This window comes from Hominimerdicola alba 8, assembly GCF_000178155.2.
GTDB lineage: Bacteria > Bacillota > Clostridia > Oscillospirales > Ruminococcaceae > Hominimerdicola > Hominimerdicola alba_C.
Map to the genome: position 1 here is coordinate 115,343 of NZ_ADKM02000075.1, position 56,471 is coordinate 171,813.

52 protein-coding genes (1 of these 52 cut by a window edge) are annotated in these 56,471 nt (G+C 43.6%); 24 read left to right on the forward strand and 28 right to left on the reverse strand.

What is annotated here, in order from left to right; translation table 11 throughout:
• The 4 genes from CUS_RS08165 to CUS_RS18580 all read right to left on the reverse strand — a co-directional run.
• On the reverse strand, nucleotides 1–490 hold the beginning of the coding sequence (locus tag CUS_RS08165; protein ID WP_037276928.1) for a hypothetical protein. It extends 686 nt beyond the left edge of the window; the window shows 490 of its 1,176 coding nt (coding positions 1–490); it begins with the start codon at nucleotides 488–490; its stop codon lies beyond the left edge, outside the window.
• 235 nt (nucleotides 491–725) lie between these two features.
• Nucleotides 726–1,349 (reverse strand): ABC transporter ATP-binding protein, encoded by a 624-nt coding sequence (locus tag CUS_RS08170; RefSeq protein ID WP_002849455.1) that lies wholly within the window; start codon nucleotides 1,347–1,349, stop codon nucleotides 726–728.
• Nucleotides 1,346–2,188 carry a hypothetical protein gene (locus CUS_RS08175; protein WP_002849233.1) on the reverse strand — a complete coding sequence of 281 codons (843 nt, stop codon included), beginning with the start codon at nucleotides 2,186–2,188 and terminating at the stop codon, nucleotides 1,346–1,348. The genes CUS_RS08170 and CUS_RS08175 overlap by 4 nt, the downstream gene beginning before the upstream one ends.
• A 303-nt stretch (nucleotides 2,189–2,491) precedes the next feature.
• Entirely contained in the window at nucleotides 2,492–4,444 is a 1,953-nt protein-coding gene (locus tag CUS_RS18580) for a hypothetical protein (RefSeq protein WP_050792213.1), read from the reverse strand.
• Nucleotides 4,445–4,713: 269 nt separating this feature from the next.
• On the opposite strand from CUS_RS18580, the gene CUS_RS08185 reads away from it, so the two are divergent.
• The 7 genes from CUS_RS08185 to CUS_RS08215 all read left to right on the forward strand — a co-directional run bounded on the left by CUS_RS08185 (nucleotide 4,714) and on the right by CUS_RS08215 (nucleotide 11,344).
• On the forward strand, nucleotides 4,714–6,432 hold the full coding sequence (locus CUS_RS08185; RefSeq protein ID WP_002849444.1) for a substrate-binding domain-containing protein: 1,719 nt from the start codon (nucleotides 4,714–4,716) through the stop codon (nucleotides 6,430–6,432).
• 270 nt (nucleotides 6,433–6,702) lie between these two features.
• Nucleotides 6,703–7,179: a hypothetical protein gene (locus CUS_RS08190; protein WP_037276929.1), complete on the forward strand. Its 477-nt coding sequence runs from the start codon at nucleotides 6,703–6,705 to the stop codon at nucleotides 7,177–7,179.
• 27 nt (nucleotides 7,180–7,206) lie between these two features.
• Complete coding sequence (locus CUS_RS08195) at nucleotides 7,207–7,635, forward strand: hypothetical protein (RefSeq protein WP_002849194.1); 429 nt, start codon at nucleotides 7,207–7,209, stop codon at nucleotides 7,633–7,635.
• Between the two features lie 46 nt (nucleotides 7,636–7,681).
• Nucleotides 7,682–8,164: a hypothetical protein gene (locus CUS_RS08200; protein WP_002849245.1), complete on the forward strand. Its 483-nt coding sequence runs from the start codon at nucleotides 7,682–7,684 to the stop codon at nucleotides 8,162–8,164.
• A 60-nt stretch (nucleotides 8,165–8,224) separates the two neighbouring features.
• The gene (locus CUS_RS08205) at nucleotides 8,225–8,899 is read left to right on the forward strand and encodes an ABC transporter ATP-binding protein (RefSeq protein WP_002849210.1); all 675 of its coding nucleotides are present in this window, start codon (nucleotides 8,225–8,227) and stop codon (nucleotides 8,897–8,899) included.
• A 1-nt stretch (nucleotide 8,900) separates the two neighbouring features.
• A complete protein-coding gene (locus tag CUS_RS08210; RefSeq protein ID WP_002849418.1) occupies nucleotides 8,901–10,073 on the forward strand; it encodes a hypothetical protein in 1,173 nt (390 codons plus the stop codon).
• Entirely contained in the window at nucleotides 10,070–11,344 is a 1,275-nt protein-coding gene (locus CUS_RS08215) for an ABC transporter permease (protein WP_002849291.1), read from the forward strand. The genes CUS_RS08210 and CUS_RS08215 overlap by 4 nt, the downstream gene beginning before the upstream one ends.
• A gap of 88 nt (nucleotides 11,345–11,432) precedes the next feature.
• Here the strand turns inward: CUS_RS08215 and CUS_RS08220 are convergent, their stop codons facing one another.
• From CUS_RS08220 to CUS_RS08225, 3 genes are all read right to left on the reverse strand, one after another.
• On the reverse strand, nucleotides 11,433–12,134 hold the full coding sequence (locus tag CUS_RS08220) for an IspD/TarI family cytidylyltransferase (RefSeq protein WP_002849251.1): 702 nt from the start codon (nucleotides 12,132–12,134) through the stop codon (nucleotides 11,433–11,435).
• Nucleotides 12,135–12,162: 28 nt separating this feature from the next.
• Nucleotides 12,163–12,306, reverse strand: a complete 144-nt coding sequence (locus CUS_RS19530; protein ID WP_002849350.1) for a GNAT family N-acetyltransferase — start codon at nucleotides 12,304–12,306, stop codon at nucleotides 12,163–12,165.
• Nucleotides 12,307–12,369: 63 nt separating this feature from the next.
• Nucleotides 12,370–13,524: a ribose-phosphate pyrophosphokinase gene (locus CUS_RS08225; protein ID WP_002849313.1), complete on the reverse strand. Its 1,155-nt coding sequence runs from the start codon at nucleotides 13,522–13,524 to the stop codon at nucleotides 12,370–12,372.
• A 335-nt stretch (nucleotides 13,525–13,859) separates the two neighbouring features.
• On the opposite strand from CUS_RS08225, the gene thrH reads away from it, so the two are divergent.
• The 3 genes from thrH to CUS_RS08240 all read left to right on the forward strand — a co-directional run bounded on the left by thrH (nucleotide 13,860) and on the right by CUS_RS08240 (nucleotide 17,544).
• Nucleotides 13,860–14,465 carry a bifunctional phosphoserine phosphatase/homoserine phosphotransferase ThrH gene (thrH, locus tag CUS_RS08230; RefSeq protein WP_002849480.1) on the forward strand — a complete coding sequence of 202 codons (606 nt, stop codon included), beginning with the start codon at nucleotides 13,860–13,862 and terminating at the stop codon, nucleotides 14,463–14,465.
• Nucleotides 14,466–14,673: 208 nt separating this feature from the next.
• Nucleotides 14,674–16,740: a polysaccharide biosynthesis protein gene (locus tag CUS_RS08235; RefSeq protein ID WP_002849274.1), complete on the forward strand. Its 2,067-nt coding sequence runs from the start codon at nucleotides 14,674–14,676 to the stop codon at nucleotides 16,738–16,740.
• A gap of 159 nt (nucleotides 16,741–16,899) precedes the next feature.
• Nucleotides 16,900–17,544: a M15 family metallopeptidase gene (locus CUS_RS08240; protein ID WP_002849518.1), complete on the forward strand. Its 645-nt coding sequence runs from the start codon at nucleotides 16,900–16,902 to the stop codon at nucleotides 17,542–17,544.
• 54 nt (nucleotides 17,545–17,598) lie between these two features.
• Here CUS_RS08240 and CUS_RS08245 read toward each other — a convergent pair whose 3' ends face one another.
• From CUS_RS08245 to CUS_RS08290, 10 genes are all read right to left on the reverse strand, one after another.
• A complete protein-coding gene (locus CUS_RS08245) occupies nucleotides 17,599–17,943 on the reverse strand; it encodes an arsenate reductase family protein (RefSeq protein ID WP_002849371.1) in 345 nt (114 codons plus the stop codon).
• Between the two features lie 65 nt (nucleotides 17,944–18,008).
• Entirely contained in the window at nucleotides 18,009–18,272 is a 264-nt protein-coding gene (locus CUS_RS08250; RefSeq protein ID WP_002849369.1) for a DUF3781 domain-containing protein, read from the reverse strand.
• Between the two features lie 174 nt (nucleotides 18,273–18,446).
• Nucleotides 18,447–20,063, reverse strand: a complete 1,617-nt coding sequence (gene pckA, locus CUS_RS08255) for a phosphoenolpyruvate carboxykinase (ATP) (RefSeq protein ID WP_002849382.1) — start codon at nucleotides 20,061–20,063, stop codon at nucleotides 18,447–18,449.
• A gap of 345 nt (nucleotides 20,064–20,408) precedes the next feature.
• Entirely contained in the window at nucleotides 20,409–20,720 is a 312-nt protein-coding gene (gene trxA / locus CUS_RS08260) for a thioredoxin (RefSeq protein ID WP_002849440.1), read from the reverse strand.
• A 26-nt stretch (nucleotides 20,721–20,746) separates the two neighbouring features.
• On the reverse strand, nucleotides 20,747–21,112 hold the full coding sequence (locus CUS_RS08265; protein WP_002849348.1) for an Imm6 family immunity protein: 366 nt from the start codon (nucleotides 21,110–21,112) through the stop codon (nucleotides 20,747–20,749).
• On the reverse strand, nucleotides 21,109–22,023 hold the full coding sequence (locus CUS_RS08270) for a ribonuclease Z (protein ID WP_002849207.1): 915 nt from the start codon (nucleotides 22,021–22,023) through the stop codon (nucleotides 21,109–21,111). Before CUS_RS08270 ends, CUS_RS08265 begins: the two co-directional genes overlap by 4 nt.
• A 41-nt stretch (nucleotides 22,024–22,064) precedes the next feature.
• A complete protein-coding gene (locus tag CUS_RS08275) occupies nucleotides 22,065–22,517 on the reverse strand; it encodes a GNAT family N-acetyltransferase (protein WP_002849491.1) in 453 nt (150 codons plus the stop codon).
• Between the two features lie 24 nt (nucleotides 22,518–22,541).
• Nucleotides 22,542–23,498 (reverse strand): serine O-acetyltransferase EpsC, encoded by a 957-nt coding sequence (gene epsC, locus CUS_RS08280; protein ID WP_002849295.1) that lies wholly within the window; start codon nucleotides 23,496–23,498, stop codon nucleotides 22,542–22,544.
• Nucleotides 23,499–23,588: 90 nt separating this feature from the next.
• A complete protein-coding gene (locus CUS_RS08285) occupies nucleotides 23,589–24,236 on the reverse strand; it encodes a hypothetical protein (protein ID WP_037276931.1) in 648 nt (215 codons plus the stop codon).
• A gap of 116 nt (nucleotides 24,237–24,352) precedes the next feature.
• Nucleotides 24,353–25,327 carry a hypothetical protein gene (locus tag CUS_RS08290; RefSeq protein WP_002849329.1) on the reverse strand — a complete coding sequence of 325 codons (975 nt, stop codon included), beginning with the start codon at nucleotides 25,325–25,327 and terminating at the stop codon, nucleotides 24,353–24,355.
• A 178-nt stretch (nucleotides 25,328–25,505) separates the two neighbouring features.
• Here CUS_RS08290 and CUS_RS08295 point away from each other — a divergent pair, with 178 nt between their 5' ends.
• Both CUS_RS08295 and CUS_RS08300 read left to right on the forward strand, forming a co-directional pair.
• A complete protein-coding gene (locus CUS_RS08295) occupies nucleotides 25,506–25,724 on the forward strand; it encodes a hypothetical protein (protein WP_002849459.1) in 219 nt (72 codons plus the stop codon).
• Nucleotides 25,721–26,446, forward strand: a complete 726-nt coding sequence (locus CUS_RS08300) for an NTP transferase domain-containing protein (protein ID WP_002849190.1) — start codon at nucleotides 25,721–25,723, stop codon at nucleotides 26,444–26,446. The genes CUS_RS08295 and CUS_RS08300 overlap by 4 nt, the downstream gene beginning before the upstream one ends.
• Here CUS_RS08300 and CUS_RS08305 read toward each other — a convergent pair.
• The gene (locus CUS_RS08305) at nucleotides 26,441–26,983 is read right to left on the reverse strand and encodes an alpha/beta hydrolase (protein WP_002849311.1); all 543 of its coding nucleotides are present in this window, start codon (nucleotides 26,981–26,983) and stop codon (nucleotides 26,441–26,443) included. The two genes, CUS_RS08300 and CUS_RS08305, sit on opposite strands and share 6 nt — an antisense overlap.
• 143 nt (nucleotides 26,984–27,126) lie before the next feature.
• Here CUS_RS08305 and add point away from each other — a divergent pair, with 143 nt between their 5' ends.
• From add to CUS_RS08330, 5 genes are all read left to right on the forward strand, one after another.
• Complete coding sequence (gene add, locus CUS_RS08310; protein WP_002849425.1) at nucleotides 27,127–28,149, forward strand: adenosine deaminase; 1,023 nt, start codon at nucleotides 27,127–27,129, stop codon at nucleotides 28,147–28,149.
• A complete protein-coding gene (locus tag CUS_RS08315) occupies nucleotides 28,142–29,458 on the forward strand; it encodes an ATP-binding cassette domain-containing protein (RefSeq protein WP_002849278.1) in 1,317 nt (438 codons plus the stop codon). The genes add and CUS_RS08315 overlap by 8 nt, the downstream gene beginning before the upstream one ends.
• A complete protein-coding gene (locus CUS_RS08320) occupies nucleotides 29,458–30,396 on the forward strand; it encodes an ABC transporter permease (protein WP_002849242.1) in 939 nt (312 codons plus the stop codon). Before CUS_RS08315 ends, CUS_RS08320 begins: the two co-directional genes overlap by 1 nt.
• 220 nt (nucleotides 30,397–30,616) lie before the next feature.
• Nucleotides 30,617–31,342: a leucine-rich repeat domain-containing protein gene (locus CUS_RS08325; protein ID WP_002849416.1), complete on the forward strand. Its 726-nt coding sequence runs from the start codon at nucleotides 30,617–30,619 to the stop codon at nucleotides 31,340–31,342.
• A gap of 334 nt (nucleotides 31,343–31,676) precedes the next feature.
• Nucleotides 31,677–32,987 carry an alpha-amylase family glycosyl hydrolase gene (locus CUS_RS08330; protein WP_002849482.1) on the forward strand — a complete coding sequence of 437 codons (1,311 nt, stop codon included), beginning with the start codon at nucleotides 31,677–31,679 and terminating at the stop codon, nucleotides 32,985–32,987.
• Nucleotides 32,988–33,233: 246 nt separating this feature from the next.
• Here CUS_RS08330 and CUS_RS08335 read toward each other — a convergent pair whose 3' ends face one another.
• From CUS_RS08335 to CUS_RS08370, 8 genes are all read right to left on the reverse strand, one after another.
• Complete coding sequence (locus CUS_RS08335; RefSeq protein ID WP_002849331.1) at nucleotides 33,234–34,631, reverse strand: oxaloacetate decarboxylase subunit alpha; 1,398 nt, start codon at nucleotides 34,629–34,631, stop codon at nucleotides 33,234–33,236.
• Between the two features lie 35 nt (nucleotides 34,632–34,666).
• Nucleotides 34,667–35,035: a biotin/lipoyl-containing protein gene (locus tag CUS_RS08340; protein ID WP_037276945.1), complete on the reverse strand. Its 369-nt coding sequence runs from the start codon at nucleotides 35,033–35,035 to the stop codon at nucleotides 34,667–34,669.
• A gap of 33 nt (nucleotides 35,036–35,068) precedes the next feature.
• Nucleotides 35,069–36,448, reverse strand: a complete 1,380-nt coding sequence (locus CUS_RS08345) for a carboxyl transferase domain-containing protein (RefSeq protein WP_002849296.1) — start codon at nucleotides 36,446–36,448, stop codon at nucleotides 35,069–35,071.
• Between the two features lie 226 nt (nucleotides 36,449–36,674).
• Nucleotides 36,675–37,520, reverse strand: a complete 846-nt coding sequence (locus tag CUS_RS18585) for a zf-HC2 domain-containing protein (RefSeq protein ID WP_002849505.1) — start codon at nucleotides 37,518–37,520, stop codon at nucleotides 36,675–36,677.
• Entirely contained in the window at nucleotides 37,517–38,011 is a 495-nt protein-coding gene (locus tag CUS_RS08355; RefSeq protein ID WP_002849255.1) for an RNA polymerase sigma factor, read from the reverse strand. The genes CUS_RS18585 and CUS_RS08355 overlap by 4 nt, the downstream gene beginning before the upstream one ends.
• 347 nt (nucleotides 38,012–38,358) lie before the next feature.
• Nucleotides 38,359–39,774 (reverse strand): ABC transporter substrate-binding protein, encoded by a 1,416-nt coding sequence (locus CUS_RS08360; protein WP_002849494.1) that lies wholly within the window; start codon nucleotides 39,772–39,774, stop codon nucleotides 38,359–38,361.
• Between the two features lie 371 nt (nucleotides 39,775–40,145).
• Entirely contained in the window at nucleotides 40,146–40,577 is a 432-nt protein-coding gene (locus tag CUS_RS08365) for a hypothetical protein (RefSeq protein WP_002849388.1), read from the reverse strand.
• A gap of 2 nt (nucleotides 40,578–40,579) precedes the next feature.
• On the reverse strand, nucleotides 40,580–40,795 hold the full coding sequence (locus tag CUS_RS08370; RefSeq protein ID WP_002849335.1) for a helix-turn-helix transcriptional regulator: 216 nt from the start codon (nucleotides 40,793–40,795) through the stop codon (nucleotides 40,580–40,582).
• Between the two features lie 204 nt (nucleotides 40,796–40,999).
• On the opposite strand from CUS_RS08370, the gene rnhA reads away from it, so the two are divergent.
• The 6 genes from rnhA to CUS_RS08400 all read left to right on the forward strand — a co-directional run bounded on the left by rnhA (nucleotide 41,000) and on the right by CUS_RS08400 (nucleotide 47,960).
• Nucleotides 41,000–41,473, forward strand: a complete 474-nt coding sequence (gene rnhA / locus CUS_RS08375) for a ribonuclease HI (RefSeq protein WP_002849294.1) — start codon at nucleotides 41,000–41,002, stop codon at nucleotides 41,471–41,473.
• Nucleotides 41,473–42,681, forward strand: coding sequence for a cysteine desulfurase NifS (gene nifS, locus CUS_RS08380; RefSeq protein WP_002849327.1), 1,209 nt, complete (start codon nucleotides 41,473–41,475; stop codon nucleotides 42,679–42,681). The genes rnhA and nifS overlap by 1 nt, the downstream gene beginning before the upstream one ends.
• A 14-nt stretch (nucleotides 42,682–42,695) precedes the next feature.
• Nucleotides 42,696–43,766: a tRNA 2-thiouridine(34) synthase MnmA gene (gene mnmA, locus CUS_RS08385; protein ID WP_002849509.1), complete on the forward strand. Its 1,071-nt coding sequence runs from the start codon at nucleotides 42,696–42,698 to the stop codon at nucleotides 43,764–43,766.
• 361 nt (nucleotides 43,767–44,127) lie between these two features.
• Entirely contained in the window at nucleotides 44,128–44,445 is a 318-nt protein-coding gene (locus CUS_RS08390) for a hypothetical protein (protein ID WP_002849520.1), read from the forward strand.
• Nucleotides 44,390–45,058 carry a hypothetical protein gene (locus CUS_RS08395; protein ID WP_157769510.1) on the forward strand — a complete coding sequence of 223 codons (669 nt, stop codon included), beginning with the start codon at nucleotides 44,390–44,392 and terminating at the stop codon, nucleotides 45,056–45,058. The genes CUS_RS08390 and CUS_RS08395 overlap by 56 nt, the downstream gene beginning before the upstream one ends.
• A 154-nt stretch (nucleotides 45,059–45,212) precedes the next feature.
• Nucleotides 45,213–47,960 carry an RICIN domain-containing protein gene (locus tag CUS_RS08400; protein WP_002849330.1) on the forward strand — a complete coding sequence of 916 codons (2,748 nt, stop codon included), beginning with the start codon at nucleotides 45,213–45,215 and terminating at the stop codon, nucleotides 47,958–47,960.
• 87 nt (nucleotides 47,961–48,047) lie between these two features.
• Here CUS_RS08400 and CUS_RS08405 read toward each other — a convergent pair whose 3' ends face one another.
• Both CUS_RS08405 and CUS_RS08410 read right to left on the reverse strand, forming a co-directional pair.
• Nucleotides 48,048–50,264: a helix-turn-helix domain-containing protein gene (locus tag CUS_RS08405; protein WP_002849240.1), complete on the reverse strand. Its 2,217-nt coding sequence runs from the start codon at nucleotides 50,262–50,264 to the stop codon at nucleotides 48,048–48,050.
• Nucleotides 50,265–50,511: 247 nt separating this feature from the next.
• Entirely contained in the window at nucleotides 50,512–53,277 is a 2,766-nt protein-coding gene (locus tag CUS_RS08410) for a glycosyl hydrolase (protein WP_002849453.1), read from the reverse strand.
• 385 nt (nucleotides 53,278–53,662) lie between these two features.
• Between CUS_RS08410 and CUS_RS08415 the strand changes: the two genes are divergently transcribed.
• The gene (locus CUS_RS08415; RefSeq protein WP_002849442.1) at nucleotides 53,663–55,906 is read left to right on the forward strand and encodes a substrate-binding domain-containing protein; all 2,244 of its coding nucleotides are present in this window, start codon (nucleotides 53,663–53,665) and stop codon (nucleotides 55,904–55,906) included.
• The last annotated feature ends 565 nt before the right edge of the window (nucleotides 55,907–56,471 follow it).

Consider the following 56,471-nt stretch of genomic DNA (forward strand, 5'->3'; position numbering starts at 1 on the left):
AAAGAATGTCATTTTCGACCATATCAGCCTTTGAGTAAACATCGGATGCCTCAAAACCTGTACAGGTAACAGCCTTGTCGCCTGCAAGTACATCGATAGAATAGACCATAGACAGGTCATTATCCCCAAGTGCTTCCAGTATAGCTGACTGTTCAAATACCGCTGCACCGTCCGCAAACTCACTTGCTTCGACCTCAGCCGAAGCAGGCTCGCCGATGCCATTGTTGACATCTGCATCGGAATGCCAATAATTTAGCACCAGCTTCACAGGGCTTTCATCGCCCTCAGCACCGTCACAGGTAACGGTAATTTTTGTATCGTCCTTAAACTGAGAAGCCGCGAGTTCTCTTGAAGTAACGCTGAAAGTAACACCGTTTGAGGCTTCAACAGCCTTATTCGTATCGATCGAAACATCTTCTGCGTCAGCAGAAACTGCCCCAAATATAAGCACAGATACAGCTGCCAAAAGAATAGAAAAAGTTTTTTTCATTATACTTTCTCCTTTATATGAAATAATAAAATGATACTATATCATACTATTATTATACCACATCATGTTCGTTTAGTCAATTACGATATTCGGAGAATTAATTCATTTTAGCAAAAGTTTATATGTTATTATTCACAAATTCTATGTTAAATAATAATACATATACTGTAAATTTTGGAAACTAATTGTTTGTATTTTTTCTCGGTCGTCACAGCTTTCAGGCCTTATTATATTTTCAGCTGCTTTGACTGTCCAGCACTATGACCCTTTTGCCAACTTTTTTCAGTTCTTCGTCGTGAGTTACCATTATGACTGTTTTACCTTTTTCGTTCTGTTTTTTGAGTATATTTATTACTATCATGGCATTATCTTTGTCAAGCGAACCTGTCGGCTCATCTGCCAGTATGATATCACACTTTTTTATCATAAGCCTTGCCAGCGCAATTCTCTGCTGTTCACCGCCCGAAAGTGTGCAGACCTTTTCGTCTATCTTTTCGAGTATTCCCACTTCACGCAGTGCTTCTTCGATGGTAACTTCTGTGCGGTTTCTTTTGGCTACCATTTCAAGGTTTTTCCGCACTGTCCTGTTTTCGCTCAATGCGAAATTTTGAAACAAAAATCCAACTTTTTCACTGAAATACCTGACTCGGTTGATGTTTTTTGTGATGTCTGTTCCATCGACTATTATACTGCCCTCTGTCACCTTTTCGACTCCGCCTATCAGATTTAGCAACGTGCTCTTGCCACAGCCGCTTTTGCCTGAAAATACAACAAAATCACCGTCTTTGATATCAAAAGTGAGTCCGCTGAACAGTATATTCGTACCAAATGCTTTTGTGACATTTTCCAGCTTGATCATAAAGCACCTCCTTTAAGTTCCCGCAGAGTATTGCGGCGTTCATCAGCTTTTGCAGCTGCCAGTTCGATAACAATTTCAGTCACCAGCATCACCGCAGCTGATATGTATATTATTTTTATATTTCCGATATCGTATCTGCGAACAGCTGCAACGCTCACCACAAGTGATGCCGCCAGCAGTGATGTCGTTTTTAAGCTGAACGGCATATATCTTTCAGCAAAAGTCCTTCCGAGAACTTTCTTGACTGCACGTTCACGCTTGTATAGCCTTATATCCATAAGAACTGTACTTACCAGCAGTGCCAGATAGTATACCGAAACAGCAGAAAAAGTCAATATAAAGAAAGATCTTACCGAGATTATTTTTCTGATATATCCGTCTGTCAGCGAATGCAGTGTGCTGACATCTATGCGTGTCGAATGGATATTGTTACGTTTGAGCAGTGCTTCGCATTCTGATTTATTTGCTGAGGAAAATACCGTCTGCATATTGAAAAAGTTATAGTCAGCAGCATTTGGCACACATATTATGATAGGAGATGATGCTACAGCCGCTGCCGGGGTAGTAGCAGCGATATCGCTGTTTCCCATATAGTCAAATACTGTTATCTCAGCCTTATCATAGTTCTTGTATGTCACTTTGACATCATAATTCTCACTCAGCATTTCCAGCCATAGATCGACCGCTCTCTGATCTCTGCCTTTATGACCATTCGGTAACATGATGGTAATGCCGTTCTCCTCAGGAGAGATATGAGTCTTTTCAGCTATATGGCTGAGTGCCGCATCTGATGCTATGACGATATTCTGTCTGCTTATATTTGAAAGATCGTCCTGCATGCCGTAAAACTCGAAACCGTTCAGAAGAAAAAGACCATACTTGTCATTAAGCGAATTCAGGGCTGCAATTATCAGTTTTTTCGCTGATATCTATATTATTGATCACATCATGAAACAGCCGTGTTTTCCGTCAATCTGTGAGTTTTTAACATGCTCGGCTGTTTATGTAAAAGCAAAAGCGACCAATCTCTCTTGGTCGCTTTGCTTGGTTAACATATAAAGGCTTATCGCCTTTTTGGGGAGTATAGGTTAGCAGGGAAAGTTCTGATAAAGAACGACTGCTGCGATGATATCGAAGCGATATTATCTCACAGTGACGGTAACTGCATGCTTTATAGACTGTTCAGCTGTCCACTCGCCGTTGACCTTAGCAGCAACAGCGACTTTGTAGGTCTTGCCCGCCGTGAGATTTTTGGGGGTGGTGTAGCTTGTTGCCGATGCAGATATGTTCTGTGTCTGTATGCGCCACTTGCCTGCAAGATATACTGCAATACCGTAGTTTGAAGCGCCGTCAACGGGCTTCCATGTAAATCTGATCTGATGATATTGTTCGCTGTACGCAACATCGGTTATTTCGGGATAAATATCAGAAATTGAGGTGTTCGCGGCAGCTGATGCAAGCACGATGTAATTCATGCAGCCTGCGGACTGCCCGTTTGCGCCGAGTTTAACGCTCTCGCCTGCATTTACTTTTTTAGAATAAAGAAGAAATGTAACATTGTTGCTCGTTTTTACTGTCCGGTTTGTTTTTGTGAAGCTGCCAAGCCATGACGGTACATTTGTCACACGGCTGTCAAGTCCCACATAAAGGGTAATATCTTTATTTGCAGTAACAGCAGCCTGCTCTTTTGAAGATGATTTTGCATCACAGGGAGTAAGTACAGCTTCCGTGCCAATTAGTGAGTCAGGCAGTTCTGTGACAGCGCATCTGTCAGCAGTTCTGTCACCGAACAGCACATCGCCTTTTTGCAGATATGTGTCGATGCCCCATGAGTTATAATAGTCGGTATCAATGACACTGACTTTGCTGATAAGAGTGCCTTTTATCGGGTCATAGCTGATAAGCTGTATATGATCGATGTTTTTTATCAGCATATCAGACTTATCGTAGGTGAAGCTGATAGAAACTGTATCTCCGACCTCATAGAACGAAAGGTCTTTGTCAGTGCTGTCAAAGTAGCCGCTGACAGGGAAACGGTATGTGCCGTTGTTCTCAAAGGTTATGGAAGAATAGCCGTTCTGCTGTATATTGATGGCTGTTATCTTGTCAGTAAATTCAGCTGTTGATGCGGCAGGCTGAACATTTTTCAAGTCAAATCTGCCTGCTTCATTTTTTAGCTTGCTCCATGTGTAGCGTGCAAAGTATTTGTCGAAAGTATTGATATAACTGCACGAACCTGCCATCATTATCGAACCTTTTCCGCCGGGAAAACCTCCGGGAGGAAAGCCGTCAGATTCGCCCTCACCGCCGTAATAATCCGGGAAACCAAAGCCGTGTCCCATTTCGTGCAGCAGGATATGCTGAGTGGTCGTACCGTCAATAAGTCCCAGCACAGACTGATCTGAAAGTATCTGTCCGTAGTGATAACCGTAGCCGCCCATATTTATCATGCCTTTGATGCCATGAAGGTACATATCATAGCGGTTATCGTAGCTGCCGTTGTAGTTCCAGTTTTTATTGTTCCAGTGTACATAGCGCGAAAGAGCAGTTGGTTCGGCTGGCTGGATAGTCGGGACGCTTGAATTACCCATGCCGCTTGATACCATGTCATCATGCAGCCATGAAGTCGTGGTCTGTGTGTAGACCTTTTCGTCCGGCTGACGGTCAAGGATACAGCTTTCATCGAGTACAGCATACCCAACGATCTTGACATTTACGTGGTCGATCGGCCAGTCATCATAGCCCACAAGGCAGTCATTCCACTTGTTTATAGCTTCTTCAAGCATTTGCGGCAGCTTTTGTCTTTGTGCCAGCGTGATCGGTTCGTAGGACTGCCATATCAGTATGTATTGCAGTGTGCCGTTGCCTGCGATGATCTGATCGTAGATGGTAGACCATGCTTCACATGAACGCTCCGTTTCGATACGATTCTTCCAGACCCAGTCGCAGGCAGTAAGATAATCCTGCGGGATATCTGAGATCGTTTCCGCAGATGCCGATACGGAAACTGATGCAAGCGGTCGGATATGTGAAGTCAACGGCGTCAGATAAAGTGCTGCCGCTGCCAGCACAGCTATGATCTTCTTTTTCTGCATTGATATTTCCCTCCTAAATGTCAGTTGTGGTATTAGTTTTGTTATTTCTTTAAACAAAACTTTTGTACTATTATTGTACCGCATCAGAAGCGAAAAGTCAATTCAATATTGTCCTGAATATCGCATTTTTATTTCCAATGATTGTAATATTATCTTGATTATTATAAATTGTTATGATATAATAGTACAATAGATAGGGACACAATGTCCCGCATGAAATGTGTTGAATAAGCGGTAAATGTTCAGATATAGAAGGGGAGGGAAGGCATGTGATTAAAAAGCCTATTATCGGGATAGTTGCACCTGTGCTTTCAAGAGTATATGTTCAGGATATTTTGCGCGGTGCGATCAGTCAGCTAAGACACTGCGGCTGTGATGCGGTCATTATTGCGCCGCTGATACAATTTGAAAATAATGTTCAGGCGCATGCAAAGGCTGAACGTGAGATATTCCGTATGATCGGTGCAAAGGATATTGATGCCTTTCTTTATCTGAAAGATGATACGACTATGGGTGCTGCCGTTATATCAGATATAGAACATCGGCTGCTGGAAACGCAGAAATATGTCATGACAGTTGACGAGAGCACACACCCTGTTTTTGACAGCACGCAGTATGATGATTATGATGAGTTCGGCAAAGTCGTCGAACATCTTATAGAGGTTCACGGATACAGGAGAATATATTGTCTTACAGGTTGGAAGGACAGCTTTCAGGCACAGACAAGACTGCGAGCATGGAAAGACCGCATGACTCAGCATGGACTATATTTCGATGATACCTATTTTGAATACGGCACATTCTGGTATGATTCTGTCAAGCCTTATGCCGAAAAGCTGCTTTCAGGTGAATTACAGATGCCTGAAGCTATAGTCTGCGGCAATGATGTTATGGCTGTTGCACTTATCAAGACCCTCATCTCAAGAGGTGTACGTGTGCCTGACGATGTTGCGGTGACAGGATATGACGGGTACCCATTTACTGCAAATGTTGATGTAACGCTGACGACATATGTGCGTAATAATTTTCAGTTGGGTGCAGATGCGGTACGCCGACTTCATCGCAATTTGACAGGGCTTTTATGCAGTTCTGTGGAAAGTCAGAAAAGCGGATTTCTGATAGGTAGTTCTTGTGGCTGCACCAATATTCCGACAAAACAGCTGTCTGTTGACCCTTGTGTAACGATCCCGCGAATGTGGTCGGAATACACGTTCGGCATCAATATGGCTCCTGCTCTGGCACAGGCAAAAAATGTTTCGGATTTTCTGGCGTGTGCGCTGTATCATAGCAAAGATATCTACCATATGCAAAGGGTAGGGATATATCTTCGCAGACATTCGGGAGAATATGTCTTTGCTGCCACCTGCAAGGCTGACGGGACTCCGCAGATACACCGCTTTGATATGTCTTTAGATAGCGCATCAGCATTCCTTTCAGGCACAGACGATCCTGAAACCGTGTTTGTTTCTCCGCTGCATCTGAATGAAAAGCAGTTCGGGGTCATATCTGTATCATTTGGTGAGAATGACCGTGTTTACGATGCAGGATGGCTTAACTATGTTACTGTGTTGACGCAGGCACTTGACAGGCTTTATTCCGAATGTTCTGATGAACTGAACAGTACTTCCGAAACTGAACAGGGGCACAGGCGTTCGGCGCTGAATGAAAAGCTGATCATGCTGCGTAAAAAGCTGCGCGAAACATCTGCCGAACAATGGACGGTCGATGCACTTTGTAAAGAGAGCGGGCTGTCAAAAAGCACTTTGCAAAAACATTATAAGCAGCTGTTCGGAAAAAGCATGTTTGAAGACCTGATAGATTTTCGCGTAGAAGAGGCAAAGCGCCTGCTTTCCGAAACGGATCACCCGCTTTCAGAGATAACTGTTATGTGCGGATATTCTACAGAAAGCTATTTCATGAAGCAGTTCAAGCGCATCACCCATCAAACGCCATCGGAATACCGTCGGCTTCACCGAACGAAAAAATAAGCTGTCGGACATGTGGCTGGGACTGATTACAGAAACAAGATCAGTGTTGTATGCTTTGCACTGTTCTATTATCAGCACGTTGTTTGAATTACACAATTAAATGTTATTATTAATATCAGATATCACGAAAACGATATGAACAAAAATGAAATATCCGATTTGTTATTGACAAAATTTTAAACTTTTGATATAATGCAAACTGTTGTTAGATCTTTCAACGACTGTTATTATTGTATATGTATATGGTATGGTTAAAAGGAGCCTTAAATTATGAAGAAAACAAAACTAATTACTGCTATTACTGCTGCTGTTATTAGTATGGCTACGATTACAAGCTGTAGTACTGCGGATATTGAAGCTATCCCAAAAAGCGGAACTTATAGACCTATAAAGTCTATTGGATATTATTCTTTGCCTGCTTCTAAACGCGATAATTGTAAAGTTGTAATCGATCTTGATGAGGGCAGAATATATAGTTGGTCAGTGGATAGTGAAGGCAAGTACTTTTACGACGAGATATGTTGCGAACTTGGAGAATGGGAAAGATTTGAGGGCTCAAATGATTGGTATTGGCGTGCTCAAATAAAGACATATGTAAAAACAAGTGATGGTATAGATGTTTTATACCCTAATCGCACGGGTTTTTTCGGATATGCACTATCTGATAAGACTGGAAAAAAGATTCACTTCCTTCATACAACATTTAAATATAACAATAGTAACACAAAATTTGAAGCTGATAAATAAGGTAAAATAAGTAAGGAGTCTTAATTTATGAAAAAAACAAAATTATTTGCTGTTATTACTGCTGCCGTTATGAGTGTGGCTGTTTTCGCGGGCTGTGGTGAGGAAGATGTACTTGCTATACCGAAAGACGGGACATACAAGCCTACAGGTGGTATGGCAATTTTTAAGACGAATGATAAATCCAAAATAGTACTCAAAGGAAATAAAGCAGATATGCCTGATCTTTTTTGGGAAGGGTATGGTCATTATTATGGAACGCTAGCTGACTGGGATAGTGTAGTAAAACGTGAATCTGGTAAAACTTGGTACTGGCAAGCACCTATAAAAACAGAATTTTATGATGTATATCTTGATGAATATGTAGAAAAGACACTTGGTGGTGTGCGCCCCGTTGGACTTGCAAGTAGAAATGGTAAGCAATTACTATTTCTTGGTGTAGTCTATACACACAAATGATTATCTTTCATATTAAATAATGTTTCTGATAAATGGAGATACCTGTATGAACACTAGTTTCAAAAATAGAGTATTATTGATTGTATTCACAATAATATTAGTTACCTCACTTTGTTCATGTAACAATGATGAAACCTCAGATATTGGAGATAACGATATCTATACAACTTCGATATCTAACGAGTTTGAGATAAAAGAGGGAACATATCAGAAAAAGAACAGCGAAGAGAAGATAGTCATCGTTGATCAAAATCATCTGCTTCTTGAAAACATGGATTACGAGGCTTTGGCAGAAAAATACAGACTGTCGTTTAAAAATTTGAATTTGCCGTTTCCTGACGATGCTGCACAACAACTGAAAAGCGAGAGATATTTCACGACAGGAAAATATTCAGATGGAAACAAACTTTCTTTAAGGATATTTGATGACTGTGATTATAATCCGCTGTTAGGGTACTACGATGATGACGGCTACTCACTTGTTTATTTAAAAGAAGAGTATTTTCTGATAGACAGCGAAGAAGAATAACTATTGTTGAGGAATAGGCGGGGCGACCTGCTTATTTCTCTTCTGTTTTAGGGTGAAGATATGAATAACTGTATTATAAGGATAAAAGACATAAGCAAACGCTTCGGCAAACAACAGGTGCTTGATAAATTGACGCTTGATATAGAAAAGAATACCATGACAAGCATCACAGGTGCTTCGGGCAGCGGCAAGACGACTCTGCTGAACATTCTCGGCACACTTGAAAAAGCCGATGAAGGTCAGATTATGGTCGATGGATCGGATATAACGGGCTTCGACAAAAAGGCTGTGTGCGAATACCGCAACAGAATGATAGGTTTTGTTTTTCAGGCGTTCTATCTTGAACCCGCATTCGATGTTTACAGGAATATCGAAGTTCCGCTGCTTATACGCAATGACAAAGAAGATCACAAGCGGCGCATCGAAGAGATGCTGAGTGCTGTGGGGCTTGAAAGCAAGATACATGCAAAGGTTCATAACCTTTCAGGCGGCGAACAGCAGAGAGTCTGCATAGCTAGGGCGCTGATAAGCAAACCGAAGATACTGCTGTGTGACGAACCCTGCGGAAATCTTGACAGCGTAAACAGCAGCAACATAGTCAAGCTGCTGCGCAAACAGACGGAAAACGGCACGACGGTTATAATGGTCACCCACAGTCATGAAGACGCCGAATGTTCTGACAGGATAGTGACGCTGTGTGACGGCAGGATAGTTGACGATGAGGGTATGAGATAAGATGTTCAAATTTGTAATTTCTGAACTGGGCGTGCTGAAAGGACTTGTATTCTTCTATATGGTCATATTCATTTCGCTGTATATCGTTATCACCGTTCTGCTTAATATTTCGGTATCCATTAACAGATATACGGATGACCTTATCAGCGAAAATACCAAAGGTCTTAGTTTCGATGTGACTTTCAGCTACAAAAAAGACACCGACCTCAGCGAGTTTGCAGATTTTATCGCTTTCGGTGATAAAAAGCTGATATACGGTGACGATACACTGAGGAACGTTACCATATCGGACGGCGTACATGAAACACAGCCTGCGGCAGGTACGGCAACTTCTTTTATATACGGACTCAGGGGCGTTACAGAACGAAGGTCATATAAGTTTATAAGGCGCGGCAGCTACCCCGATCTGCTTGTACCCGAAAACAATAACGGCAAGATATGGATATCCGACAGACTCGCAAATGCAAGCGGGCTTGAACAGGGAAGCACTGTCAGCCTATGTTCGGAGCAGTTTAAAAACAGCCATGAACTTGAACTGGCGGGCATCTTCAAGCAAAACTGCTGCGATGCCGATTTTCTAATGTCCTTTGACAGCTGCCTTGAGATATTGGACAGTGAAGGTTATTCAACAAGAACGCAGGTAACACTCTCCGCAGCAGACTACAATAATTGCAGCAAGATGCTATCAAAAATACATGATATGGATATCAATGTATATTGTGATCTTTATGATACGATACAGTCAGAAGTCAGCATAGTGCGCATGGTGATGAATGTGCTGCTTTGTATCTGTATGGTCGTAGCTATATCATCGGCATTTATATCATTTTCGATGTCACAGCTGATAATACTCAGACGAAATTCTTCTATTGCCATGTACAAACTGCTGGGACTTTCTGCGGGCAGGCTGAAACTTATATATCTTATACTGACAGAGGGATTGGTGGCTGTATCATGTGCGGCGGCATTTTTACCTGCACGCAGGCTAACCTATTCGCTGGCAGATGAATACTGCGGCATGTTCGGGCTGAAAGACCTGAAAGTCGTACCGCCTGAGAGAACTTTTCCGCTGATACTGGTTCTTTGCAGTCTGTTCACGCTGGCGGGATTTTTCAAGGTGTTCTTTGCGATCGACAGAACATCTGAACTGGAAAATGTGAGGAAAAGCCGATGAAAAGAGATATTTTGTTTTTCTGGCGTATGTCAAGGCTTTGCAGATTTCCGCTGAAAGTCAGCATACAGCTTTTCATGGGCACGCTGATATCCGCATTTGTACTGATGTGTGTATTTGCGTACAGCATCTTCCTTGATACAGAATTGAAAAAAGCCATCAATGGTATAGACGGTAAGCCCTACGTCTACTGTGAAAGGGACGAGATCCACGATCTTGAAGAAATAAAAGAATACTGCGATAAAAATGAAAGTATCAGTGGTTTTTCATGTGAATACTCAGGTTTTGTTGCAGAATACTCCATGTCGAAAGCACTTCTCTGGAAGGATATGCTTGATTATACCGAAAGCAGCATAAAGATTGACGGCGCTGAATACAGCTTTGATGATAGCGACAAAAATATTGATATGATCTATCAGAGTGCCTTATACAGTATCGCGGCGCTGTATTATGACTTAGACAACTACTGCGAAGAAATTTTTCCCGGTAAACTGGTGGCTGGCAGGTATCCCGAAGCTGAGAAAGAAATAATGGTAACAACGCAGTTTTTGAAGCTGTACGGAGTAGATGTAAGTGACCCAAAAGTATTTATCGACAAGAGATTTATTATCAACGGCAAGTACATGGCAGGCACGAAGATAGTCGGCGTGATAGAATACGAAGACAAATATCCGGGAGAAGGTATAATTATCCCCACCCGAAACAGGCTGCTGCTGTCACAGGGACAATACTACATCTACCTGAAAAATTACGATATAGACATTTCAAATAAGATTGAAGATGATATTACGAAATTAACAGGCGCGGATTGTTACACAAGCAGAGCGATATATAACTACAACAACCTTATCAAGCAGCAGACTTTTATGAACAAGATGATAAGCATAGCTGCTGTGCTGGTTACTGCGGCGGCTATACTGAACATGATCGCGCAAATATCTTTCTGCATAACGATAAAAAGGCGTTCGGTGGCGATAATGATGTCTATGGGCATGAGTTTTGGCGAAATGCACTTCATATATCAGCTGAATTTCCTAAAACTGCTGTTTGTTTCAATGGGCATCGCGGCGGCAGGCTCATATTTCCTAGTCACAAGGATAATAAGAGGGGCGCTGTACGATCTCGGCAGAGGTTCGCAGATAAACAGCACTCAGATATTGGTAACGATAGGCATCACTATAGCGGTACTGCTGATCTTATCCGAACTGCTGATGGCGGTGATCTTCACAAATACGCTAAAACGAAGTTCGGAAGCAGACTGTCTGCGGGTATGAATTTTTGACTGAAAATGTGATAGTTCAATAAGAAGGAAATATACATGAATCAATAAACGCTCATCGGTTTTACGGTGAGCGTTTTCGTTTAATCACATGCCATCAGACCGGCTATCATCAGGTCGTGGTCGGTGGTTATCTTGAAATTCATCGGCTCGCCCTGAACGATGTGTATAGGGTAGCCGCATTCAGTCATTATACCGCAGGTGTCAGTCAGCTGACTGAGTTTCTCCTGACCCAGCTTGTCGATACATTCGCACAGCGCCGATATTTCAAAAGTCTGAGGTGTCTGGGCGCGCATAAGTTCGCTTCGTTTCAGGTTTTCGCTGACTGTAAGAGAGTCGGTCGTTCTGATAATAGTGTCATCTGATGGGATATATGTACCGCAGGCAATGTTTTTCTGCGCGCATTCGATATTATCGCGAATTATCCGCTCGCTGATGAATGGACGCACAGCATCATGGGTGACGAGGATATCGCCTTTATTCGTGCCGAATATACCTGTTATCTCCCGCAGGATATTAAGAACTGTTCCATTGCGGTCCTGCCCGCCTGTTACCAGACGGACGCGCTTTGTACTGACATCAAATTCTTCCAGCAGTTTGTCAGCATAGTCGTACCATGTGGGATTTATACCGATGTAGATACGTTCTATCTCACCTATTTCTTCAAAGGCGCGGACAGTCCTTATAAGGACAGGCACACCGCCTATTTCGATGAATTGTTTCGGCTTATCTGCATTCTTGATCCTTGTGCCGCTTCCGCCTGCGACTATACCTGCGAAAATCATTTTATCACTCCTGTTTTATTGCTTGTATTCATATCTCAGCTTCTTTAACGCACGCTTCATATGGCTTGAAATATGTAACTTCGCTGTCGGTCAGTATCTCGGCGAGGTCGCCGCTGTCGGCGGGCATGAATTTTCTGACTGTCAGTCTTTCAGTCCTGAGTATCTCTTCCATTGGGACACCTCCCGTCAATATACAACAAACGGGCGAAAATATCGCCCGTTCAGATAAACTAAATTAGTTGCCCTTTTTGATATAGTACTTGTCAAGCAGAGCAGATATTTTCTTGTGAGGATCGATGACCTCCGAGATGGAAGCATCATGATTAAGTGCAGCGATGTAATAAGCGATGTACTTAGCCACATCAACTTCATGGAACCACTCCCTCTGAAGCAGTTCAGGAGTACGGTATGTGAGGTTTGTGCCGAATACGCCATCTATAATGCCATCAGCAAATGCCTTGTCAAAAGATGCAAGTCCGTTTGTGAAGATAGCATAAGTAGCATAGCAGTATATCTTGTTTGCATTTCTCTTCTTGAGTTCAACTGCAACTTCCAGCATTGACTCGCCCGAAGAAATGATGTCGTCAGCAATGAAAACGTCCTTGCCCTTAACGTCATTGCCCATATATTCGTGTGCAACAATGGGGTTTCTGCCGTTTACAACGGTGGAGTAGTCGCGCCTTTTGTAGAACATACCCATGTCTACACCCAGTACAGATGCGTAGTACATGTTTCTGTTGATCGCGCCCTCATCGGGAGATACGATCATGAAGTGCGCCTTGTCAGGTCTGAAATCGTCAAGGCTCTTGAACATGGCTTTAAGCACCTGATAGGAGGGTATAATGTTGTCAAAGCCCATCAGCGGTACTGCATTCTGCACTCTTGGGTCATGTGCATCAAAAGCCAGCACGTTCGATACGCCCATAGCCTGTAATTCCTGAAGAGCGACTGCACAGTCCAGCGACTCACGGTAGTTTCTTCTGTGCTGTCTGCCGCCGTAAAGTGAAGGCATGATAACATTTATTCTGTGGCATTTACCGCTTGCAGCCTGTATGATACGCTTGAGATCCTGATAGTGATCATCAGGCGACATGTAGTTCTCATGACCGAAATAATCATACTTTACACTGTAATTGCCCATATCACAGAGAATAAACAGATCGTTGCCGCGTACAGTCTGCTTGATAAGACCCTTGCCGTCGCCCGAAGAAAATCTGGGACACTCAGCCTCGACCAGAAATGTATCCTTAAAGAAATTGTCCTCGTTCGCCCACTTTACCAGATAAGCGTTGACCTTCTCGCCAAGCTCCTTCGCGCCCGCCATCGGGATAAGCCCGAGGGGAGCTACTCTCGAATCGTTGTCAAATAAAATCTTGTCAGCACTACCCATTATTATATATACCTCCATCTATAAATGCGGTCAGTTAGCCTGACCTACATTTACATTATAACTGATATTTCCCTCTTTTACAAGGGGGTTTGCAGAAATTTAAAGATTTTTCACCTTTTTTACAAAATTATACTCTATAATAAAAGTAAATTTTACAGTTGGACTATTGCAGTAACAAACTGTATAAAAGTTGTGCAAACTATATAAAATAGGCAATGGAGTATATATTTTGCAGGATTGGATTTTAAAAATTGCAAAAAAGCCCTTTACAAAATCCGAATGATGGTGTATAATGTTTATTGTGATAAATCCAAACATTTTCGGAGGTAAGAAAAATGATAGTTACTTGTCTTGACCTTGAAGGCGTATTAGTGCCTGAGATATGGATAGCTTTTGCGGAAGCCAGCGGCATCCCCGAGCTGAAGAAGACTACAAGAGATGAGCCTGATTATGACAAGCTGATGCAGTATCGTCTTGCAATACTGAAAGAGCATGGTCTGGGACTTAAGGAGATACAGGATACCATCGCAAAGATTGACCCGATGCCCGGCGCTAAGGAGTTTCTTGATGAACTGAGAGATTGCTGTCAGGTGCTTATACTGAGCGATACTTTCACTCAGTTTGCAAAGCCTCTTATGAAGAAACTGGGCATGCCTACTATTTTCTGCAATGAACTTGTTGTTGCAGAAAACGGTGAGATAACAGGCTATAAGATGAGATGCGAAAAGTCCAAGCTGACCACAGTAAAGGCACTTCAGTCCTGCGGTTTTGAAACTATTGCCAGCGGTGACAGTTTCAACGATCTGGGAATGATACTCAACAGCCGCGCCGGTTATCTGTTCAGAAGCACCGACAAGATAAAGGCTGATTACCCTGATCTGCCTGCTTTTGAAACTTATGATGAACTTCTTGCAGCTATCAAGGCTGAGATCGCTAAGTGATTTTAAATATTTATTAAGTTAATTTTAACTCCCGACATAAAAATTATGTCGGGAGTTTTTTGCTTTTTTATACTAAATCAGCACTTTTACTAATACATGGCTGTGTCGAAAACGTTTATTTTAATGACTAATACTTGACATTTTTAGTCATGATATGCTATAATAAAATTAATTAGTTATAGGAATTATCCGAGGGGGTAATTAATTAATGGATAATGAGAAACAGAATGTGGGGAAAATTAGTTTAAGGAAAAGGAAAAAGCTGGAGCACTGGCAGATAGTTTCTTTTTATCTGATGGCATACGACGTGGTCGTAGCAGCAGGCAGCTATTTTGCAGGACTATGGCTGCGGTATGACCTTAAATTTACTCAGATACCGCGTTATTATCTGGAAGCATTCGCTTTTTTCGTGCCGATCTATGCCGTTGCTGTGGTTGGGGTGCATTGGTATAACAGGCTTTACAAGAGCATCTGGCGATTTGCAAGCTATACAGAACTTAAATATGTTACGCTGGCGACTATTGAACTGACGGCACTGCATACACTGCTTATCACTCTCATCTTCCGCAGAATGCCCATATCTTACTATCTTGTGGGACCTCTGCTGCAATTCACGTTTGTCATTGGCATTCGTTTTTGCTACAGATTTATTCTGCTGGCGCGTGAACATAAGCATCCTGCACCTGATGATGACAGAAAACTTAAGCGTGTCATGTTGGTAGGTGCTGGCAATGCGGGTCAGATGATACTGCGCGATATCGAACAGTCAGAGGGACTTAAGGAGAAAGTCGTCTGCATAATAGATGATAATCCCAACAAATGGGACAGGTATATCGACGGTGTTCAGATCGTCGGCGGGCGTGATGATATTTTACTCTCAGCGCAGAAATATGAAGTCGATGCTATCTATGTGGCTATCCCCAGTGCGTCTGCTGATGACAGACGAGATCTTCTGAATATCTGTAAGGAAACAGGTTGTGAACTTAAAAATCTTCCCGGTATGTATCAGCTTGTTACGGGTGATGTTTCGGTCGCAAAGATGAAAGATGTTGCCATAGAAGATCTTCTGGGCAGGGAACCCATCGAGATGGATATGTCTGAGGTGTATGATAACTTGCAGGATAAAGTCGTTCTGGTAACGGGCGGCGGCGGTTCGATAGGCAGTGAACTTTGCAGGCAAGTCGCTCAGCACAATCCGAAACAGCTTATAATCTTTGATGTTTACGAAAACAACGCCTACGATATACAGATGGAACTTCGCCGTAAGATGCCTGAACTCAATCTTGTGGTGCTGATAGGTTCTGTGCGTGACAACAAGCGCATCAACGAGGTATTCGAGAAATATCATGTTGATATCGTTTACCATGCAGCAGCGCACAAACATGTTCCTCTGATGGAAGACAGCCCGTGTGAGGCGATCAAGAACAACGCTATCGGTACATATAAGACAGCATATGCAGCAATGAGAAGCGGCTGTCAGCGATTTGTGCTGATATCCACCGATAAGGCGGTCAACCCGACTAATATCATGGGTGCCAGCAAGCGTCTGTGTGAAATGATAATACAGACCTTTGACTATATGGTGAAGAATGGCAGATGCCGTGAGATACCAAGAATACACGCTCATATGACTGATAAAGACTGGGAAGTTGATCCTGCTTTGGAGAATTTCACTCCTCATACACAGTTCTGTGCTGTTCGTTTCGGAAATGTTCTGGGCAGTAACGGTTCGGTAATACCGCTGTTCAAAAAGCAGATCGCTGAAGGTGGTCCTGTAACTGTTGTTGACAAGAACATAAACCGTTTCTTCATGAGTATCCCCGAAGCTGTTTCTCTGGTATTGCAGGCAAGTGTTCTGGGCAGCGGTTCGGAGATATATGTACTTGATATGGGCGAACCGATCAAGATAGATACTCTGGCGCGCAATCTTATCAAGCTGTCGGGTCACAAGCCCGATGTTGATATCAAGATAGTCTACACAGGTCTTCGACCCGGTGAGAAGCTGTATGAGGAAAAGCTGATGGCTGAGGAAGGTCTGAAACGTACAAAAAATCAGAAGATACATATCGGTCAGCCGATACCTTTTGAGTATGACAAATTCCTGTCAGATATCAGAGAACTGATGAATGTGGCATATGACGAGGACGAGTATGGTGTTTATGAAAAAGTGAAGGAGGTCGTAACGACTTTCCACCCGACCACAGCACCAAAAAGACCGGTAGTTACATCATTCAACTCTGCCGCAGTTCATGAGAAGACTGCTGTCAAGGTGTAAATATGGACAAGTTGGGGGAAAGTTTGCTTTCCCCCTTTTGTATTTATTCCGAAGATAATTAAATCAAGCAAAAAAGCCTTGACAAAAGTACATATATCTGATAAAATATCATATGCTGATGTTGTCAGCGTTAAGGGTCACTTTTTTGGAGGATTAGACATGAAGAATGAAGTGTTTTTGCTGCGTGAGGGTTTTTCTGCTTCACCGCTGAGCGATGAAGTGATAGAGCGTATCACAGGCAAAACGTATAAAGAAAACAGTGAGATCGACCTTGATGACCTTTCGTATTTGCAGATAAGGTATATTGATTTCAGCCATAATATCGCAGATGGCGAGATGATAGTTCACAAATCACTGGCTAAGGAAGTTCTGGAGATATTTGAGATGCTTTTTGAGGCTGAATACGAGATCGAAAAGATCAAGCTGTGTGATGAGTATGATGGTGATGATGAAGCATCAATGGCGGACAATAATTCCTCCGCATTCAATTTCAGAAATGTAGCGGGTACGCAGGAACTTTCTCTGCACGCACTGGGCAGGGCGATAGACATCAATCCGCTTTACAATCCTTACATAGTAGGGGAGGAAATCAGCCCTGCAAACAGCATTCCATACGTTGACAGAAGCAAAGATTTCAGTCACAAGATCAACCACCATGATCTCGCATACAAGGTATTTGCCAGCAAAGGCTGGAAATGGGGCGGTGACTGGGAAAATTCCAAAGACTACCAGCATTTCTATAAGCCGAAGGGCAACCCCGTGAAGTCTGCGGTGGATAAGCTGAAAAAGCTGGTGACAGAATAATAATATCAGTACAAAAAGACGTACCGTTCACAGACGAGCGGTACGTTTTTTGCGTTATAATTTCTCCCATTCAGCCTCTTTGAAGCCCACAAGGACGGTATCTCCGCTGACGAGTATCGGGCGCTTGACCAGCATACCGTCTGTTGCAAGAAGTTTGAGCTGTTCTTCCTCCGACATGGCGGGCAGCTTGTCTTTCAGTGCCATCGACTTATAAAGCAGTCCGCTGGTGTTGAAGAACCTTTTCAGCGGCAGACCGCTCTTTTCATACCAGCTTTTCAGCTCTTCGTATGTGGGATTATTTTCCTTTATGTCGCGCACTTCGTAGGACTTGCCGTTGTCGTCAAGCCATTTCTGCGCCTTTTTACAGGTGGTGCATTTGGGGTAGCATACAAATGTCATGGTATTCCTCCTTAATATTCGGTGCTGCGGGTGGGGGACTGTTGAACCGTGATCGCAGACAGATCTTAATTATCGATATTTTCGCGGTGCTTATGTGCCGTGATAATTGTGAAACTGCTTGCGTTGACGGTGATCTCAATGCCGCCGCAGAGCGCGTAAAAATTCTTGCCGCGCCGCGTTATGACAGCATCGCAGTCCGTGATGATCTCGCGGCAGAACTCCACCGCGTTTGCGGGCGCACAGCCCGTATTTCGCGCGATACGCAATTCACCCATATCCGTAGTGTGCAGTTCATCAATATGTTTTAAAAGTTCAATGTTATCCTTCATTTTTGTTATATATCAAACTCCCAATTTTGATGTGTATTGCTGATGATACAAAATGGCTGTTCTTTCGTATTGTTCCCCCGCCGAAGGCGTGGGAACAATACACAACCAAATTGGGATATATCAAAAAAGCCCCGCAGAGATGTGCGGAGCTTTAATTGAATAGCTTAAACTATATTAGTCAACCTTAGGACCAGCGGGAACCAGAGCCTTACCAGCCTCGTTGCCCTCGTACTTAGCGAAGTTCTTGATAAATCTGTTAGCCAGATCCTTAGCCTTCTCTTCCCACTCGGAAGCGTTAGCGTATGTATCTCTTGGATCAAGGATAGCAGGATCAACGCCGGGCAGTTCGGTAGGAACTTCAAAATCGAAGTAAGGTATCTTCTTGGTAGGAGCCTTCAGAACGTCGCCGTTCAGGATAGCATCGATGATACCACGAGTATCCTTGATGGAAATTCTCTTGCCTGTGCCATTCCAACCTGTATTAACGAGGTATGCCTTAGCGCCGCTCTTCTCCATCTTCTTTACCAGCTCTTCTGCATACTTGGTAGGATGCAGCTCGAGGAATGCCTGACCGAAGCAAGCAGAGAATGTAGGAGTAGGCTCAGTGATGCCGCGCTCGGTACCTGCCAGCTTAGCAGTGAAACCTGACAGGAAGTAGTACTTGGTCTGTTCGGGAGTCAGTATGGAAACAGGAGGCAGAACGCCGAAAGCATCAGCAGACAGGAAGATAACGTTCTCAGCAGCAGGACCTGCGGAAACGCCGTTTACCTCAGATGCGATGTTGTTGATGTGGTCGATAGGATAGGAAACACGAGTGTTCTCGGTAACGGACTTGTCGTCGAAGTCGATCTTGCCGTTAGCATCAACAGTTACGTTCTCCAGCAGAGCATCTCTCTTGATAGCGTTGTAGATGTCAGGCTCAGACTCCTTATCAAGACCGATTACCTTAGCATAGCAGCCGCCCTCGAAGTTGAATACGCCGTTGTCGTCCCAGCCATGCTCGTCATCACCGATAAGTCTTCTCTTAGGATCTGTGGAAAGGGTAGTCTTACCTGTACCCGACAGACCGAAGAAGATAGCGGTGTGCTTGCCGTCCATATCGCAGTTAGCAGAGCAGTGCATGGAAGCGATACCCTTAAGAGGCAGGTAGTAGTTCATCATAGAGAACATACCCTTCTTCATCTCGCCGCCGTACCATGTGTTGATGATGACCTGCTCGCGGCTGGTGATGTTGAATACAACTGCGGTCTCAGAGTTCAGACCCAGTTCCTTGTAGTTCTCGACCTTAGCCTTAGAAGCGTTGTAAACAACGAAATCAGGCTCAAAGTTCTCCAGTTCCTCAGCGGTAGGCTTGATGAACATGTTCAGGATAAAGTGTGCCTGCCATGCCACCTCAACGATGAAACGAACAGCCATTCTGGTATCCTTGTTTGCACCGCAGAAAGCATCAACTACGTACAGCTTCTTGTTGCACAGTTCTTCAACAGCTATCTTCTTGACAGCGTCCCATGCTTCCTTAGTAGCAACGTGGTTGTCGTTCTTGTACTCGTCAGAAGTCCACCAAACAGTGTCCTTGGAGTTGTCGTCCATAACGATGAACTTATCCTTAGGTGAACGACCTGTGTAGATACCGGTCATAACGTTTACAGCACCCAGTTCAGTTACCTGACCAACTTCGTAGCCCTCAAGACCTTCCTTAGTTTCCTCCTTGAAGATCTCTTCATAAGAAGGGTTGCGGATGATCTCAACGGAACCTGTGATGCCGTATTTTGTAAGATCAAGATTTGCCATTTTATTTTCCTCCTCAAAAATGATTTGTGTATGTGACAATATATTTTTATACAATATATTGTGGCGCTCACTATTTCTATTATACCATATTTTCGCACTTTGTCAAGCATTTTAATTATTAAAGAGCAAATTTTATCATTATGACAATTTACTATGTAATATACAGACAATATTAGTATCATTTTGCAGGAATAGTTTTAGCTAAATTCAAATTGCAAAGCACAGATCAAAAAGCATAATGCAACATCATCACAAATATATCCCATAAAAAGACAGCACAAAGTTTACCTCGGTGAAACTTGTGCTGTTTCTTTATATGAATTTGAATGCGGTCAATCCTGCAAATCAACCTCTGATGAATGATATCAGCTTTTCTTTGTCGATAAGCCCTACAGACACGTTGACAGGGTCGCCTGATTTGAAAAGCATCAGTGTGGGAATACTCATGATACCGTATTCCATAGCGATATCGCGTGCTTCATCAACATTCAGCTTGCAGAACTTTACTTTGTCAGTTTCAGCAGAAAGTTCATCGACTATTGGTGATAGTGCCATACAAGGACCGCACCATCCTGCCCAGAAGTCTACGACTACAGGCTTATCGCATTCAAGCACCTCCTGCTTGAAATTACTGCTGTTTACCACATATACGCTCATATCTTGTACCTCCTTGCTATAATATTCTACAGGCAGACTTCTCGGCAAAAGTGATCTAAGCATTCTTCTGCCGATGGGAACTCAGTCAGATAGCCGAAAAAACTATCGATCTTATCAATTTGAATGTTTTCAATGTCTTCGGGAAGATACTTCTGACTTTCTTCAACATACATTTTGCAGACAACACAGCTAAGCACGGATATGACTGCATTTTCAAAAGGGGAGTCATCGCTTGAACATTCAGTACCCATCAGATCATATATCGCGTTTGCTGTTTTATCGCTTTCTTCAATTGTATTGAAAAGTTTATCAAGATGTTCAGCCTTATCAATGCCTATCACGCTTCGGTGCGATTCTGTGAGCCACCTGACATACGCCAAAGCACTGCTCATAACGTTTTCTTTTCTCCGTCTTTAGAGATGATCACATTCGGGAACAGTTTTTTCAGTTCCTTCTCAAAGTTTTCGGGGTGCTTTTCGGCAGGACTGTAATGTGTCAGCCAAAGTTCCTTGACACATGCTTTTTCTGCAAGACGGCAGGCATCCTGCATAAGCATGTGACCTTTCTCGTTCATGCTCTGCTTTTTGTCGGCGTCACCGTACATGCCTTCGCAGATGAAAAGATCGGCATCTTTTGCAAAGTTGACTATTGGATCTATAGGCAATGTGTCTGTAACGTATGTTACCTTGACGGGCGGACGCTTGTCGCCAAGCACCTCATCAGGCTGTATGACTCTGCCATCATCAAGTGTCACAGCTTCGCCGCTGTGCAGTACACGCCACATTTTTACGGGTACGCCCAGTGATTGTGCTTTATCAGGTTGAAATACAGCTTTCTTTTCCAGAAGCATGCTGTAAGCCAGACACTTTACACTATGTCTGACCGGCAGAGTGTAAACGGTCAGCATAGGATCAATCTTATCGGCAGTAAAGCTGACAGCTTCCTTATCCGGAAGCATATGCAGTCTGACATCAAAAGGAAGTCTTCCACAGACGGATATCAGATTTCTTACAACACGTTCAGCGCTTTCGGGCAGATAGATGTCGATGGGTTCTTCGCGTGAGCAGTTGCCCATAGATAACAGCAGACCCGGCAGACCTGTGACATGGTCTGCATGATTATGAGTTATAAGTATCATTTCGATGCGGCTTATTTTAAGGTCGGATGATGCAAGTGCTACCTGCATACCCTCGCCGCAGTCTATAAGTATTGCTTTTCCGTTATATTCGAGGAAACAGCCTGTCAAGTATCTATCCTTTAATGGCAGCATACCACCTGTTCCCGCAAGACAAATGTCGGGCATACATATTTTCCTTTCATTATTGTGTATCAAGTATTTTATCTTTATAGTTTATATTGCATGAAATTATTGTTTTTTACAAAACCGAAGTCTGTGTACAGCATCACACCCATATCAGATGCCGTTATCTGTACAGTTCCGCAGCCGCGTTTTTTTGCTTCGTCCACTACTTTTCCCAGCAGTGTTTTTGCTATTCCCATTCGCCTGTATGACGGTTCGGTGTACATGCTTGAAAGCAGTCCTATCTTACCGTTTGGACATCCGAAATACGGTGGCTTTTCCACGATAGACATTCCGCTTGTTCCGATCATCTTTTCACCGTCCATAGCCAGCCATGAAACAAAAGTATCATTTGTGAGATGGCGTTCATAGTAGTCGCGAAGTGCCGGTACAAGGTCTATGTCTTCTTCAGCACCCTCTTCACGCAGTTGATCTATCCTCATTCTTATGAATATATCGAGATCTTCGGTTTTAAGTTTTCTGTATGTTATTGTCATTTTTGTCTTTTGTGTTTATTTATCTCAGATCATGTAATACCATGTTTCTTCGGGATCAAGTTCTTTGCACTCAACAGGGTGACTACTGTTGTAGTTATAGTGAAGTTCCTGCGATTTTACGCTGACTTTCGCCCCGTCCGGAACAGAAGTCGTGATGAATGCGTTACCTCCTATCACCACATTTTTGCCTACCACCGTATCACCGCCTAGTATAGATGCACCTGAATAAATAGTTACATTGTCTTTGATGGTGGGGTGGCGCTTCTTGTTGCGCAGGCTTTGTCCGCCGCGTGTAGAGAGTGCGCCGAGTGTTACGCCCTGATAGATCTTCACATTGTCACCGATGACTGAAGTTTCACCTATAACGATGCCTGTACCGTGATCGATGAAAAAGTATTTGCCGATGGTCGTACCGGGATGGATATCAATTCCTGTTACGCTGTGGGCATGTTCGGTCATTATTCGTGGGATAAGCGGTACACCCAGCAGAAACAGTTCGTGTGCGATGCGGTTGGTGAGTATCGCATAAATACCGGGATAGGAGAATATTATCTCATCGGTGTTATATGCCGCAGGGTCACCATCAAAAAAAGCCTGAACATCTGTTTCGATATACTCACGTATCTTCGGTATTTTATCGAGAAAATCAAAAGTCAGTCCTTCTGCCTTGATGGATATCTCTTCAGCTGAAAGTCCACTGAACTGAGGTTCATATTTCAGCACCAGTGCTATCTGCTTTGATAGATTATATATAACATCTTCAAGCAGCATCGAGATATTGTTGCGCACCGTGTATATCTTGTAACTCTTATTTCTGAAATAACCCGGGTAGATTATCTTTCTCAGCTTTTCCAGAATATCTACGACCGCCTCTTTGTCAGGGTGTTCAAACAATTTTATCTCATCGATCACACGATCTTTGCTGTAATCCTCCATAAGGGTTTCCACCAGACCGTTTATCCTTGATTCAATTTCAGACATTTCTTTTCCTCCGATACGTTAATAAACATATAGAAATAATATGATTTGATTATACCATATAATATTTTGCTTGTCAACCTCGGAAATAACTCAGTACATCTTGGTATTATACATATCGACCATAAATTTTCCCTGATCTTCGGGATTAAAATCAACATCTTTAGCATTTTCTTTATGGATATCACCATCAGGGAGTATATTGTACGCTATATTATGCTGGAGCCATTCTTTAGCCATATCTTCCGGTTCACGCCAGCTTTCACCGTCGCTGCCATGAAGCGGATGGATATCTATTAGCGCCTGACATATGGTTATCATGTCATCTTTGACGATTATCTTATAAGAATCGACGATCTGCCAGTTTTCGGGTTTATAATAGGCATAAAAGACCTCGTCATCATAAGTGAAAGCGAAGTTTTCATTATTGCCGTCGATGTCATACATTTTCATTTCTTCGGCATCTTCCGGCACATCTTTGTTCTTTTTTTCTTTTTTCTTATCATCTTTTTTCTTTTTTGACTCTGTTTTACTATTATTAATGGATTTTTTTTCTTTTTTTGAAGATTCGTCAGCATCGCTTTTGTCTGTTGAACTGCTTTTATCTTTTACATTTTTCTTATCTACAGATTTGGTGACACTGTTTTTGTTCTTTTTAGTGATAGATGTGGCTTTTTTTGAATTGCATCCGCATGTGGTCAACATAATAAGGCTTAACATGATCATCAGTATTCTTTTCATTTTTATCTCCATTTTTTGCGCTTATAAGATAAGAACTTACAAGCAGTCTTCTGTTTGATACTATCATATTCTACCCCTGATTTAATATCCTGCCCCTATTTTGCGGTAATATCTATCTATTTTTCGTCAGCTGTACTGCTGTCAGCATCATACTGTATAGGTTCGGTCGTCAGACCCTTGTCATGTGTTTCTTCACAGCGAGCGGTTATATCATTTACGATCTTTGAGAACACTTCAAAGTACTCATCGTATTTTTTCTTAGCTTCTTCCGAATCAAGGCTCATGGTTGCCTGTGGAAATCTTATTGACATATGAACATCATTCGGCATAAGTTCATACTTGAATTCCTGTGCCATGACCTCTGAGTTCAAACTGAACCCCTTTTCGTCTATATACTTGTTATCGGGGAACTTTTCTTCCAGAGTGTTATCCATCATCTCCATGTAGTCATCGCGTGTATGCGAATCGGTTATGACTATCATCGCTTCACCCGTCTGGACCTGTGCGAGGAACTTCTGCGTATAGGTGTTTTCTGTCACAGGGTCTATATTCTGACCGATTGGTATATTTATTATGCCCACATGGACATATCCGTTGCCGTCAAGGTCGTCAACATATTTTTCAAAGAATGTTTCTATCTCTTCTGTGCGCTGTGAAAGGTCGTTGTCGGTCACTATCATCACACAGATATCATCGCGTTTGCGGGTAGCTTCGGTGATGACCAGAAATCCGACTATGACCAACGCAATAAATGAAAACGTGACAATGAATTTATAGTGATACCAAAAATTCACGACTGCTGCCCAGCCGTGAGGTTTTTCATAGGCATCGTCATTTTTAGTCAACTCAGAGCTTTCTTCATCGGTCAGCCCCGACTTTAATTTCAGCAGTTCCAGCTTTTCTTCTGCTATTTGACGCTCACGCTCTTTTTCCGCTTCACGTTCCTGCTTTTCGCGTTCAGCTTCCTCAGCAGCAGCCTGTTCTTCAAGCTGTCTGCGTTTATTCTGTTCTTCTTTGGCGAGTCTTTCCTCGTATTCGCGGTCTTCTTCGTCAAGTTCCAGCTTGTCTATGTTTATCTTTTTCTTGGACATTATATCTTAACCTTTCAATCGATAAATATTTAAATTATTAAATCATAAAATAATCAACTAACGATTATAAAACAATGAATATATAGTTAATTTTGAAATTTATAGCTAATTAGGAATAATTTTCTATCCTTGATTTTTGTTTTTATCTATGTTATAATATAAAATTGGAGGGATCACAATGAAGAATTACATCATAACCGACCTTATTGAGCCTGACAATGGCTGTGAAGGCTTCGCTGATGGCGAGGAGCCAATGGTCACACTGATACTGGATGACGGCAGAAAAATCAGAGTGCCTGACATGACTGCATACAGAAACGGCTGGGATACAGGTGTTTGCGTCACAGATGAACAACTCTCACCATATCTGAATGTCGCAGAGCGAGGTGCGAAATGACCGCGCTTATCCTGAATTCGGGACGCGGTTCGCGTATGGGCAGTCTGACTGATGAGCACCCAAAGTGTATGACTGTGATATCGTCCGATGAAACTATCCTGAGCCGACAGTTAAGGCTGCTGGCAGAAGTAGGTGTCAATGATGTCGTGATGACGACGGGTTTCAGCGAAGACATACTGAAAAGCTATGCCGATAGCCTTGAAAGTCCGCTGAATATCCGCTATGTGCATAACCCTGTTTTTATGGATACCAATTACATTTATTCCATATATCTTGCACGCGAACATTTAAATGATGATATCCTGTTGTTACACGGTGATCTCGTCTTTGAGAAAAGTGTGCTTGAAGAGATATTTCATTCGGCAAAAAGCTGTATGGCTGTTTCGTCTGAACTCCCTCTGCCGAAAAAGGACTTTAAAGCTGTAATTGAAAATGGCAGGATAGTTAAAGTCGGCATAGAGTTTTTTGAGAATGCAGCTGCCGCTCAGCCACTATATAAATTATCCGAAAAAGATTGGCATATCTGGCTCGACAGCATCATTTCATTCTGTGAGAGCGGAGATGACAGTAAACGCCGCTGTTATGCGGAGAATGCTTTCAATGAAGTTTCCGAGATCTGTCGTGTTTTCCCGCTTGATACAGGTCTGCGGCTTTGCACCGAGATAGACGACCCTGCTGACCTTGAACGTGTTTCATCACTGCTGAAAAAAAGTGTGTTATAACAGCCTTTCTATTTTCTCTATGACGTCACGGAGATACTTCAGGTCGGTCATGACATCACCCGTTTCAAGCGAATGGTTCGCTTTGTCATATTCGCAGAGCGGCACGTTTTTTTGCTGACAGACCGACCTCAGTGCTGATGTGTCAGCCCATTGGTCGGCAGTACCATGAAATGCTGTGCAGTTATCCGATGGCATCTCAAAGGTCTGCAAAAGGGGAGTCAGCAGCACACATTCCGCATTTATACGAACATCTTCACGATAGGCAAGGCAAGCGGCTGTACCGATGCTTTTGCCAATAAAAATTATTTTTTCATATACCGAAAGATCAATGTCCGCCAGCTGTGCTTTGCTCTGTGAAAGTGCCAGTTTGGCGGCATTTCTCATTTTGTCTTCATTGTCTTTTACGCTTGTGTCAAAGCCTGAATATTTCAGCGCCTTGACTTCATAGCCCTTGCTTCTTGCCAGCTTTCCCGCGTAGTACAGCAGCGGCTTGTCGCAGTGGTAGCCGATGCCGGGAAAAAGTATACATAGTTTCATTTTTTATCACTCCTGTCATAATCGATTATAACACACAAAATAACTTCGGTCAAGCGCTGTGTTTTTATATAAATATGTTGACAAAAGCGCGGCTTAGTAGTAAAATAGTAGTGGTAATATTATGATGTATAGGAGGACTTGCTATGAACATGTCAATTGTTTGCAGTAAAGACAAATATATAGATCTCCATCTTCACCTTGACGGTGCTGTTACACCTGAAATAGCGCATAGGCTTGCTGAGATGCAGGGCATAACTCTGCCCGATGACGATATTCTTGAAGAGCAGCTTTCTGTTCAGCCTGATTGCAGCAGCCTGAATGATTTTCTTAAATGCTTTGAGCTGCCGGTTTCGCTTTTGCAGACTAAAGAGGCTTTGTCGGAATGCGTTTATATGGTATGCACTTCGCTGAAAGAGCAGGGTGTAATTTATGCGGAGATACGTTTTGCACCACAGCTGCATTGTCAGCGCGGTCTTACTCAGGAAGATGCTGTGCGTGCTGTGCTTGACGGGCTTGAACGCAGTTCTTTGAGCGCGTCTGTTATTCTATGCTGTATGCGCGGCAGCGGCAATGAAAAAGAAAACTTTGAAACCGTTGAAGTTGCAAAGAAATATCTTACCAACGAGGGCGGAGTAACTGCCATTGACCTTGCAGGTGCGGAAGCACTGTTCCCGACAAAGAATTATCGCGAACTTTTTGCAAGGGCGAGAAAGTACGGTATACCTTTTACGATACACGCGGGTGAAGCTGACGGTGCTGACAGCATACGCGCCGCTGTTGAGTTCGGCGCAGTCCGTATCGGGCATGGTGTCAGGTGCTTTGAGGACAAGGCTCTTATGGAGATAGTCAGAAAGAATGGCATTGCCTTTGAGATGTGTCCGACCAGCAATCGTCAGACTCATTCGGTGAAAGATATGAGCGATTATCCGCTTATGGCTTATCTTTCAGCGGGTATAAAGGTGACGATAAATACTGACGATCCTGCTATTGAGCGTACCACTATAGCAGAGGAGTACAGATATATCCAAAAGCTGTTCGGGCTTGATGAGAAACAAAAGAAACAGCTGCTTTCCAATGCGGTCGATGCGGCTTTTACCTCTGAAAGGGTAAAGTCGAAGCTGAGGCGGGAACTTGGTATAGCTGCGGAGGGTGTTCTCGATGACTAGAACTACAGAGTTTTTGGCGTTCTTTGCCGCACAGATACTTGAAACTATCGGTATGTGGCGTATTTTTGTCAAGTGTGGTAAGCGAGGCTGGCTTTCTGTCATTCCGCTGTTCAGGCAATATTATCTCGGTGTCTGCGCAGGACGTGATGGTGAGGGGCGTATGCTGGCACTGCTGGAAGCAGGTGTCGATGCTTCGATAGTTTCCTGTATTTTTTTTGAGGTAGGTTCTCTCCAGTATATGGTAGCTTCGTTCTTCTTCCTGCTGGTAATGATACCTTATACCATATTCAGGATAAGAGTGTGCTTCGGGCTTTGTGATGCTTTCGGCAGAAATCGTTTCTGGGTGGTGCCCTGGATCGTTTTTGACTGGCTGTGTGCGCTGATATGGGGTTTGATACCATCTTTTAAGACGGCTGAGGGCTATCCGTTTGACGAGGAAGAGGTCGCACCTGAACTGAGCGGACTTGAAGTCGATCTGGATGCACCGGGTCTTTCAATTAATATCACCCGCCGTACTGCCATGAGTTTTCTAAAAAGGAAAGTGCTGCTGAGAGATATACACCTCAACATACCAATGGGACATATGGTGCTGCTGCTGGGCGGTTCAGGTTCGGGCAAGACCACTTTTCTAAATGCGGTAACAGGATACGAAAAGGCAAAAGCTGTCATCACTCTGGGCGACAGCGATGTTTACAAACAGTATAACAGCATGAAATACGACATCGGTTTTGTGCCGCAGCAGGATCTTGTGCGCGGCAGTGATACGGTATACAGAACACTTTCAGATGCCGCGAGATTAAGACTGCCTGCCGATTATACCATCGATAAACGCAGGAACCGCATTAACGATGTGCTTGATACTTTCGGACTGACACCTGTGAAAAGCAGTCTGGTGGACAAGCTGTCAGGCGGTCAGCGCAAAAGACTTTCCATTGCGATGGAGTATATTTCCGATCCGACACTTTTCATTCTCGATGAACCCGATTCGGGGCTTGACGGCGTTATGGCAAGATCACTTTTTGAAAAGCTGCGCTCGATAGCCAACACGGGCAAGATAGTTATTGTCATAACTCATACGCCCGACCGTGTTGCCGACTTGTTTGACGATGTGATAGTTGTTGCAAAAGATGCAATGCGCACAGGCAGACTTGCTTATTACGGAAACACGATAGATGCCTACGAATTTTTCGGCAAACGTTCTATGGAAGAGATACTTATGTCAGTTAACCGTAAAGAAGAGGGCGGCGAGGGCAGAGCGGATGACTTTGTAAGAAAGTATTCGGCATTGAAAGCAGGAGGTATGGCTTGATGGATACATATGTTAAACACACAGGTCGTGTAAGCCAGACCTTTATTTATCTCGGCAAGCTGTTTCGCATGTTTATTTTCAGGAATGACTGGAAAGCATTGCCTATGGCGGCATTTATCTCAGGTCTTGTTTCTTTCGTGGTGGGCAAGAAGATGAATGTTTCGATGGAGGGTACTCTGAGAGGTGCTTTCGCATTTTCCTGCATTTGTATATGGAACGGTTTCTTCAACTCCATACAGGTCATATGCCGTGAAAGGCATATAATCAAGCGTGAGCACCGTTCGGGTCTGCACATGACTTCTTACGTATTCGCGCATATGATATATCAGGCTTTTCTATGCAGCTGTCAGGCGGCTATAACCATTACAGTGATGGTGCTCGCTAAGGTTAAAATGCCATCGATGGGTTATGTCACTGACCCGATAGTTGATATGTTCTTTACAATGTTTCTTATAACTTACGCGGCTGATATGATCGCACTTTTCATATCTTCATTTGTTAAGACGACCACTACTGCAATGACAGTTGTTCCTTTTTTGCTTATCTTCCAGCTGATATTTTCGGGCGGTTTCTTTTCACTGACAGGAAATGCTTACAAGCTATCCTATCTGACTGTTTCAAAGTGGGGACTTACTTCACTTTGCGCGCAGGGTGAATATAATTCGCTGCCGATGACTTCTTTGTGGACCTCTATGAGCAAGATGCGCAGCATGGAAATAGAAGGTCAGAAACCTGTTGACGAACTGCTGGATTATATCACAGCATCAAAGCGAAAAGACGAACTGATGCTTGAATGCGGCAGCAACAATCAGGATAAGCGCTATGAATCAAGTGCCGAGAATGTATTGAAATGCTGGCGAAATCTGGGTATTTTTATCGCACTGTTTGCTTTTTTATCAGTAGTTATGCTGGAATTCATCGATTATGACAGACGATGAACTGTATCTGATAAATGTGATATTTTTGGCAAAAACAAATATATGAAACCTGATCCCTCACTGTAAAAAGTGAGGGATTTCCGCTTTGCTATTTTTATTTAAAAAAACCATGACAACCATTGACAATTCATTTGAAATGTAATATAATATGGATAGATTTTATGATTTCGGGGCTTATTAAGCGGCAAAGACATCTAAACGATCACGGAGGTAGTAATAAATGGCATTTGAGATAGAAAACGGTGTACTTACAAGCTATATTGAAGAAGATGGCGTTTCTGAAATAGTTGTACCCGACGGCGTAACCGAAATAGGTGAAGCTGCTTTCGGCGGATGCAGCACACTGAGATATATCACACTTCCAGAAGGGGTGCAGATAATAGGTGACTACGCTTTCGGCTGCTGCCGCCACCTGCGAAAGGTCAATATACCTTCTTCGGTCAAAATGATAGGTGCAACTGCTTTTTTCAGCTGTAAAAAACTGCATCCGATGCCGATACCTGAAAGTGTGTCTATTGTTGGCGAACATGCCTTTACTGATACATCCATCATGGCAGGTAAAAAAAGATATGCTATCTATGCCTATCAGCTGCTCGTAAAGAACGAAATGTTCTTTGAACGTGCGGTCATGGAGTTTGAGAACAGCGGTGATGCTGAGTATAAAGCTGAGGATATGGCACACCATGTTATGCAGTCGGGCATGATAGGTGACAAGGTAAATGAGATAGCGCTTGACGGTCAGAGGGCAGAAGAGGTAGTCGATGATGTTTTTGACTACAATGCCGCATCGCTGTATGCTTCTAATGAGGCTTATAAGATCTGGGTAATAGATGAAAATGCAGCAGCAGATATCTCCAGCGAAAAACTCAAAAGAATGTTTGATGAAGATATGGACGGTTTTGTTAAAAAGTACTGCCGCAATTTCGTTATTGATTCGCGCAAATAGTTTTTGATATACAAGTTGAAATGCACAAACACGATCTATGCAATTTCGGCATAATGCTGAAATTGCATTTTCTTTTTTGGTGCTCTATCGTAAATGATACGCCCTCGCGACTGTAAACGCTGTGGGGGCGATTTAATTTTTATGTACAAGCATTAAAACATTTGACAATTGGCGATTTTTCCCACATAATAATGCGCATCTACGCGATGATTGTATAAAACCAACAATTATGTTGATAATAATGTATCGAAATTGAGTATAGAATTATCAATAAAAATGTGCTATAATATATTTTGTCAAGTAAAACAAACTAATATGTAAGGAGAGTTTTGTTATGTGGGCTTATGAAAGCGTTTTTTATCAGATCTACCCTCTGGGATTTTGCGGTGCACCGTTTGAGAACGATGGTGTGCAGGAAAGCCGTATCCTGAAAGTCATTGACTGGATACCGCACATCAGCAAGCTGGGTGCCAATGCTATCTATTTTTCGCCTGTGTTCGATTCAGATACTCACGGTTACAACACCCGTGACTATCGCAAGATAGACTGCCGTCTAGGAACCAATGATGACTTCAAAAAGGTCGTTGAGGAACTTCACAAGGCGGGTATCAAAGTTGTGCTGGATGGCGTGTTCAACCATGTTGGCAGAGGCTTCTGGGCATTTCAGGATGTTCTGCAAAATCGCGAAAATTCGCAGTATAAGGATTGGTTCCATATAGACTTCGGCGGCAACAGCAACTACAACGACGGTCTGTGGTACGAGGGCTGGGAGGGTCATTTCGACCTTGTAAAGCTGAATTTGCGCAATCCTGCGGTGGTTGACCATATCCTTGAATGCGTAACTCAGTGGGTGCGTGAATTCGATATCGACGGTCTTCGTCTTGATGTGGCTTATTGTCTGGATTTTGACTTTCTGAAGCGTCTTCGCCAGCACGCAAACTGGGTCAAGGAAGACTTCGTGCTGATAGGCGAACTTCTTCACGGCGATTACGCTCGCTGGGTCAATGACGAGATGCTGCACAGCTGCACTAACTATGAGTGTTACAAGGGACTGTATTCCAGTTTCAACAGTATGAACATGTTTGAGATATGCCATTCGCTGAAAAACCAGTTCGGAAGTGAGGGCTGGTGCAGATATCGCGGCAAGCATCTGCTTTCGTTTGTTGATAACCACGATGTTTCAAGAGTTGCAAGCATACTGACAAATGATAAGCACCTTCCTCTGATATACGGACTTCTTTTTGGTATGCCCGGTATTCCATGTGTTTATTATGGTTCTGAGTGGGGCACTAAGGCAGACAAGAAGGACGGCGACCCTGCACTGAGAGTTTCATTTGAGAAGCCTGAATGGAATGAACTTACTGACCTTATCGCGAAGCTGGCGCATATCCGCACACAGTACAAGTGCTTAAGTTATGGCAGCATCAACGTTCCTGTGTTAACAAACAGGCAGTGCATAATCGAACGTGAGTTTGAAGGCGAGCGCATTCTTGTTGCCATAAACGCCGATGACCAGCCTTACACTGCTCATTTTGATGCGCGCTGCGGTCAGGCGGAAGAACTGCTCACGGGTACTGTTCACGATTTCGGCGGCGGCAGTGAGCTTAAGCCGTACTCCGTTGAAGTCTGGAAAATGGAGAGATAATTTTTAAATTTTAACGCCGCTTCTGAAATACGGAAGCGGCGTTAAATTATTTTTATGACTATCACTTTAGCACACCGGCTGAAAATGCGGTAAACAAAAGGATAATTGATCGCTGTTTTTTTGTGGTGTGTCAGCGGGATAACCATAATTATTTTTGATATAAAACATATAACAAAAAAACGGATCATATCCGCAATGTAAAAAATGCTGTAAGAGCGTGAAGCCCTTACAGCATTTATCTTTTTATTAAACAGGATGTACCTTGTTAGCGGCATCTGAATGTGCGCCGTCAACACCATACTTCTTGTCGCGTCTGTCCTTGAAGAACTTAGGTGCTACCTTCGGGAACATTGCATAAGTCAGAACATCTTCTTCCTGCTCTGTCCACTCAGCGCATTCCTTCTTCATGGTCTCGAACTCAGGCTGGAGCAGATCTGCGGGACGGCAGTCGATAGGCTCTTCGTTGCCAAGTATCTTCTTGCGGAACTCGGGGTCGATAGCAACAGGAGTCTTGCCGTACTCGCCCTTTACCAGACCCTTGAACTCTTTGGTGACAGTTTTGTATCTCTCGCCCATGATAACGTTGAACACAGCCTGTGTACCAACGATCTGCGAGGTAGGTGTTACCAGAGGAGGGAAGCCTGAATCCTTACGTACCTTAGGAACTTCCTTAAGAACATCTTCAAGCTGATCTGCCTTGCCTGCCTGTTTCAGCTGGCTGAGCAGGTTGGAGAGCATTCCGCCAGGTACCTGATACAGCAGAGCATTTGTGTTTGTAGCAAGCATAGAAGGATCCAGCAGACCGTTGTCGATATACTTCTTTCTCAGACCCATGAAGTAATCTCTTACTTCGTTTAGTTTAACAAGGTCAAGACCTGTGTCATATTCGGTGCCCTGGAATGTTGCAACTATCGATTCGGTAGGTGCGTGGGAAGTACCCAGTGCAAGAGGCGACATAGCAGTATCAACAGCATCAACGCCAGCCTCTACAGCCTTGAGTATGCACATAGATGCCAGACCTGAAGTGTAGTGTGTGTGCAGCTGTACAGGGATAGTAACAACAGACTTGATATCTCTTACCAGAGTTTCAGCCTCATAAGGTGTCAGCAGCGCAGCCATGTCCTTAATGCAGATGGAATCTGCGCCTGCTTCCTGTATGCGCTTAGCATAATCCATGTAGTACTGGTGAGTGAACACTTCTCCCAGAGTATAAGAGATAGCTACCTGTGCATGACCCTTTTCCTTGTTGGCAGCCTTGATAGCTGTCTGGAGGTTTCTGATGTCGTTGAGCGCATCGAATATTCTGATTATGTCGATACCGTTCGCGATCGACTTCTGTACAAAGTACTCTACCAGATCATCTGCATAGTGACGGTAGCCCAGCATGTTCTGTCCTCTGAACAGCATCTGCAGCTTGGTGTTAGGCATTTCTTTTCTGAGTATCCTCAGTCTTTCCCACGGATCTTCGTTGAGAAAACGAATGCAGGAGTCAAAAGTCGCGCCGCCCCAGCACTCAGCAGAATAGAAACCGATCTTGTCCATTGTGGAGAGGATAGGTCTCATATCGTCCATAGACATTCTTGTTGCCAGCAAAGACTGGTGAGCGTCACGCAGGACTGTTTCAGTTATTTTCAGCTTAGCCATTTTTTATCGTTCCTTTCACTAAAATATAAACGGCATTAGCCGATAACAGCGAGAACTGCACCTGTATCTACCTGTGAACCCTTGGTAGCGGAAATGCTCAGTACCTTACCTGCAACAGGTGCGTTGATGTCGTTCTCCATCTTCATAGCTTCAAGAACTACGATAGCCTGACCTGCGGAAACTGTATCGCCTACAGCTACCTTGATATCCAGAACAGTGCCGGGCATTGGTGCAGTTACATTTGTGCCCTCAACAGCGGCAGCAGGAGCAGCAGCGGGAGCAGGTGCAGCAGCAGGAGCTGCAGCGGGTGCAGGAGCAGCTACGGGAGCAGCAGCGTCAGCGCCGACTTCCTCAACAGCTACATCGTAAGCCTTGCCATTTACAGTGATATTATATCTTTTCATGATCATATACCGTCCTTTACAATTATTTACATATTAAAGCTGAATGTTGCTGTGCTTCTTGGGCAGTCTTGAAACTCTCTTGCCCGACATCATAGCCAGCGCATCAGTAACAGCAGTTCTCAGCTGTGCAGCATCGACTATACCGTCCACCAGACCGTTTACAGCGGCATTTGCAGCACTTGCCTGAGTCTTGGCGAATTCGTCAGCCAGCGCTTTTCTTGCAGCTGCCAGATCGGATGCGCCTGCCAGCTTGTCGTGCTCCATGAACTCAACAGCAGTAACAGGGTCAAGGGCTGATATAACAGCCTCAGGCAGAGCATATGCAACATCGGCATTTGCGCCCTTGCCTGCAAGAGCTATGTAAGCCGCACCATAAGCCTTACCTGTAACAACAGATATTTTTGCAGTTGTAGCCTCAGCATAAGCGTGAGCCAGCTTGCTCATGCTCTTTACAGCGCCCGCAGCTTCTGTTTCATCACTGCCTGCAAAGCCCTCCGTGTCAACGAAAGTAACAACAGGTATAGCAAAAGCATCACAGGTGCGTACAAATCTTGCCAGCTTAGCACAGTCATCAGCAGTCAGCTTATCTTTGGTCTTGTTGGTAGCAGCTACGCCGACTGTTTCGCCGTTGACAGTAGCCAGCGCAGTATAAGCTGCTCCGCCGAAAGCATTGCCCAGTTCAATAACGCTGTCTGCATCGAATACAGACTTGGTGATGCTCTCTATATCAGTGCCCGCAGCAGCCACAGGCTCTTCATACTCATAAACAGGAACAGGGGAGAGGTTGTTTGCAGGCAGTTTGAGCAGTATCGCTCTTGCCTTTTCTACCGCAGCCTTGTCATCATCGCATACAACGCTTACAGTACCGTTAGCCGCAGCATTCTCAGCAGAGCCGTTGCTCTTGGCATTAGGTGCAGCATACAGGCTGGCGTCCTTAGCCATTACAACGATATCAGCTGCCTCAGCAAGCAGAGCAGCAGTACCGGAGCAAACTCCTGCAACAACAGCTATCTGTGGTACAACGCCCGAAAGATTAGCAGTACACAGCATGAGTTCGCCGTAAGCTCTCAGTGCGGCAGCGCTGTCATTGACATCAGCGCCGTAGGAATCATAGATACCGATCACAGGAGTACCTGTCTTGGCAGCCAGATCATAGACCTTTGCGATCTTCTTTGCGCCTGCCTCAGTCATAGCACCGCTCTTCACGGAAACGTCCTGGGAAAAAGCATAAACAGGCTCACCATCGGCATAGCCGTAGGCAGTTATAACGCCTGCCGTTTCATTACCGTTGCCGACAAAAGCGTCAAGCTCAGTAAATTTCCCTTCATCAAACAGATATGTCAGTCTTGTTCTCGCTGCACTGTCGGCAATAAGTGCCTTGAGTTCAGCAAGAGACTTTTTGGTTTCAGACATACAGTTTCCTCCATTCAATTTATTTTGCCAGATAAATAACCAATTTTGCATTAAGTTTTTATCATAATTACACATATACCATTATACCATTTTTCATCCAACATTTCAAGACCGATTTGGACAAATTTGTTCTTTTTACTTTTTGTACATATTTAATTCAAATAATTTACGTATTCTGACCTTAAAAAAGCCCAAAGAACAGGTTTATTCTTCGGGCTTATCTCATTTATTCTATATTTTTGTAGAAATCCTCATATTTTCCGTCATAAACGACATCTCCGTCAGCGTTCCATGCTATGACTTCGTCGTTCTCTTTTTCAAAAACATACTTGGCGCCGCCGGGAACTGTTTGCCGATCATCATAAAGCGTGAAACCGTTTACTCCGTACCCGTACTCAAACTCGTGATAACCCTTGACATAATCGGGTATCTCCACCTCACCGTCGGGCTTTGTCCATTTGTTTTCACCCGATACGGTTATCGATGAAACCTCTCCGTCGGTCTGTACAGCCCAGATGTCTTCATAGGTATCCTTTTTATCCTTTGTTCGTTGGAGCGCTATCACAGGCACTTTTACACTGAGTTCAAGTTTGCCGTCTTTGTATTCGGAGTGCATTTTGGTTGGACCGGATAGGCTTCGGATATCGGCAGAATAACGTATAAATACGCCTTTTCCTGTTTTGTCGTTGTCTTCAATGTCTGAGAAATCATAGCTGTATGCTTCTTCAATATTGAATTTATCAGGCGATATCTCGACCAGCGGCACTTCGGTCAGCAGATACCATACGCCTGTAGCCAGTGCCACAGCTCCCAATGCGATAGCAGCTGTTATGACAGCCCTTTTGTGCTTCTGTCTGCCTACCATCTTTTTGAACCTTTCACCTGTTGACTGCTTTGCTGCTGCAATTGGAAGGTCGTCACACAACGAGTCATATTCTTTTCTGCAATCCTCGCAGCCTGTAAGGTGTGCCTTGACCGCTGCCTTTGTTCCTTCGCTGACCGCATCGTCATGATAAAGCGGCAAAAGATCGCGTACTATCTCGCAATCAAGTTCATTTGTTGTTCCTCTCATAATTTTCCGTCCTTTCTGAGTTGTTCGGTTATTTGTTTCTTGGCACGATGAAATGTTACTCTTGCCCAGCTCTCTGTCTTGCCGAAAAGCGAGGAAATGTCCTTAAAAGACAGTTGTCCGAAAACCCTCAGCGAGAATACTTCCTTATAAGGGTCATCGAGAGTGTGCAGAATACGATGTATCTCCATAGCGCAGTAGCTGTCATCGAGCCTTTGTTCAAGTGGTGTACTGTCATCAGGGATATCCTGTTCAAGTTCCTGCACCTTTGAGTTTTTTCGGCAGATATCCAGCCATCTGTTTTTAGCTATCGCACAGAGCCATGTGTAAAGGCTGCTGTTTCCCGAATATTTTTCTTTCGAGCTGATCGCTTTCAAAAAGGTGTCTTGTGCTATATCCCTTGCAGTATCCTCGTTTCGGCATAGCGACAGAGCATATCTGTAAAGGGCTTCATATTCAGCTGTCAACACTTCATCGCTCATATCCTGTGCCATTTATTATCTCCTTTCTTTTGTTTTCATCTGTTAGACGTTTCGGACGGCAAAACGTTACAAGTTTTTCAAAAAAATTTTTTCGCAGCAAAAAAATCGCTTTTTTGGGGATCTATGTTTTGCGGCGAAGCAATAGGATCTTCATAAACACCAAAGGACACCTCCGTGATACAGCGGAGGTGTCCGAGCGTGATATTATTTTTTTATATGACTATCCCTTTAGCACACCAGCTGAAAATGCTGTAAACAAAAGGATAATTGAGCACCATACGCCAACCGCCTTAAGTTCTGTAAAAACGCCGTTTTGGTGGTGTGTCAGCGGGATAACCACGTTTTTTTATAGTATATACTTACTTTGTGTATGCTGCCACAGCATCGTTGATGGTCTTAAGTTCTGAGTCTACCGTTGCGGAATACATTTCTCTCAGTTCAGTCCAGCTGTACTGCTTACCGTTGTCATCTTCCTTGTTGGTATACTCATAGAGTTTTCTTGTTACACAGCTTCCGTCAGCACTTGCGCCGTCATCTGACAGCATAGAAGAGATGCCGTAGCCGTAGTCGAACATGAACTTGTTCTCGGTACTGGATGCTTCCATGAAAGTGTCGTACATTTCCTCTGTCCAGCAAGGATTAGCATTCAGGAACTTCTGTTTACCGTTCTCTTTGTACTCCTCGTCTGTGTTGGCCATACGGCAGCACTCAAACCATGTTTTAACTGCATCATTTGCAGTAGAACCTCTTACCCACATGTAAGCCAGCATGTCAGCTGTCATTACCTTTTCATCGTTCTGTGGGTCTGACGGAACAGGGACCACGCCCCAGTCATCGCCTTCGGAAGGACCGTTGTTGCCTGTCATAGCCCATGTGCCCATGCAGTAGAACAGCACGTTGCCGTCCTTAAGAGCCTGCTTTGCGTTGCCGAGCCAGTTTCCGTTTACATAGCCCTTTTTGCCGATATCATAGAGCATGTTCTCTGCTCTCTCTATGTCGGGGTCGTTGAGGTTTGAAACGAATTTTCCATCCTCATAGTTGACCATAGTCTTACCGGTTTGCTGGATTATCTGTGTCTGGAACCAGCCGTTTATACCGTATCTGGGATTTTCCTCTGTAGAACCCTCACAGAACTCTTCCATCATGCTCACCCATGTATCCCAGTTCCAGTTGCCTTCGAGATATTCTTCATATGGGTCAGCCAGACCGTTCGACTGTATAACAGCATTGTCGTACATCATCATTGTGCCGACAGTGGTGCTTATCGGCGCAACATAGTGCTTGCCGTTCATGACGAACTGGTCAGCCGAAACCTTTGTATCTGCCCAAAGCGGTGCATCAAAATCTACCAGATCGTCGATCGGCTGGTACATATCTTTGAGTACCTGTGCAGGGAAAGCCATCCACTCATACTTGAATATATCGGGAACATCCTGCTGCGACATTATTGCACTTGCCAGCTTGTCGAACTTCTCACTGTCAGATACCTGACTCCATTTAACAGAACCGCCCTTGTTGTTGAACAATGTCATCTCTACCGACTTGTCCTCACCGCGTTTTTCATTTGGGTTAAGGTCATATGTACCCATCCAGATTATCTCTTTCTGAGCGTCATCAGCGATGTTTTCTATCTCCTCAGTGTCCTCAACTTCTACTTTCTCAACAGTGGTAACAGGAGCTTCGCTGTCACCGTCACCTGTGCTGCTGCATGAACAAATGCTTACAGCTGATAACATAGCAACTGTCAGTGCTAACATTTTCTTTAATTTATTCATATAGTACCAGTCCTTTCATAGCATATCCATCATGTTTTACCGTATAATCGGGAACGCTTGCACACATTTCCCTAAGTTAATTATATTATACTATGAAAACGATGTCAATTAACAATTCAAACAAACCGAAAAAATATCATTTGTTAGTAATCAACAAAAACGGCACTAATGAATTGTTAAATTGCTAAAAATTCTACAAAGATTAATTTCCTCGTATATCTTCAATCTGAAAATTTGCACGTCAGTCTTTATCACAACTTCCATCATCTTCCTTTTCAGCTTGAAAACATTTCGTGACAACTGCCGGCAGTATCGCAAATGAAATAAAGGTAAAAGCCGCGCTGAAAAATTCATTGAACATAGTTCTCACCTTACATTCTCTTATTGAAATAAATGTTCACGATGATATTCACTACAGCACTCAACAGCAGGGCAGCCACAAGTGTCAGACATATCTTAACATCAAAGAAGCCTGCTGCCACCGCAGCTAGTGCAGTCAGTATAACCGTTATCAAAGAGCTTTTTTGCGATGTTTCTTTTGCTATGGCGAGGTTGCGTTCATCGTTCTCATTAATGTACATTTCTTTCAGCCTGTCATCGTTGTGCAGGGCTGTGAAGTTTTTGGCAAGTGTATATACAGCTACAATTTCAAATCCGCAGAAAAGCCCTATCGAGATACCCTGGCCAAATTCGCTCGCACCTTTTGTGAAGAAAAGAAGCGCCATGTAAAGCAAAATGGCATTCCCGCATATCAGCGAATCTATCACTACACGTTTATGAACTTTTTTTCTGAATTCTTCCATAGTTATTCTCCTTTCAGATCTTCGTCGCCTTCAAAAATAAATAGTTCTTCGATCGTCATGCCGAAAAATTGTGCCGCCTTATGTGCCAGAACCAGTGAAGCATTGTACCTGCCGTTTTCCAGCGAGATTATCGTCTGTCTGGTGACACACAGCGCATTAGCAAGTTCCTGCTGGGTGACTTTTCTTGCCTTTCTCAGTTCTTGTATCCTGTTTTTCAAATCAGTATGACCTCCCTTAGGAGTAAAGTTAACTTTACATAGAAAGTATAGCACACTTTACACCAAATGTCAAGCGTATTTTACATTTTTCTCGAAATTATTTACTGCAAAGTGTTCATTCAAAGTACTTGCAATATCCGTGAATATGGTGTATAATATTTTTCGTGGGTAACTACTATACAAATATGAAAACGGAGAACAAATATGAAAAAGATAGAGATCTTTACAGACGGCGCATGTTCGGGAAACCCGGGACCGGGCGGTTACGGTACGATACTTCGCTTTAACGATATTACCAAAGAACTTTACGGCGGCGACCCCAAGACCACCAACAACCGCATGGAGATGATGGCTGTTATCAAAGGATTGCAGGCACTTAAAGAATCTTGTGAGATCACTCTGTACAGTGATTCGCAGTATGTTATAAATGCCATAACAAAGGGCTGGGCTGAGGGCTGGAAAAAGCGCGGCTGGGTAAAATCTGACAAAAAGCCAGCACTGAACAGCGACCTCTGGGAGATCATTCTTCAGCTGTTAGCAGTGCATAAAGTCAGCTTTGTGTGGGTGAAAGGTCATGCGGGTCACCCCGAAAATGAGCGCTGCGATCATCTGGCGGTCACAGGCTCGCAGGAAGCTAAAAAGCTGGGCAAATGCTTTGACAAGGTAGTGGGTGAGTAATGGAAAAGCGTTTTGTATATGCGGATAATGCCGCGACAACTAATGTTTCAGAAACAGCTTTTAATGCCATGCTGCCTTTTTTAAAAGAGCAGTACGGCAATCCGTCCAGCATCTATTCGCTGGGAATGGATGCTGCAAAAGCTGTTCTCAATGCCCGCCGTCAGGTGGCTGAGGTACTGGGCGCGGCAAGACCGTCGGAGATATTTTTCACATCAGGTGGTTCTGAGGCTGATAACATGGCGGTCATTGGCGGCGCTGAACTGGGTGCAAAAAGCGGCAATCGGCACATCATCACCTCGAATATTGAGCATCACGCTGTGCTGCACAGCTGTGAATATCTTGAAGGTAAGGGCTTTGAGGTGACATATCTGCCTGCCGATGAAAACGGTCTTATATCGGCTGAACAGGTCAGCAATGCCATACGTGAAGACACAGCACTTGTGACGATAATGGCTGTGAACAACGAAATAGGCAGTATCCAGCCAATATCTGAGATAGGGAGCATTTGCCGCGAAAGGGGAGTGCTGTTCCACACAGATGCTGTTCAGGCGGTGGGACACATGGAGATCGACCTGCAAAAATCGTGCATTGATATGCTGTCGCTTTCGGGGCATAAATTCCATTCGCCAAAAGGTGTAGGCGCTTTGTATGTGCGCAGCTGGATAGACCTGCCTTCGCTGATACACGGCGGTGCGCAGGAACGCGGCAAACGTGCAGGTACAGAGAATGTGGCAGGCATAGTCGCTATGGGCGCTGCGATAACAGAGGCTGCTGCTGATATATCAGCCCGCAGTGAACGTCTTGCAAAAATGCGTGACAGGCTCACAGACGGCATACTTGCGTCCATACCACACTCCCGTCTGAACGGTGGAATAAAGTGCCGCGCGGCAGGTAATGTTAATGTTTCTTTTCGCGGCATAGAGGGTGAAAGCCTTCTGCTGGCGCTGGATATTGCGGGCATAGCTGCATCTTCGGGTTCGGCATGTACCAGCGGTTCTATCGACCCGTCACATGTTCTGACTGCGATAGGTCTGCCCGAAGAATTGGCAAAAGGTTCACTAAGGCTCACACTTGGCGATAATAACACAGATGATGATATTGACTATATTCTCAAAGTTCTGCCCGATACAGTGAAAAAGCTGCGGCGTATGTCGCCCATGTGGCAGCGTATCTGCCGTGAAGAAGGAATAGATGACTATACTATATAAATAAGGGATATTTTATGACAAAAAAGAGAGTTCTTGCTGCCATGAGCGGCGGCGTTGACAGTTCGGCAGCGGTCAAGCTGCTGCTTGATAAGGGTTATGAAGTTGCGGGTGCAACTATGCACCTATATAATAATGAAGATATAGGCATCAGGGAAAAAAACTGCTGTTCGCTGAATGATGTTGAGGACGCAAGGCTTGTCGCTTTGAAGCTGGGCATTGATTTTCATGTTTTCAACTTCTCCGATGAATTTAAAATGCGCGTCATGGACGACTTTGTGAACACTTATCTGAGCGGAGGCACACCCAATCCCTGCATCGAGTGCAACAAGCATCTGAAATTCGGCAGATTTCTTGAACGCGCTGAACTTCTGGGTTTTGATTATATCGCCACAGGGCATTATGTGACTTCTCATTATGATGAAGCGAGCGGGCGATGGCTGTTAAAGCGTTCGGCTGACCGCGCAAAAGACCAGAGTTATGTGCTTTACGGAATGACTCAGCATCAGTTGGCGCACACGATATTCCCTGTGGGTGATATGAATAAAACCGATATACGCGCCCTTGCTGAGGAAAATGGTCTGATAAATGCACATAAACGCGATTCGCAGGATATATGTTTTATCCCCGACGGTGATTATGCGAAGTTTATAACCGAAGCCGCAGGTGAACAGCCAGCGGGCGACATAGTTCTTTCAGATGGCACAGTGCTTGGTAAGCACAGGGGACTTATACACTATACGGTAGGTCAGCGGCGCGGTGTGGGCGTATCATACAGCGAACCGCTTTTTGTCACGTCTAAAGATATGGCACAGAACAAGCTGATAATGGGTACTGCTGAACAACTCTGCTCAAAAACGCTGACGGCGGGCGAGGTGAATTTCATCACCGTTGATAAATTGACTTCACCGCTGAAATGTACCGCCCAGACCCGCTACCACCAGCAGGATGTTCCCTGTACAGTCTTCCAGATCGATGAAAACACCGTCAAAGTCGAATTTGATAAACCCCACAAGGCTATATCAAAGGGGCAGGCAGTTGTATTCTATGACGGCGAATACGTTGTCGGCGGCGGCAAGATATTGTAAAAAACGGACAGCCCGCACTGTTTCTATTGATCTTTATGCTGATGAGCCTTTCAATGCAGATAATTTTATAAAGAACGGCAGATGTTGTCGTTTTATTGCTAAAAGCTGTCCCATTAATGTGAACAGTCTTGAAACAGCTATGCACAGTATCAGGGACTGAACTTTTGCTGAACTCATTAAGGACAGTCGTAAGATCGGTGAGGTCATTGAAAATGACAAGTTCGGAAGCAACACAAACATCTCTCTTCGGAGGGATCATTGGTGGAATGAATCGTGGGATATATACTCTCAAGCTGTTCCGAAATTTATACTTGAATTTGACATCTATGAAGAAACGAATGAGCGTTCATATGAGGGGAATTTGAATAAAGATGATTATGATGAAATTACTGCATTGTTCAGAGGAATTACAGACGGCAATGGTACTGATGAACTATGTCAAGTTCTGATGATCCCCAGTGATTTTGGCAGTATATGTGAGGGTTCTTGTGTTGAGGTTGCTGAGCCTCTTGTAACTGAACTGATCGAGGACATAGAATCCATTCTAAAAAAACACAATATCCCTTTCCCCGACAGAGTATCATTAAGTCATTCTGGATATGAAAGGGGAAAGTCCGTAGGACGTGAAGAAAAAGAACCGGGTTACTATAATATCGGCAGTATGGGCGCATTCAGGTAAAATTGGTCCTATTAATAAAATCAGAACATATCAGGATATGGTCGAATATCTGAGTGATAATCATGTTGAGCCAATAGATTATGAAGTAGACAAAGACGAATTGCTTGATAAACAGATCAGGATATTTAACGGTGAAACTATCATGACCCATTCTGATGTTAATATCTTCGTGGTTGAGGTAAAAAACGATTTGAGATTCTATACTGATATGTTCAGTCAAAGCGTCAATGTAAAAAAAGTAATAAAAGGTGATCAGTCACTTCTAAACAAAGACATAGATATTTTAAGTTTTTTATTGATCAAAGAGGATGAAGAAGGTGCTGTGTTTGCAGGCTCATTTCACAGAAATCTTATGATACCCGGAAAAAAATATGCAGTCTTTTGTGAAAAATCGGAAATTTCGGATTATTATCCCATACCCAAATACAGGACATTTATGACAACATTCAGCTGCCTTGATCTTGAAACAGATAATATAGGAACTGTTGACAGCATGAAGGAGCATTATACTGACTATACTGAAAATGAATTTTTTATTATGGATAAACAAACGGCTGAAATCTATAACGATATAAAACATAATATTCTTGAAGAATTCAAGATCGAGTCTTGACTTATAAGATCGCTGAACCAAAATTGATGAAATGTGCAGAATATGTAATAAATATAGCAGAATAATCTATTGTTAAAATTATTAAATTGAAGTACAATTATAATCATAGCAGAGAGAATTCTGATTTTACTGACCATACTAAGGAGGAATATCCATGAAGTTCAAACGTATCATCGCTTCGGTACTTGCATCGGTCATGGTAAGCACGACTGCACTTTCTATGACTGCAAGTGCAGGAAACTACACAAGGGTATCTGTTCATGACCCGTCGATCGTCAAGCTGGAAGACGGCAGTTATTTCATCATTGGTTCACATCTCGGCGCCGCCCGCTCGTCCGATCTTATGAACTGGACATCGGCTGCAAATTCATATCTTGGTTCTACGAGGACTACTTTTTTCAATAATATCTATACCGATCTTGCAATACCTGAAAAATGGTCGAACACCAGTGCGAACTATGACCTTTCAGGCAATCTGTGGGCGCCTGATATAATCTATAATCCGTTGATGAAAAAGTACTGTATGTACCTTTCGGTAAACGGCGTAGACTGGCATTCATCTATTGTTCTGTGCACCGCAGATAATGTTGAGGGTCCCTATTCATACAGCGGAACTATAGTGTATTCGGGCTTTGAAACAAAACCTGCCAATTCAGCCAACAGCTACAAGAATACAGATGTGCAGAAAGTTCTGGGCAGCAGCCCCGACCTCAGCCGTTACCTTAACAGCAGCGGCAGGTGGAACGCTGAATACGGCACAAACGCCATCGACCCGTGCACCTTCTATGACGAAGACGGCAAGCTGTGGATGGTATACGGTTCGTGGTTTGGCGGAATATATATGCTGGAACTGGACGAAAAGACAGGTCTGCGTGATTATAACGTAAAATATGAAACGAAGTCAAATGGGGGAGCAGTACTTTCCGACGCATATATGGGTGTCCACGTAGCAGGCGGTCACTGGGTATCGGGTGAGGGTCCGTACATTGAGTATATGAAAGACCCCGCAACAGGAAAAGGCTATTACTATCTTTTCTTATCCTATGGTTATTTCAATAACAAGGGCGGATACAATATGCGTATCTTCCGCAGTGATAATCCGCAGGGTCCCTACGTTGACCAGAACGGCAATTCGGCGGTATTTGCGCAGGGCGGTGACAACATTGCGGGCAATATCGGTGAGCGCCTGATGAGCAATTACCAGTGGAGCTGCAATTCACAGCCGAATACTGCTCAGGGTCACAACTCCGTTCTTATGGATGATGACGGTAAGCTGTTCTGTATCTATCACAACAAATTTGATGACAACTATGGCGGACATGAAGTCCGTGTACATCAGATGATAATGAACGAAGACGGCTGGCCGACAGCAACATCGTATGAGTACTCAGGCGAAACTTTATCAGCCAATGGTCATACAGAGGAAGCTATAGTCGGTGATTATGAACTTATCTGGCATAACCCGAACCAGAAGTTTGTGAACGAACAGTCAGCCGATGTGGAAAAGCCGATCAATATCACTTTGAATGCAGACGGTACTGTCACGGGTGATATAAGTGCAACGTGGAAGATAACCCAGAGCGGTACACCGTATATGAGTTTCACATGGGGCGGTGTGACCTATAAGGGCGCATTTATCGTACAGAATGACGAATCGGCGCAGGAAGTCAAGAAAATGACATTTACTGCCACCGGCATAAACATCTGCATCTGGGGCAGTAAAAAGACAGCTTACGTTCCGTCAGAAGATATCGTGAACAAAACACCGATATCTAACGGTACATATACCATCAAAAATCTGAACAGCGGTCTTTATCTCAATGCCGATACCGCTAAAAACAGCGGCAGTGCTGAACAGAATAACACTGAACAGATTTGGAATGTTACAGCAGACAGCGAAGGCTGGTACACTCTGCGTACAGCTGACGGCAAGGCGCTGACCGTAGCAAACAGCAGTTCCGAAAACGGTGCTGATATACTTATTGCTGATTACAACGGCAGCAATTCGCAGAAATTCCGCATTCTCGATGACGGAAACGGCAATATGGCAGTGCTTTCGGCTGTATCTGACTGCAAGGCAGGTCTTGATGTTTACAACATCAGCCTGGACGCAGGTGCAAATATCTGTCAGTGGGAATACTGGGGCGGCAATGGTCAGAAGTTTATATTCGAGCCTGACAAGACCCCTGTAGCAAACGGCACATACACTATCAAAAATCTGAACAGCGGTCTTTATCTCAATGCCGATACCGCTAAAAACAGCGGCAGTGCTGAACAGAATAACACTGAACAGATTTGGAATGTTACAGCAGACAGCGAAGGCTGGTACACTCTGCGTACAGCTGACGGCAAGGCGCTGACCGTAGCAAACAGCAGTTCCGAAAACGGTGCTGATATACTTATCGCTGATTTCAACGGCAGCAATTCGCAGAAATTCCGCATTCTCGATGACGGAAACGGCAATATGGCAGTGCTTTCGGCTGTATCTGACTGCAAGGCAGGTCTTGATGTTTACAACATCAGCCCGGACGCAGGTGCAAATATCTGCCAGTGGGAATACTGGGGCGGCAATGGTCAGAAGTTTATCTTTGACACCGCTGAAAACATTATTTCAGAGCCCGCTTATCCTCAGGTATATCTGGTTGAATATAACGAAAACTATCACCAGATAAGGTTTAACTGGAAGCCTGTCAGCGGTGCGCAGAATTACGGTATTGCCGTATATCTGGCAGGAAAGTGGAGGATACAGACCCAGAGCATCGCGGGTTCAGCCACAAGCTATACCACCCCGAAGAACCTCACAGCAGGCAAGACCTACAAGGTCGCTATCGCCGCAAAGGTAAACGGCGTATGGGGCGCTGCGGAAGCTATCAAGCACGCGGTAACAGTTACTGTAAGATAACAACAGAATTAAAAAGGGAACTGATGTAAATTACGCATCAGTTCCCTTAATTTATTTTCAGCCATACATCAAGCGGCGGCATACTTATTATTTTGAATTGGTTTTTCTGTATCCCATTGCAGTCATTCCCACTCTGTCACGAAACTGCCGCATAAAGTGGCTTGGTTCATGATAACCGCATTGTTCAGCGATCTCATTAACAGAAAACCCTGATGACAGTAACAATTGTTTGGCTTTTTCGATGCGCGCAAGGATCACATCTTCTTTTGCACTTATTCCGAATTCTTTCTTGTAAATGCGATGTAAATATGTCGGGCTGATATGGAGTTCCCTTGACATATCTTCCACTGAAAGATCGGCTTCCGGATGAAGCCATATTCGTATCTTTAGCCATAAAAGATCCGATCTCAAAGTATCTTGATTTCCCGAACACAACCGTTGTCTTGCTGCTTCAGCCAATTCTGCGGCTTTCTGCTGCTTTTGTTCAGCTGTTCCGTCAAGCAAAGCGCTGATCGACAGCACACACGGAAATCTGCTGTGATGATCTAATGGTTGAAGTCGTTCAGCTTCACGCATGCAGCGGAGCATTCGCTGAAATGCCCACGATACTGCGGATATCCCGCTCTTTTTGAACACAACAGCAAACAGATGGTTTCCTAAAGCGGCAATATCTTCATCGGGGTCAGACGAAAGCCTGAGTGTAGTTGAAAAAAAGTGATAATCATTCTGCGCAATCAGCATATCGTTATCTTCATATATCCCAAACAGCCAGAAGATACATTCGCTCTCATTCCTTGAAGAAAGCAATTCAAAAAAGCCTCGCTGGTTGTAAAATCCTGTGGTAGGATCGATGGTTGAAAAGGCGATATTCTTTCTTTGCTTGTATTCCTGATAGAGTTTCTGCTGTATCAGACGAAAACCGCTTGCAGCTGTGTTGTTCCAGTTCATAAACTGCGCATCGTAATTGATACTGTCAACATCACTATAGTAAAATGCCGTATAACCCAATATCTGCTCTCCGTTATTGAGTGCAGATATGGTAACAAGGACAGGAGAATGCTCCTGCTCAAGCATCGGGAGAAGATGTGTTATTGGAAAACTTTGAGATCCAATATTCGGTGCATATCTGTTATTATCTATGACAAGCTGCATCGTATCAGAAAATCCTTCTCTCCTGTAAATTTCGGGTCTATCAAAATCAAATCTCCAATCACTGCATAGACATATGGCTATCCTGTACCAGCCCTGCAATGATTCTGCGCTGTCATGTATCCTTTGTATCAGACTGTCAAATGTATCTGCTCTGCTGACATGATCGTAGATATCATTGTTCAGATACCGTCCGCTTGTCAGATGTTTGTCTATGATATTGAGCAGTTCCCGCTCTATCCAGTTTCTTTTCGTGACTGTTCTGCTTGAATATTTCATATCCGGCTTACAGCCGCAGCTTGTACCGAAACAGATCTTGCAGGCAATATCATCTTCATAAGAAACCTTTCCTGTCATATAATGATACAATTCTGTCACAGCGCGCTGACCTTCATCATATTTGCAGCATGACGCTGTAGTGATCGAAGGTGTATGCAGAACAGCATACCACTCGCCATCATAACCCGTGATCTTTACATCTTCAGGCACGCTGACGCCTGAAGACATAAGTCCCTCACTCAGATATATAGCCATCAGATCGCTGGCACACACGATCGCATCAGGCATATTTTCTTTGCGGGCAGCGATCTCTTTACCGATCTGCTCTGCGGGCTGTTTCCAGAATTCTCCGAAGTAAAGATCTTTTTCCTCACAAAAGTCAAGCCCTGCATCTGACAATGCTTCCAGAAATCCGGCATAGCGTTCTTCTGAATTGAATTCTCCCTTAAATCCGCTTACAAATGCAAAATGCCTGCAATTATGCTGCACTATCAAATGTTCTGTAAGCCGTCGTATTACCGAGCGCTGGTCGGAAGGTATCGTGTGAAAACCGTCCTTGTTTCTTCCAAGAACAACACAAGGCACAGAGATCTGACTAAGCATCGAGAAGATCGTTTGCTCTGTATAAGCGTTGTAAAAACTCTCAGCTATAAATATGATCCCGTCAAATCTTGCCGAACGGATCAGGGTATATACATTATCCATTTTATCTGAAACGACTTTGTTATTTGTTGAGAGCCGCACATCTCTGATACCTGTCAGACATATCGTGTCATAGCCGAGCGAACTCGCCTTTGTATGAATGCCGTTTAGCAGTTCGTAATCAAGAGGATCAAAGATCTCTGAGATCATAACAGCAATACGTCCTATCGCCATTTGAATATTCCCCCCTTCATCGTGATCTTTCTGAATACTGGGATCTTATAAACATTATAGCGCAATTTATCGGATCTGGCAATACATTTTACAGCCGATGTAATGATCTTAAACTCTGAAATAGTTTTTTGCCTGCGCTGAACTATGTTTACAGGTGTGTCATCAAAATAGTCATATTTGCACAAAACGACAGTTTACCAAAGGAAAACTGTCGTTTTGTATATTTTGTTTTGGCTTAGAAATCATGTCATTTGACTGTAACTGTAACAGCGTTCTTGATAGCGTTGGCAACATCCCATGTGCCATTTACTTTAGCAGCTACAGCGACTTTATAGGTCTTGCCGGGAGTCAGGTTCTTAGGTGTTGTGTAGGAAAGAGCAGAAGAAGAGATAGTCTGTGTCTGTATTCTCCACTTGCCTGCAAGATACACAGCAATACCGTAGTTCTGAGCGTTCTCCACTGCATCCCATGTAAATCTGATCTGATGATACTGAGAACTGTAGCTTACACGGATAGACTCGGGATAGGTCTTGGCAGAAGGCTGAGAATTTTTGTATACATTGGCATACATGGTTTCTGCCCAGAGTTTTCTCATTGCTTCATAGCCATCAGAACTTGGGTGTACACCGTCACCACTGAGATACTGAGTGTTTTCTCTGAAAAATGTATCAAAATCAGGACCGTGAACCAGCTTATCGCCATATTCTCTGTAGAGTTTATCGATCATTGCATTATAGTAGCCTGTGTTTGCACCGACATCCTGATTTGTTGCATACGGTATCTTTGGCAGTACAGGAGTTTTTCCTGCTGCAATAACAGCATCGATCATGTACTTTACATTTTCATAATACCTCTGCGCATTGTTGGGATTGCCCCACGCATCATTCGTACCATAAGCTATGCTGACAAATTTTGCAGGATTGTCACTGAGCCAGCCATCTATCGCATTTCTGCCGTCAGAACTTAAAGTACCGCCGATACCGCCATTCTGCTGAACGGGATAATATTTTGAGTCGATACGGTTCATAAACTCAGCAAAACTCGTGCCATAACAGTTGACCATACTTCCCGCTGTGATAGAGTCGCCAAAGAATATCCAGCTGTCAGATACTCCGTCAGAAGCATCGTGCACATCAAAATTCAGTTTTACACTTCCGCCGTCCGAACTTGTTACATTCAGTCTGATCCAGTTGTAGCCTTGCATATCGATATAATGCTGGCGTGAACTGTAATGGTTGTTCTTGACCTCTGCGGCAGTCACCCAACCATCGTTGGGATAAGACCCGCCCGGTGCCTTATTAAGTTCGATCGTATAGTTTACAGGTTCGTTGCTTTTATTGACATATTGTCCGATGTTATCATAAGTGCCGATATTGTACCACGCCGCGAGCACCTGTTTTCTCTGGGACTGGGGAACAGAAGAAAGATCATAAGCAAGATAAGCAGGTGCATTTCCAGACCATTCGGTATAATAGTAGTTGTCGTTTCCGTCAGAGGCTCTGCCTGAACTTGAATATGACGGAACATTGCGGCTGATGATGCTGTTAGGGTGTCCTGAGGAGTACACAACAGGTGTATCAGGCAGCTGCGGCTGATCATTGGTGTTATTAGCCGACGTATAATGGTATACATCGGGCAGTTCATCAAGCGTCAGCACATAATCGCTGTTATATACATGTTTAACATACTCAGCAGTATTGATATTATTACTGTCGATAAACGATGTGTGCCATGTCATAAACCACAGCCAGTCAGAATCTTCGGCTGAGAGCTTATCGGGATCGGGGATAGGACCGTTCTCGTGCAGGCAGACAGGTTTATTGGCGACCTGTGCTGTTTTGTGATACATAGCAACAAGCGGATCGGTGTTATCCACGTAAGTATCAGCCCCGATAATATCAACATAAGCATCACCGGGATACCAGCCGCTGTTGACATCGCCGCAATAACCGAGATTCCAGATCAGATTGTCAAGCCCCCATACATTAGTATAGCGGTCGTACATAAGTTTCCAGAGTTTTTTGAAGTTTTCGGCTCCGCCTTTGCCCCACCAGAACCACTTACCGTCAAATTCGTGGAAAGGACGCCAGATAACAGGTATACCTGCTTCTTTCAATTCCAGAAGTGCTTTAGCACCCTTGTCCATACCTGCGACGAGTTTATTGTACTCATTTGTTCCCGGAGTAAGTGCCTTGTTCCAATCAAGGTCATCTGCTAATGCCTCTGAGTGACTTCCGCTGAAATCACTTCCGCAATGCCAGCATATCGTAACGATGCCGCCTTTTTCATACCATGCTTTTGCGCGGCGGTTACAGCCTGAAAAATCATCGCCCATATAATCAAGTCCGCGAAGTGCAGGATACCTTCCGCTTGCCCTCTTGATGATGTCCATTTCATAGTTCTCACTGCCCATCCATGTGGACTCCTGCTGACCCGAAATAATATGATCTCCGTAGGTATCACACAAGAAACTGTAAAGTGACTTTGCCTGCGCGGAAGCATTGGGATTTGAGAGTGATGTACTGATATTTCCGTTAGAAGTGCCGCTCTCCTCTATTGTCAGATTGTCAAGATATGTCCAGCCCCATGACCCCTGAATGGTGATCTGATTTTCTCCCTTTTTCAGGTAAGCAGATGTGCTGACTTCTGCAAAAGAGTTCTTTTCTGTGTAATCACACAATATCTGTCCGATATTCGTGCCGTTAACGAGAAGATTCTGGTATTTGCCGCCTTTATCGTATGGCTGACTGTAACGCAGTGTCGTCTTGTACATGCCTGCGCTCGCAGCATTGACTGAGATGGTAACTGAGTCGCCTGAGTCTTTCAGGTCGATCGCTTTTCCGCTGCTTGCGCCTGTCATCGTTACGACTTTGGTCGCATTCTCGCCTGCATCATAGATAGTTCCATTTTCCAATTCATAGACTTTTCCTGCCGCTGCTGCCTTGATCGGGAACTGCGAAAGTGTACCTGCTGCCATTGCAGCGATCAGCGCAGCTGAAATAATACGTTTCATACAAATGACCTCCTTGTATATACATTTGGAACCTTTACCATGTTCATTATATAACATTATTATCAAAAATGAAATGATTTTTCGCACCAAATAATATGCGTTTTGCACCATGCGTAAATTTTAGTTATCAATTTTGACAAAACATCAGCTTGATTTTTGTGTATTCTTACTCTTGCAGTTATGACTATACTTGCATTTCTATATGCTATAGCAATCCGCCTTAAAATTCAGACAAAATCCAGTCACAAAATCCATAGATCCTAGCTTTTGCGACTGGATTTTGTGAATTTAAATAGTTGGATCGCTATAAGACTTTTTTATGTACATAAATATTGACATCGTTAAATTAAATATGTATAATCATAATAAGAGGGAGGTGGTCGCTGTGAAAGCTGTAGGACGAATAGGTCTGATCGTTCCGCACCTGATAAATAATCTTGATGTCGAATTGGTAGAGGTCATTCATAAAACAGTCGCACGTTATGGCTATGATACTATTCTGCTGTCAGGCATCATCAACTTCATGAATGATATGGTCGATGAGGATTACAACAGGGGACTGATAAACATTTATGATCTGATCGTTTCATCAGACTTTGACGGTTTTATTTTTTCAGCAGATCTGTTTTGCAGTGAAAGACTGCGAAGCCGTATTTTTGATATGCTGCGAAAGAACGGAAAGCCGTGTGTGGTCATAGGCTATCAGCAGAGTGAATTTCCTGTGATATCCATGCCTGAAAGTGAACTTCTGTACATGTCTGCCGAACATCTTATACAGAAACATGGCTGCCGCACGCTCTATTGTATCGGCGGTCATAAAGGCGATGAAAAATCGGAGCAGCGTATCTCAGGCTTCCGTAATGCAATGGATAAGGCAGGTCTGCCATATGACGAAAGTTGTATCTTCTATGGTGAATACTGGAGTGATATCCCCCATGAAATAGGTATTCAGCTTGCAGAAGGGAAGCTGCCGATGCCTGACGGAGTTGTTTGTGCTAGTGATATCATGGCGGTTGAACTTTGCAGGACACTGAGATCACATGGTATCCGTGTACCTGATGATATCAAGATCACAGGCTGTGACGGCGATCTCATATCTTTGACGGAGTATGTATCTATCACGACTGTTGCAGGTCAGGCAAGATACTGCGGAAGACATTCAGCCGAACTTTTGCTAAAGCTCATGGGCAATGAAGTCATGGAAACACCAAAAAATTATTTTTCACTTGTGATCGGGGAAAGCTGTGGCTGTACGGATAAGAGCAGTATCGACCAAAGCAAAGCGCTCTCTAAGATACGCGATTATGCAGGCACATATTATCGGATAAAGCAAAGCTATCGCTTGGGCAGCTGTGCAGACATTCTCAGTAAAGTTTCGGAATGCAGTACCCCTGATGATGTAATGCGTACAGCAGGAAATTGTATTTTTATGATCCCGGGATTCACCAGAGCGGAAATATGTTTGTGTGAAGATTGGCAAAGAAATTTTCAAAATCCCGCTCTTTACAGGCGAGGCGGGTTGTCGTCAAATATGCTTCTTGGACTTGAAATAAGAGATAACTGTTATAATATCCCTTTTCAGTTTTTTTCTACATCAGAACTGCTGCCTTTTTTCAGTCAGCCGCACAGCCCTCAGCTGACAGTTGCGACCTCGCTGCACTACAAGGGGCAGATATTTGGATATATATGCTTAAGTTATAAAAATGCAGCTGAGATAATTCTCGACGATTATCTGATGAATTGGTGCGACTCGGTAAGCAGCGGCTTGAATATAGTACAGAATAAAATGTACAAAACATATGTCGATCAGCAGATAGATGCTATTTCGGAATACGCCCCCATACTCGGCATATACAACAAACGCGGTCTGATAGGGCGGCTCACACAGATCATAATAGATGACAGTGAAACAGTCCATACTCTTACGATAATTTCGTACATAAAAAATGAAAAGAAAAAATATCCTGTTCCGCCTATTCAGGCTATCGTCAATGCCCTCAGGATCGCTTCGTCCGAAGAAATGCTGCTGGCAAGTATCGAGGATGATCTGATCGCCATTGTAAGCAGTGATACAAAACCAAATGCTATTGATCGTGACTGGGCAGGAGATATTGCAGACAAAACTGATGATATATATAAAGGTTCGGTAGTGATCGAACCCGAAAACATAGTCTTTGTGACTGAAAAGATCTCACCCGCTGATATATTCAGTATATCGGGGATAATGGATACAGCTGTTAAGAATATCAAAGGAAAAATGCTTACTATGCAGGCAGGCGTTTTCAGTTACAGAGATACATTCACTACTTTGCGTGAGAGCATATTTGGTTCGCCGCAAAATGAATGGAACGTAGGATCGATCACAAGAAGTCTTGGTATCAGCAAAAGCCATTTTCAGCGGATCTATAAGGAATTATTCGGAATAAGCTGCAAAGAAGACATCATTGCAGCGAGAATGGAAAGCGCTGAATCCTATCTGATACATACCGAGTTATCTGTTTCAGAAATCGCGGAACGCTGCGGATACCCCAACACCAGCCACTTTATACGCCAATTTAAAAAGAAAAACGGAGTATCACCAAATGAGTATCGCAAGACAAAAAAGATGATCGGTAATAATATGCAATAAGAGATGCAAAAAGAAACTCCGAATTTTTAGAATGGGAAAGTATAAACGAAATTGCACTAAATCAAAATTTAGTGCAATTTACTGTGGGGGCTTTTGGTGGTGGTCGCTGGTATCTATCTTTCGACCATCCTTCCTATTCTCTTTCAGGGCAATAGGCAATAATCACATTCAGGGCAAAAATGATAGCCACAAACAGAATATCCAACTTTGCCCCAAACTGTCGAGGCATCTTTAATATTTTCATATCGAAGTTACAGTCGGATTTTTCATTTAGATGATCCTTTACGCATTCTGTATTAAACTAATAATCTCTGATACTGGAAAAATCAAATACTAATTCATCCTTAAACTGGCGAAAATTCTTTACAGAAAAGAAAGTAATCATATAAAATCCTCCTAACTAAATGACTCCCTATATAACAATTGTATTATATCACATACACTAGGAAAAATCAATCTTATCCGAAAAAAATTACGGATAATTATGTACGACTATGTGTTCTACGCTTATGGTACTATACTGCTGTAATCAAAAAAACGTCCCTCCGAAGAGAGACGTTTTTTT

Coding starts and splice junctions, on each gene's coding strand:
- CUS_RS08170 (WP_002849455.1), bottom strand. CDS start 1,349: ATGATCAAGCTGGAAAATGTCACAAAAGCATTTGGTACGAATATACTG.
- CUS_RS08175 (WP_002849233.1), bottom strand. CDS start 2,188: ATGCAGGACGATCTTTCAAATATAAGCAGACAGAATATCGTCATAGCA.
- CUS_RS18580 (WP_050792213.1), bottom strand. CDS start 4,444: ATGCAGAAAAAGAAGATCATAGCTGTGCTGGCAGCGGCAGCACTTTAT.
- CUS_RS08190 (WP_037276929.1), top strand. CDS start 6,703: ATGAAGAAAACAAAACTAATTACTGCTATTACTGCTGCTGTTATTAGT.
- CUS_RS08195 (WP_002849194.1), top strand. CDS start 7,207: ATGAAAAAAACAAAATTATTTGCTGTTATTACTGCTGCCGTTATGAGT.
- CUS_RS08200 (WP_002849245.1), top strand. CDS start 7,682: ATGAACACTAGTTTCAAAAATAGAGTATTATTGATTGTATTCACAATA.
- CUS_RS08205 (WP_002849210.1), top strand. CDS start 8,225: ATGAATAACTGTATTATAAGGATAAAAGACATAAGCAAACGCTTCGGC.
- CUS_RS08210 (WP_002849418.1), top strand. CDS start 8,901: ATGTTCAAATTTGTAATTTCTGAACTGGGCGTGCTGAAAGGACTTGTA.
- CUS_RS08215 (WP_002849291.1), top strand. CDS start 10,070: ATGAAAAGAGATATTTTGTTTTTCTGGCGTATGTCAAGGCTTTGCAGA.
- CUS_RS08220 (WP_002849251.1), bottom strand. CDS start 12,134: ATGATTTTCGCAGGTATAGTCGCAGGCGGAAGCGGCACAAGGATCAAG.
- CUS_RS19530 (WP_002849350.1), bottom strand. CDS start 12,306: ATGGAAGAGATACTCAGGACTGAAAGACTGACAGTCAGAAAATTCATG.
- CUS_RS08225 (WP_002849313.1), bottom strand. CDS start 13,524: ATGGGTAGTGCTGACAAGATTTTATTTGACAACGATTCGAGAGTAGCT.
- thrH (WP_002849480.1), top strand. CDS start 13,860: ATGATAGTTACTTGTCTTGACCTTGAAGGCGTATTAGTGCCTGAGATA.
- CUS_RS08235 (WP_002849274.1), top strand. CDS start 14,674: ATGGATAATGAGAAACAGAATGTGGGGAAAATTAGTTTAAGGAAAAGG.
- CUS_RS08240 (WP_002849518.1), top strand. CDS start 16,900: ATGAAGAATGAAGTGTTTTTGCTGCGTGAGGGTTTTTCTGCTTCACCG.
- CUS_RS08245 (WP_002849371.1), bottom strand. CDS start 17,943: ATGACATTTGTATGCTACCCCAAATGCACCACCTGTAAAAAGGCGCAG.
- CUS_RS08250 (WP_002849369.1), bottom strand. CDS start 18,272: ATGAAGGATAACATTGAACTTTTAAAACATATTGATGAACTGCACACT.
- pckA (WP_002849382.1), bottom strand. CDS start 20,063: ATGGCAAATCTTGATCTTACAAAATACGGCATCACAGGTTCCGTTGAG.
- trxA (WP_002849440.1), bottom strand. CDS start 20,720: ATGAGCGTATATGTGGTAAACAGCAGTAATTTCAAGCAGGAGGTGCTT.
- CUS_RS08265 (WP_002849348.1), bottom strand. CDS start 21,112: ATGAGCAGTGCTTTGGCGTATGTCAGGTGGCTCACAGAATCGCACCGA.
- CUS_RS08270 (WP_002849207.1), bottom strand. CDS start 22,023: ATGCCCGACATTTGTCTTGCGGGAACAGGTGGTATGCTGCCATTAAAG.
- CUS_RS08275 (WP_002849491.1), bottom strand. CDS start 22,517: ATGACAATAACATACAGAAAACTTAAAACCGAAGATCTCGATATATTC.
- epsC (WP_002849295.1), bottom strand. CDS start 23,498: ATGTCTGAAATTGAATCAAGGATAAACGGTCTGGTGGAAACCCTTATG.
- CUS_RS08285 (WP_037276931.1), bottom strand. CDS start 24,236: ATGAAAAGAATACTGATGATCATGTTAAGCCTTATTATGTTGACCACA.
- CUS_RS08290 (WP_002849329.1), bottom strand. CDS start 25,327: ATGTCCAAGAAAAAGATAAACATAGACAAGCTGGAACTTGACGAAGAA.
- CUS_RS08295 (WP_002849459.1), top strand. CDS start 25,506: ATGAAGAATTACATCATAACCGACCTTATTGAGCCTGACAATGGCTGT.
- CUS_RS08300 (WP_002849190.1), top strand. CDS start 25,721: ATGACCGCGCTTATCCTGAATTCGGGACGCGGTTCGCGTATGGGCAGT.
- CUS_RS08305 (WP_002849311.1), bottom strand. CDS start 26,983: ATGAAACTATGTATACTTTTTCCCGGCATCGGCTACCACTGCGACAAG.
- add (WP_002849425.1), top strand. CDS start 27,127: ATGAACATGTCAATTGTTTGCAGTAAAGACAAATATATAGATCTCCAT.
- CUS_RS08315 (WP_002849278.1), top strand. CDS start 28,142: ATGACTAGAACTACAGAGTTTTTGGCGTTCTTTGCCGCACAGATACTT.
- CUS_RS08320 (WP_002849242.1), top strand. CDS start 29,458: ATGGATACATATGTTAAACACACAGGTCGTGTAAGCCAGACCTTTATT.
- CUS_RS08325 (WP_002849416.1), top strand. CDS start 30,617: ATGGCATTTGAGATAGAAAACGGTGTACTTACAAGCTATATTGAAGAA.
- CUS_RS08330 (WP_002849482.1), top strand. CDS start 31,677: ATGTGGGCTTATGAAAGCGTTTTTTATCAGATCTACCCTCTGGGATTT.
- CUS_RS08335 (WP_002849331.1), bottom strand. CDS start 34,631: ATGGCTAAGCTGAAAATAACTGAAACAGTCCTGCGTGACGCTCACCAG.
- CUS_RS08340 (WP_037276945.1), bottom strand. CDS start 35,035: ATGAAAAGATATAATATCACTGTAAATGGCAAGGCTTACGATGTAGCT.
- CUS_RS08345 (WP_002849296.1), bottom strand. CDS start 36,448: ATGTCTGAAACCAAAAAGTCTCTTGCTGAACTCAAGGCACTTATTGCC.
- CUS_RS18585 (WP_002849505.1), bottom strand. CDS start 37,520: ATGAGAGGAACAACAAATGAACTTGATTGCGAGATAGTACGCGATCTT.
- CUS_RS08355 (WP_002849255.1), bottom strand. CDS start 38,011: ATGGCACAGGATATGAGCGATGAAGTGTTGACAGCTGAATATGAAGCC.
- CUS_RS08360 (WP_002849494.1), bottom strand. CDS start 39,774: ATGAATAAATTAAAGAAAATGTTAGCACTGACAGTTGCTATGTTATCA.
- CUS_RS08365 (WP_002849388.1), bottom strand. CDS start 40,577: ATGGAAGAATTCAGAAAAAAAGTTCATAAACGTGTAGTGATAGATTCG.
- rnhA (WP_002849294.1), top strand. CDS start 41,000: ATGAAAAAGATAGAGATCTTTACAGACGGCGCATGTTCGGGAAACCCG.
- nifS (WP_002849327.1), top strand. CDS start 41,473: ATGGAAAAGCGTTTTGTATATGCGGATAATGCCGCGACAACTAATGTT.
- mnmA (WP_002849509.1), top strand. CDS start 42,696: ATGACAAAAAAGAGAGTTCTTGCTGCCATGAGCGGCGGCGTTGACAGT.
- CUS_RS08400 (WP_002849330.1), top strand. CDS start 45,213: ATGAAGTTCAAACGTATCATCGCTTCGGTACTTGCATCGGTCATGGTA.
- CUS_RS08405 (WP_002849240.1), bottom strand. CDS start 50,264: ATGGCGATAGGACGTATTGCTGTTATGATCTCAGAGATCTTTGATCCT.
- CUS_RS08410 (WP_002849453.1), bottom strand. CDS start 53,277: ATGAAACGTATTATTTCAGCTGCGCTGATCGCTGCAATGGCAGCAGGT.